This window comes from Dysgonomonas sp. GY617, from assembly GCF_015233815.1.
In the GTDB taxonomy this organism is placed as follows: Bacteria; Bacteroidota; Bacteroidia; order Bacteroidales; family Dysgonomonadaceae; genus Dysgonomonas_A.
The window spans coordinates 737,620-795,290 of the sequence record NZ_JADCLR010000001.1; the positions used below are offsets into that span (position 1 = coordinate 737,620).

The window sequence follows — 57,671 nt, forward strand, 5'->3', positions numbered from 1 at the left end:
TAACAGAATCAAATTCGTGAAACTCTTTAGTACCTCGCATTATATAAGTGTATTCATAATAAGGTATTGCTTTGTAAATAAGCTGACTGTGTATGACGGGTATTTTCTTTTGAAAAGCCCATGTACCCATGTTAAAGAAAAAAGGAGTAATAATATGGTATTTAAACTCTATAACGGAACCTTCTCTAACATCTGGGAGTGCTATCTTTTTTACTGAAAGATCGTTGTCGATCTTCTCTTCGAATATCTTCTTAGGGTCGAGGTTCGTTTTTGTAGGCTTGCCATTTTCCAGATTATATACTGTAGCCTCTATATCTATTACCGATTCGCCGTTTCTACTATCTGTGTAGAAAGGAATTTCTATTTTAGCATACTCTGTTCCGGCAGCTTTCAGTACTTTAATTTTGGTTCTTCTCTCTTTATGAAGAAGGAAGCCGCGATTATCGTCTCCTTGAAAATAATTAGTACCAATCTCGTATATAACTACGGCTTCGGCTTCGGGATCGGGCGCGTATTCAGTCATCGAGATTTCGTGCTGCGTAACTTTGCCATATTCTTCCGAGTATTTTTCCTGAGCATTGCTGATGAGTGGAACTATAACCACAAGAACACATAGGACTAGTGTTTTCATTGTACTTCGATATAATAATTTTTTATTTCAATATTTCTAAGTTGCTGGATAAATTCCTGGAATTTCCCGTATTCGGATAATGCATAATTACCGGCTTTTATAAGTATCGATTTTTGAACCAAAAGTTGATTGTCTTTTGCCTCGAACTGTAAACGATAATGTCCGTAGGGAGTTATTATCTGTATGTTTGATGGTATTTTATTTATAGTAGTATTCGGAATCTCATAAATCAAACTATCTTCATAGTATTCAGGGAGATCTATTTGTAAGTCTTGAGTCCTTTTGTCTGCATTCTCGTAATAGGGTATTTTTAGAGAATAGGGAGTTATGGATATATTATTTCCGAATTTTTTATAAATGTTGTGCATTTTAGATTCGATCTGCAATTGTATTTTAGCACTATCACGGGGGGCTTTTATGAAGTTGAAATTGATTAGATCGAACGATCCTTGAAGTATATTATTACGGATATATTTGTCAACCGTGTTTTTGTTGATGTTTGTAGATATGTAATTAGCAGCTTCGTATTCTTCCCCTTGTAGGGTTATTAGAATTTCAGTTCTAGCCGAATTATCATTGTTTAATCGGCTTATTATATTGCGGCTGCATAACACATCTTGCGGACTGTGGGCAGGAATTGTAATGAGTTGGCTATTGTTCTCAGATACATATAATGCTTTTCTGTTTTGAATAGATGCATGAACATATCCAAAAGGGAGGTTATTGGTCGTACATTCTAAAAACGTAGTGTCATTGCTAAATGGAATAGTAAGTATGGCGTGATTGAAGGTTTGAGAGGCAAAGTCAGGGTCGATGTCTTCCACTCGGTCATCCGAGTTGATGAGGGTATAATATGATTTTATTCCTGCGTATTTGAGTATTGCCTGCATGTAATTTGTCAGAGCTTTGCAGTCTCCGTATCGGTTGGTTGCAACGTATTCTGCCGAATGTGTTTGCAATCCACCTACATTTAATTTTACATTGATATAGCGATTGTAATCCTGTAAATAGCGGTATAGTATCTTTGCTTTTTCTTTGTCATCTTTTACATCCTTGAGAAGTTCATCTATTTTCTTTGTTTCGGATTCGGGTAAAATATCTTTACCTGCGTTTAATCGATATATCCAATTTCCGAAGGTTTGCCAATTTTCGCAATTTCCGCTTACTCCATATATAAAGTTGAGAGGTACAATTTCTAATAAAGGAGCCTTGCTGTTATTAATAGATGCGTTGACTTCTCTGGTTAAGGGTTCGTAGCTAAACTGCCAGATATAGCGTGTTGTTTTAGCCGCTGTTTCTATTTTAGGTGTATCAATATTTCTCTGCCTGTATTTTATAGGTTGGTTTTCGGGTGTTTCAACTATAACTATCGAATTATTTGTTTTCCGACTTCTGTTTCTGTAATCGTAAGATGCTATCTGGAAGAATTTGTTTAAAGTAATTTTATAGGAGTATACAATTTTGTATGGGTATTGATTATGTTTTAATTCAAATTCTTTTACAAAATCATCTTCATAGAGTGATATATGTGAAATAGAACTCCTATCTAATATTTCTTTACTTTTTAGTTTTCTAATGATATTGCCAGACATGTCCTCAATCCACGCATCTCCAATGGAGAGTTTATCTCCTTTCGAGTAAGGTATTCGTATTTCGGCATCACTGTCTCCGTCTCTATTGTTTATCTGGATGGTAGTGGTGTCACTAATTATTAATTTACCGTCTTTTACTTGTCGATGAGAAATGTAATTAATAATTTCACTTGAAAAAACGTCATCATCCGCATTTATATTGATAAATGGTAATAGAAGAAATAAGGCTAAAATAAACCGCATGTAAACAAAGATTAAGTAAGTAAGAATTTTTTCTGATTCTATCAATGTTATAGCAAATAGTTGTCGTAGTACTCAGCTAAACTGTAAATAGATTCTGAAATCTTAAAATTTGTTACAAATATACTCTTTATCGTAATATTATATCGATTGTAAAAAGAAAAAGTTTGCCCATCCAAAGGATAAGGGCAAACTTTTATGTCTAGTTGTCACTACTTAAATTAGAAATTCCATTTAAGTGGCTCGAAGTATGCTTGTGGGTGTAAACATGCAGGGCATTGTTTTGGTGCAGTTTTGCTTTTGATTACAAATCCGCAATTGATACATTGCCATTCGATAGGTTCTTCACGCATAAATACTTCTCCGCTTTCTACTCTAGCTAAAAGAGCTTTGTAACGGTCTTCGTGCATGTTTTCAACCTTAGCAATCATGCGGTACATAACAGCTATTTGTTTGAAACCTTCAGCTTCTGCAATATCAGCAAATTTAGGGTATTCTGATGCCCATTCGTCATGCTCTCCAGCAGCAGCTTCAATTAGATTCTCAGCGGTTGTACCGATTCTTCCTGCAGGATAAGAGGCAGTGATTTCTACCATTCCACCTTCAAGATATTTGAACATACGTTCAGCATGTTCTTTTTCTTGTTCGGCAGTTTCCATAAAAATGGCTGCTATTTGCTCAAATCCTTCGTTTTTAGCTGCTTTTGCAAACATAGTGTAACGCATTCTTGCTTGAGACTCACCTGCAAATGAGGTTAAAAGACATTTTTCGGTTTCTGTACCTTTGATACTTTTTTCCATGATTCTTGATAGTTTAATTTATTTAGTTGATCTGTTGTGTCTCTTATTTAAGGCGTACAGTTAGTATTATGATATTATCAATTATCATAAACATTCTTGGATCTTTCTAGTTGATACTTACAAATTTACCAATTTAGCATGGAACAAAAAAGTATGTTTTTTATATTGGAAAGTATGTTTTCTTGGAGAGAAAAATAAGTCCTACTCATTCAGGCGATTAGCAGGACTTAAGTGTTTCTATTTTAGAGCTAATTTATAATAGTTCTAAGTTAAGCCTTGAGAGCTTTATTTCTCAGAGATGTCTGTGAATGGTAGTCATATATGTCATCTTTTTATTGAATTTTTTTACTCTCTTTTAGTATTAATCTATATCCAAAAATGATGATATGAATTGTGCCTAATACTATTGCAAAGCCTGTCAATGTTTTGTCTTGGTCTAGCCCTATTGCGTATTGATGCCATACCGAAATAATAATCAATACAGCGGATAAGGCAATGCTGGATAGATTGAGGATGTTATTCTCTCTATCACTGAATATCTCTTTGTTTCTATTCGCATTCTTACGCCCATACCATGTGTATATGTCGAGTCCTATGATCATCCATACGATTAAACGAATCCATGTATCGAAAGGAGGGAATACCATCATGAAGAGGCAGGTGATAATACCTAAAATAGGAATTAGAGGAACTAAAGGTGTTCTGGATCCACGGGGTGCATCGGGCATCGTTTTACGCATAACAAGTATTCCTGTACATACAATAATGAAGGCTAAGAGAGTACCTATACTTGTCATTTCACCTGCAACACGAGCAGGTACAAACGCTGCAAATGCACTTACTAATACAAGAAACAGTAGATTGCTGTTTACGGGTGTGCGATATTTGGGATGAACTTTAGAAAATGCCGATGGTAACAGTTTATCCTTGCTCATACTGTAAAAGACACGGCTTTGTCCTAAGAGCATTACTAATATAACTGACGAGTATCCTGCTAATATGGCTATCGATATGGCTTTGTTTAGCCATGGATAGGCAGGTTGAAATACTCCGTTTGCATCTACACTACCCATATGATCTATGGCTACCGATACAGGAGCAATTCCATCTTGCCCTTTGAAGCTGAGGTAGGGTGCTACCCCTGTCATAACATGGGCAAACAAGATATATAGAATGGTACATATGAGTAGTGACCCTAGTATTCCTATTGGCATATTTTTCTTCGGGTTTTTGGTTTCCTGAGCAGCTGTGCTCACTGCGTCGAAACCGATGAAGGCAAAGAAAACAATGGCTGCAGCGCGGATAATACCGCTGAAACCGTATTCTCCGAAAGTCCCTGTATTTTCGGGGATGTAAGGAGTGTAGTTTTCGCTATTGATATATTTCCAGCCTACTATGATGAATACAAGTACAATAATTACTTTAAGAATTACTATGATCGTATTTATGGTTGAGCTTCTTCCCGTGCCTCTGATGAGTATAAAGCTCATTATGATAACTATAAAAGCAGCGGGTAAATTTACGATACCACCATCCCAAGGGCAGGAGGTGAGTTCGGGAGGTAAGAATGTACCTATGTCTTCGAGTAGTTTTACAAAGTAGCGGCTCCAACTTATACTAACGGTGGCTGATGCAACAGCATATTCAAGAACAAGATCCCAGCCTATGATCCATGCAATGAATTGTCCCATAGTAGCATATGAATAGGTATATGCGCTGCCGGCAACGGGTATCATGGATGCAAATTCAGCATAACACAACCCTGCAAAACAGCACCCTACGGCGGCTATAATAAATGATATGGTGATGGCTGATCCTGCATGGTCGGCTGCGGCATTACCTGTTACCGAAAAAAGCCCTGCTCCAATAATGGCTCCTATTCCCAATGCTATGAGTTTCCATGGGCCAAGTGTCTTTTTGAGCGTGTGTTGACCTCTGTCATCGGCTTCATTAACGAGTGTACTAATAGATTTCTTAATAAACAGGCTCATAATTAATATAATATAAGTAACAACAACTGTTTCTTTTTCTCTGTTTTATAATTCTGACGAATAGCTCGGTTATACCTCGTTATGGAATGAAAGGTTTGAAACCTTCATTCTTTACAGTTGTGGATGTAATGAGTCCTATTAACTCCTTTATTATCAAATAGCTCATAAGGAGAGGTGCATTCCTATTGAACTTTGCTCTCCGTTTTCTGTTATAATAGATAGATTGATACAAAGATGAAGATTGTAGGATAAAACACCAATACCATTAATGTGGTATATTATTAGGTTCCGAAAAGAGTATTAAATATAGGTTAAGTGGGTATCTAAATCTCAATTTTTGATCTGCGTAAAGCTAGTTTATTCATATTTATTTTTTACTTTTGTATTAAAGAATAAATATTCTATCAATAATTATTATAATAAAATTAAAACAATGGTAAGTTACAAAGAATTAGGTCTTGTTAACACAAGAGACATGTTCGCAAAAGCAGTAAAAGGCGGATATGCAATTCCTGCGTTCAATGTTAATAATATGGAGCAGTTGCAGGCTATCGTTCAAGCTGCAGCTGAAACAAAATCGCCAGTTATCGTTCAGGCGTCTAAAGGAGCACGTCAGTACGCTAACCCTATTTTATTGCGTTACATGCTTCAAGGAGCTGTTGAGTACGCTAAAAGTTTAGGTTGGGAAAATCCTCAAATCGTACTTCACCTTGACCATGGTGATACTTTCGAAACTTGTAAAGACTGTATCGATTCAGGTTTCTCTTCAGTAATGATCGATGGTTCACACCTTCCATATGACGAAAACGTTGCTCTTACTAAAAGAGTAGTAGAATACGCTCACCAATTTGACGTAACTGTTGAAGGCGAACTAGGTATTTTAGCAGGTGTTGAAGATGATGTTGTTGCAGAACACCATACATATACAAAACCAGAAGAAGTTGTTGACTTTGTTTCTAAAACAGGTTGTGACTCTTTAGCTATTTCAATTGGTACTTCTCACGGAGCTAACAAGTTTACTCCTGCACAATGTACTAAAGATGCTAATGGTGTATTAATTCCACCTCCCTTACGTTTTGATGTATTAGAAGCTTGTGAAAAAGAACTTCCAGGTTTCCCTATCGTATTACACGGTGCATCTTCAGTTCCACAAGATCAAGTTGCTCTTATCAACAAATACGGTGGTGCATTGAAAGATACTATCGGTATTCCAGAAGAACAATTGCGTAAAGCTGCTGCTTCTGCTGTATGTAAAATCAATATCGATTCAGATAGCCGTCTAGCTTTGACTGCTGCTGTTCGTGAAGTTTTTGCAACTAAACCAGAAGAATTCGATCCACGTAAATATCTTGGACCAGCTCGTGATAACATGAAGAAATTGTACAAACACAAAATCGAGGCTGTACTAGGTAGTGCAGGTAAAGCATAATTGTAGAAGTACATTTAAAATAGAGAAAGGGTTTCAAATTTATTTGAAACCCTTTCATTTTTTAGGTACGGTCTTAATTGGAGTGTTTGTTGTTCTTTATTTCTTTTGTCAAACTAGGCAGTTATAGCGTATGCAGACTTTTACCAACCCCATGCGATTTATATTGCTTTTTAATATATCCTGAGGCGGATATATAGGGTTATGACTACGAAGACTTATGTAATCGTCTCCTATATCTGATTTATGTATGTATTTTAAAGTAAGATAATTTTCGTCCTCTTGTCTCGATATGTCCATCACATACATTTCTCCCCAATATATATTACTTACATCTGTAACTCTTTTGTAGCATACAATATCACCTGTTCTTAATATAGGATACATAGTATCCGTGTGAATGTATAAGGCGGCATCACAATTGGGCATGTGGGGTATCAATAATGCCGACTCGGCATCTTTAGGTCCACTATAAACGGGATGGCTCGAATTTGTTATAGCATCCAAAGTATACACAGGAACAGGAGGGAATTCGTTGTAGCTTTGTGACTCGAAACTGTCAATGGTTCCTTTGCCGTGAACCAGTCCTTTCTTTAACATATTTCCTTTTCCGGTTATTAACCATACTAAGTCTATTTCGGGATATGTCTGGATTATTTTCTCGAGTAGTATATCTGAAACGCTGGCTTTTAACTTGTCTTTGTCGAGAAAACCCCGTTTGATATCGGTCTCGTTTAAGAATACGGTTTTGCTTATTCCTTTATAGTCAATAAATTGAAGTACTCTGTCTTTAGTTGTTAAATGCATACGGGAGTTCTCATTTTATTTAGTTGTGGTATTAACATCTCGACAAAATTAGTAAAAAATAATCAAACTATAAAATGAGGACTGTTTCATTTGTTAACGTCTATTATCGCTGTGGCTACTCTTTTTTTAGTTGTTTTTGCTTGTGTGTGGAGTTTATTTTATCTTTATTATCTATTTATTATTTTTTTTATTGATTTGTTTGCGAATAAATGAGTAGTTTTTTTTGTTGTTATGTGTCTTGTTTATAGTTGTTTATGTTGATTATTATTGTAGGTAGTATATTTAATACTGTGAGATTTACTAAAAATATTGTATTGTTATGCGAAAAAGTTTATATTTGTAACAGAAGGGGAGAAAATTATAGTAATAAAATATTTTTTTTGAGCTTTTATAGTCCTGGAATCTTTTAAAAGAGATGTTTTTTTGACTATGATTGGTGTATATCTTGTGTTTTAACTACTAAAAAAGTAGTTTTTAGGAGATGTAGATTATCTTAATATGAGTGTGTAAGAATAGCTCTAAAAAATATATATAGTATTTAGTAGTAAATAAAGGTGGTTGTGTGGTAAATGATTCTATCGTCGTTGTTTTAAAATATAATTTACCAAAGCATAACTATGTACGCAGCGGGGTGTAGTGATTACACTCTGCTGTTTCTTTCTTTAGAATAATCAAAAGTGTTCTTTTTTCATTAATAATCAAGTCCTATATTAATAGGGATGTTATCTACAAAAAAGAGGTAGCTATTTTAGAATAGCTACCTCTTTGATTTTTTTCAGGAATATAATAATTATATCTCCTCCTCTTCGTCGTACTTCTGAAATAGGAAGTCGTTGTAAGGATAACGTTCTATATGAATTTCTTTAATTCGGTCATATAACATTTGCTTCAACTCATCAACATTAGTTTTGTTGGTAGCCGATATAAATATGCAATTGTTGTTTAGCTTAGCCATCCATGTTTTGCGTAATTCTTCTAGCGAGATATTTTCTCGTGTTGCGGGCATTAAATCGTCTTCGTCCTTTTTTACGTAGGTAAATGCGTCTATTTTATTGAAAACAAGAATTGTATTTTTTTCCTCACCATCTATTTCCAGAAGAGTTTTTTCTACAATCTCTATTTGTTCCTCAAAATTAGGATGCGATATATCTACTACGTGTACAAGAAGATCGGCTTCGCGTACTTCATCGAGTGTCGATTTAAACGACTCTACCAAGTGAGTAGGCAGCTTGCGAATAAATCCAACTGTATCAGATAACAAGAAGGGAAGATTATCTATGATAACCTTACGTACCGTTGTATCTAGTGTGGCAAAGAGTTTGTTTTCTGCAAAAACTTCAGATTTACTAAGCATAGTCATCATAGTAGATTTGCCAACGTTGGTATATCCAACGAGCGCTACACGTACCATCTTGCCTCTGTTCTTACGCTGAACAATCATTTGCTTGTCTATGGATTTTAATTGCTCTTTCAAGTCGGCAATCTTATCCTGAACAATACGGCGGTCACTCTCCAACTGTGTTTCACCCACACCACGCATCATAGCACCACCACCTCGCTGTCTGTCTAAGTGAGACCACATACGAGTCAAACGAGGTAGGAGGTATTGATACTGCGCCAACTCTACCTGAGTTTTTGCATATGCGGTTTGGGCACGCATGGCAAAAATGTCTAGAATAAGACTGGTTCTGTCCAGAATCTTAACTTGTAGTTCCTGCTCAATGTTGCGAATTTGTTTTGCCGAAAGTTCGTCATCGAAAATTACCAATCCGATTTCGTTTTCTTCCATATATTGCTTTATCTCTTGTAGCTTTCCTGTTCCTACAAAAGTTACGGCATTTGCATGTTCTAGTTTTTGTGTAAATTTCTTCACTGGTTCGGCTCCTGCGGTCTCAGCCAAAAACGCCAATTCGTCCAAGTACTCGTTTACTTGTTCTTCGGTTTGTTGTTGTGTGATAAGACCTACCAGAATCGCCTTTTGATTCTTTACACTTAATATCATTGAATCGATCATCTATCTTACTTAATTTACGTGGTTAATTGACTGTTTTTATTGTGTGATATTTTCATATCTAAAGCTGTGTAGCGACAAGATTCGCATCTTATCCTTGTGTAATCGCTTGGGTGGATTACTTCTACTAAATTGGAAAATTAAACTTCATTGTCAATTATTATTAGTGAATACAGTTTGCAAAGGTAGTAAAAAGATAATATACCTTGAACTATTATTTGATAACTATGCTGTTAGTAGTTTTCATTTTTTTTTAGATTACATATAATAGTTGATCTTGATTGAAGGTTTATTATATTATCAATTATTTTTCTTGTGGCTTAAAAATAACAGGAATCAACCATGCTTGTTGATAGCGCTGGCCTCTTTTGTATATTACATCCCATTTGGGTATTGACTTTATTATACGAATAGCTTCTTCATCAAAAATATCATTCCTTTTTCGGGGGATATCTGCTTCGTTTATTTTGCCGTTATTATCAGAGCCTGTTATGTTGACAATTACACGAATCGGTTTTTCTATTTTTGGAAGTTTCGAGTAATCGATATTGTCTTCTATATACTTGGTTAGCAAGTTTGAATTTAGTATATATTTTGATCTTCGAGATTTAGAGTTGTCGTATATTATAGTACTTTTTAGGATACCTGCTTCGAGGTGAAATACTTTTTCGAATTCATAAATCGATTGATAAGCATCGTGTATGTAGTAAACTAAATTTCCATAGGGGTGAGGTATATCCTGATTAACCCAATCTGCAAAAACACCATTATTGGTATCTCTGTCTGTTATTACTTGTGTAATATCAAATTTAATCTCATCTCTATAAATATCCTTTAGGAATAAACTGTCGTTTCTCAATTCCCAGTAAGCGATATATCCTCGCCAGCATCCTGTGGATAAAAGAGGCAGTTCATAGAATGGATTCTTAATGTTTAAATGCTGTTGAAAATAGGTTTCAAGTGGATTCGAAAAAATAGCGAGAGTATCTCCATTGTATATTAAATAATCGGGAGCCTGTGCTGTGGAAAAAGTTTTTGTGGGATTCAATAGAAATATGACAATAGAGATTATTATTAGATAACTTTTCATGGCAGGATGTTTTTTCTATACTATTTTGATGTCCTGGATATTGTTCTTTAGAGGATAAGGTGACTTTATTTTCGTAAGTTTATGTTGATATTTTTACTCATATTTGTATTCTGTGTATATTAGGCTTTCTATTATATAGATGACAAATTAAATATAAATTCCATAAGAGATAAATATATATGACAACAGAAAATATACAATCAAAGGCAAATGCGAATGCCATATTGTTCGTTATTTGTCTTTCTTCCTCATTAGTACCCTTTATGGGGTCGGCACTAAATCTGGCATTGCCTTATATTAATGATGATTTCTCTGTAAATGCTACCTTGTCGGGTTGGATTCCTACCAGCTATATGCTTTCCACTGCTATTTTTCAGATTCCTTGTGCAAAATTGGCTGATATGATCGGACGGCGAACAGTATTCATTTGGGGGCTTATCCTCTTTATTTTATTTTCAGTCTTAAGTGGTTTGGCCTTTTCTGTTGAAAGTTTGATTGTTTATCGCTTCTTATCGGGTATTGGTAGTGCTATGATTTTTGGAACAAGTGCGGCAATTCTTATGTCGGCAATTCCTTTGCAGAAACGAGGACAAGCTTTAGGGATAAATGCAGCTACCGTTTATTTTGCTTTGGCTGCGGGACCTTTCCTTGGTGGAATACTTACTCAATATCTAGGTTGGCAGAGTATATTTTATGTCTCTGCATTCATTGCACTTCTGGTCTTGATCGGAACCTTCTTTGCTATTAAAGAGGATTGGAAAGAAGATGTAAAGCAGAAATTTGATATAACGGGTTCTATATTGTATGCTTTGGGGTTATCGGCTGTTATCTATGGTTTTGCGAGTCTACCAGATGTTTCTGGCTTTGTATTACTTGTTGTAGGAATATTGATTGTTCTGTTCTTTTCCGTTTATGAGAAAAAACAGGCTAATCCTGTGTTTAATATCAGAGTGTTTTTGGAAAATAAGGTGTTTAAGTATTCGTCCATATCGGCATTGATAAACTATTCGGCAACTTTTGCTATTTCCTTTATGCTGAGTTTATATCTACAATACGTAAGAGGGTTATCGCCTCGCGATGCTGGGCTTATTCTTATTGTGCAATCTCTTATGATGGCTGTCGTATCGTTTGCTTCGGGTAAATTGTCAGATAAAATGTCTTCCTCGTTTTTGGCGACATTGGGCATGTTTATTATCTTTGTGGGGCTGATAGGGTTGTGTTTCATAGGCGAGACTACGAATTTTTATTACATTATTGGGCTGCTTGTTTTAATTGGGTTTGGCTTCGGTGTGTTTTCTTCTCCCAATATGAATATTTTAATGAGTTCCGTAGATAAACAGTATTACGGATTTGCCTCTGCTACGGCTGGTACAATGCGATTGGTGGGGCAATCGTTGAGTATGGGTATTGCTATGATGGCTATCTCTGTGCAAATAGGAAATATTAAGTTTTCGGCTGATGTACATACCGAATTAATGTATAGTATGCGCATCACTTTTATAATTTGTTCGGTATTGTGTTTATTCGGTGTTTATGCATCTTCTGTAACCAAAAAGTAAATAAATGTGTTGTATTTTAAACGATTACTCCATCTTGCTGCTGTGTTACTACGATCAAATTCTTAATGATTAATCTCAATATGTATAATTTTTTAAGTGATTAAGTGTATATTTTTACACTTAAAATGTCGTGTGTGTAATTTTATAACTGTCAGATAAGAATACCAAATATGATGTAACCTGCAAAATAACCTAATATCTAATCATTTTGACCTAAACTTATCTAAAAATAGTAGTTGTAATTTCTCTTCAAGAGGTGAGCTACTTTATAATCATGCAATCATAATATCCTAATCTTTATTCTTGAAGGATATATTACTCTTTTCCAATAAATTCTTTTTTAAGAGACAACACTTACAATTAAGAATATTGGACTGGTAGTAGATTGCCGTTGCCTTTACCGGACCTATTAAATAGAGGTCTGATGTTTTAATCTGAAGCTATCATGTTTTTTATACTAGTTTTTAAATCTTAAAATCCGTAAGAATTATGAGAAACCCCTATGTTGATCTACTCATGTTTAGGAATAATCTGTCATCAAAGAGATTGTTCGCAAAACCTATTTGGGTGTTTATATTGTGTTGTCTGTTTTCGCTACATGCTTATTCTCAGCAGCAAGTTAGTGTAAGCGGAAGTGTTGTTGATAAATCGGGCGAAGCTATAATCGGAGCCAGTGTTATAGTAGAAGGTAAAACTACCGGAACTGTAACCGATTTGGATGGAAAGTTTGTGCTAAGTGCTCCTTCTAACGGGTCACTTCGAATTTCGTATATAGGTTATTTGCCACAAGTTGTTGGCATAAATAACCGCACTTCAATATCAGTAACATTGGCAGAAGATGCCGAGACTTTAGATGAAGTTGTGGTTATTGGTTACGGGACGGTAAAGAAAAGAGACCTTACAGGGTCAGTATCGTCTGTGAAAAATGAGGATATAACCATCTCGCCAACCAATAATGTGATGGAGGCATTGCAGGGACGGATTGCTGGTATGGATATTCTGAAAACAACGGGTCAGGTAGGAGGAAATGTTGAAGTCCTTTTACGTGGAAACCGCTCTATTTATGGTAATAACACGCCCTTGTTTATTATAGATGGTGTTATTGGTAGCTACGAGCAAGTGAATCCTATGGATATTGAAAGTTTTGACGTGTTGAAAGATGCTTCGTCAACAGCAATTTTTGGTTCAGCCGGAGCTAATGGGGTAGTAATGATTACAACCAAAAGAGGTAAGGAAGGAAAAGTAGGAGTAAACTTCGACGGATTTATTGGTTTTAGTGGTGATGCAAAATTCTATCATGGTATGAAAGGCGATGAGTGGACTAACTATCAACGCGAAGCTTATAAATATTTAAACGGACAGTATCCTACTGATATGTCTTCTATTTTGACTGATGCTACGAAATTGGCTGCTTATAACGATAATAAATGGATCGATTGGGTAGATGAAGCTTCGGGTAATTCGGTTGTAAATCAGAAATATAACGTTTCAGTGTCAGCAGGTAATGCTAAAACGAAAGTTTTCTCTTCTCTGTCTTATGACAGTCAGGAAGGTTTATTGAAAAATGAAAACCTAAACCGGTATGCTATGCGGTTAAATATCGACCAGGAAGTAGCCAAATGGGCAAAGGTAGGTTTCACATCTAATATGGTTTATACTAACCGAAACAATGGTGTTAGAAATACTTTTACCAAAGCTATTTCGGCTTTTCCATTGGGTGATGCTTATGACGAAAACGGTGATATCAATTACGAATTTGCTCAGGATGAATACTCTCCTTTGGGAGACTTTATCAAGAATCAGTTTGTGGATAATACGCGTAACACATACCTTAATGCCAATGTATATCTTGATATAACTCCTATAAAAGATTTTAATTTTAGAACGGTTCTCAATGGAACTTTAGATAATTCTCGCAGAGGTCAGTTTTGGGGTAGTGAAGCAACTGCCAACCGACCATCTTATGCGGGCTCTCCTCATGCTGAGATTACCAATAGCTATCGTTACAGATATATGTGGGATAACATACTTACCTACAATAAGACATTTAATACTGATCATAATATAACGGCAACTGTATTGTCTTCGTGGCTTAAAAATGAGGATGAAAGCAATAAGGCAGCAGCTAGCGGACAGTTTATCGATTCGTGGAGCTTTTACCGATTGTTGGCAGGAACTTCAGCTAGGGTTGAATCAGGTTTACTCAGAATATGAAGATGTCTTATGCGATGCGTCTAAACTATTCTTATAAAGGACGTTATTTAGTAACCTTCTCTAATCGTTGGGATGGTGTGTCTTGGTTTTCGCAAGAAAACAAATGGGATAGTTTTCCCGCAGGAGCTTTAGCATGGCGTATTTCGGATGAGGCTTTTATGAATGACTCGAAAGCTTGGTTAGACAATTTAAAATTGAGAGTAGGTTATGGTGTAACCGGAAACGATGGAGGTATTGGTGCATATAGTTCTTCTACCAATGCATCCGCGTATTCGTCGGCAGGTGTGAGTCTTGATGGCAAAATAGTACCTTTCACTCAATATGCAGGTATTTATGGTAACTCTAGCTTAGGATGGGAAAAATCTTATAACTGGAATATAGGGGTGGATTTTGCTATCTTGAAAAATAGAATTGACGGATCGGTAGATTGGTTTAGTACACGTACCAAAAATCTATTATTTAAACGTACAATGCCCGTTACAAGCGGAAGTACTGGATGGGGATCGCCTCTGCAAAGCTGGGAAAATATTGCCGAAACAAGTAACGAAGGGCTTGAAGTAACTATCAATACCCGAAATATTCAGACTCGTGATTTTGTGTGGAATTCAACTGTAACTTTCACTTGGAGCAAAGAGAAAATAGAATCTCTGCCAAGTGGCGATCTTATAAATGAGAATTTGTTTGTTGGGCAGCCTATAAAATCAGTTTACGGTTACAAATATGATGGTATCTGGGGAACAAATGCATCAGCCGAAGAATTGGCTAAATACGGTGTGAAACCGGGATGGGTGAAAATTGCAACTGTGCCAAATGTCACTACTGTGAATGGCGAAGAGGTTAACGACAATGGGGAACATAAATACAGCGAGAAAGACAGGCAAATATTAGGACACTCGAATCCCGATTTTATTGTAGGTTTAAATAATACCTTTAGATATAAGAGTTTCGATTTAAGTGTTTTTGCAACTGCAAGATACGGACAAACTATAACCAGCGATTTGTTGGGATGGTATTCTGCCAAAACAGGCAGTTCGAACAATCAAATTGCGGGGGCTGATTATTGGACAGAAAACAATCAGGGAGCTTATTATCCTATTGCGGGTAGTGGAAGCGAGCAAACAGTAATGCCTGCACTTAAATACAGAGATGGTTCATTTATCAAAGTCAAAAATATTACATTAGGATATACTTTACCTAAGCTATTTAATATTGAAAGGTGTCGTTTCTATGCAACTGCATATAATCCCTTTTTGTATGTAAAAGACAAACAATTGAGAGGTACAGATCCTGAAACTAACGGATCGGATTCATTTCCTCTTTACAAACAGCTTGTGTTTGGGGTAAATATATCGTTTTAAGGGTCTCAAACCTTTTATTACTAATAATATGACAATGAATATTTAATGTTACGGAAGTAACTTCTGAAAAAAGATAAATCATTATGAAAAAGATATTTAATATACGAACATTTCTATCTGTATTTCTGATATCCAATCTGTTTCTGTCGTCTTGTTCCTTAGATGAAGAAAATCCCGGAGGATTTACAATGGAAAAAGCTGCGGAATCTATCGAGGGATACGAATCGCTAATCAATCAATGTTATTTTTCGATGCAACGCTATTTTTATGGTACCGATAACTGGGTTACTTTAATGGAAGGTGGCACAGATTTGTGGACTTATCAAGCCAACAAATCGACCTCGTGGACTCAATGGTTCTGGTATTTTGCAGGAGCATCGCCCAATACAACCTATACCAATAATTGGTGGAATGGCACTTACGATGGAATAGGCTCATGCAATATTGCAATTGAGTATGCAAACAAACCTCCATACAAGACCGAAGAGTTGAGAAATGCAGTTGTTGCAGAAGCCTACTTTTTGCGTGCTGTATATTATTTTAATGCAGTAGAGCAATTTGGTGGTGTAACAGCAATTACCTCACCGGCTAAAGGGATAGACTTTCATCCGGAAAGAACCGACCCTCTGACAATATATAAGGATATAATTATCCCTGATCTCGAATTTGCATTTAAATGGTTGCCCGTTGGAGATCATTCAACCACTTCTCGTCCTACTAAAAAAGCTGCACTGGGTTTTCTGGCTAGGGCTTGTTTGCAAACGGTAGAATATGATGCTTCTAAAGCATATGCTGCTGATGCTCTTAAATATGCTCAAATGTTGATAGAGGATGCTGAAGGAGGAGGTGGTAAATATAATGCTTACCTCTATCCATCTTACGAAGATGTGTTTAAAGAGGCTAATAACTGGACAAACAAAGAGGCTTTGTGGAAACACCGTTGGTATGCAGGAGGCGACGGTCATGGATCGAGCAATGGTAATTATAGATTGAACCGTAACAATGAGTATTTCTACTGTAAGGTTCCTAATTTCGGAGCTATGGTAGACGATCAGGAAACCCGTTTGAAATGGGGTGGAAACCAACCGGGAATTTTTATGCCTACACAACATTTGTTGAGTTTGTATGTGCAAGAAGATGGAACACTTGATCCTCGATTCCATCATTCATTCCAAACAGAATGGAAAACCAATCAGAAGTATACTTGGGATAAGGGCTCAGTGAATAAATATGATAAAGAAGCTTCTGTGCTTGGCAATTCACTAGCTTTGGGTAGTTTGGCAATCAAGTTTGTAATGCCTCAGGATGCAGACTATAACGCGGAAGTTGCTCAAAAACATAAAGTACCTTACTTATTAGTTGATTATAAGGATATTTATAATGATGCGAATAAGAATATTAATATGACCTATTCGTATGTAAATCCGTCAGCAGGTTATGTTACTAACGGAAATTCGGAGAACTTATTTAATTATTTCTATCCATCTCTAACAAAGCATAACAGTAGCAATTACTTTGTAGCTAATGCTTCGCAAAAACGTAACGGTAATCTCAATGCTGTTTTGATAATGCGTATGGCTGATATATATCTTATTGCTGCCGAAGCCGATCTTTATGTATCGGGTGGAGCTAATGCTGCAAAATATATCAATAAGATTCGTTCTCGTGCCGGAGCAAAGTTATTAACCGAGATGCCTACTATCCGCACTATATTGGATGAGCGTGCTCGCGAACTTTGTGGAGAAGACAGCCGCTTTTACGACTTGAAACGTACAGGTATGCTCAAAGACGATAGTTATCTGAAAAGTACGCACCCTGATTTAGCGAAGTATTACCATGCAGAATATGCATTACGTCCTATTTCTACAACATTTACTTCTACACTCGAAGGTGGTGGAGGTTATTATCAGAATCCGGGATATTAAAACATACTTCTTCCAAAAACAAAGAGCCTTTAATTTAAAGGCTCTTTTTGTATGTGTATGTGTCTTGATATAAAGCAAAATAATAGTCTGGATAAATTGCGATATAAAAAGAAAGAATTGTATTTTTGTCAAATTGAATAAAAATTAGATGATAGAACAAATAATTGTACTCGATAATGCAGATGCTGCCGTTTTTTTCGGTACCAATAATGGTAATCTGCAATTACTAAAAACACTATTTCCTAAACTACGTATAATTGCCCGTGGTAATATTATAAAGGTGATTGGTAATGCTGATGAGATTCCTTTCTTTGAAGAGAAGATGAGAGATCTAGAGTTGTTCTGTGTAGACCACAATATGCTTACCGAAGATAATATAATAGATATTGTAAAAGGGAAATCTCCACAGGGGGTAAAGCAAGATAATCTGATTATTTTCGGGATGAATGGCAAACCTATCTCGGCACGTAATGAGAACCAACAAAAGCTGGTAAATGCCTTTCAGAAAAACGATTTGGTATTTGCCCTAGGACCGGCAGGATCGGGGAAGACCTATGTGGCTATTGCTCTTGCTGTAAAAGCCTTAAAGAATAAAGAAGTCAAACGCATTATATTGAGCCGTCCCGCAGTAGAAGCCGGCGAAAAGCTGGGCTTTCTTCCCGGAGATATGAAGGATAAGATTGATCCTTACTTACAGCCTCTTTACGATGCTTTGGAAGATATGATAACTCCCGCCAAGCTGAAAGAATATATTGAGAATAAAGTTATTCAGATAGCACCTCTTGCATTTATGCGTGGGCGTACTTTGAGCGATGCCGTTATTATTCTGGATGAGGCTCAGAATACAAGCATACATCAGATAAAGATGTTTCTTACCCGTTTGGGGATGAATGCGAAGATGATAATAACGGGCGATGTTACTCAGATTGATTTACCACCTTCTCAGATGTCAGGCTTAAAGCATACTTTGCGAGTATTGGATGGAGTGAAAGGTGTCGGAAAGATAGAATTTACGAAAGAAGATATTGTTCGTCACAAATTGGTTCAGCTGATAGTTGATGCCTACGAAAAAGAAGACGAGAGACGTCGAAAAGAGTTTTCAGAGTCTAAAGAGTAATATCTGATATTACTATCAGTTTTATTTTGGATTACGAAGCTCCTAAAATAAACGGATGGTAGGCTGAGTGGCAGAGTTCTTTAGACGGTAGAGTAACGTTAATTGACGGAAAATGTCTAATTATGTGAGAACAAAGGACGAATTTATTTGTTGATAGAAGTAGAAATTTTTCATATTCTCTTATCTGAGATTTCATACCTTTTTATTGCTTTCGAAGAAGCATAATTGCAATAATAAGTTGTTGTCCTGAAATATAGAAATAAAATGTTTTAGACTACTCAATAAGATGGAAAAGTAAGATTTTGTAGGTAAATTTGTCGAACCCAATTTATAAAAATAAAATATATCCAGATAATGAAAAATACTTTAGTTACTACCGATTATCATTTTTCAGATCAGACAAATGTATATCATGGTAAAGTGCGTGATGTCTATTCAATTGGTAAAGATACATTGGTAATGATTGCAACAGACCGTATTTCGGCATTTGATGTTGTGTTACCACAAGGTATCCCATACAAAGGACAGGTTTTGAATCAAATAGCAGCCAAATTTTTGGATGCAACAGCAGATATTGTTCCTAATTGGAAGCAAGCAACACCCGATCCTATGGTAACAGTAGGTTTGCGTTGCGAGCCTTACAAAGTAGAAATGGTGATTCGCGGATACCTTACAGGTAGTGCATGGCGTGAGTACAAAAATGGCGCTCGCACACTTTGCGGTTTGTCTTTACCTGATGGTTTGAAAGAAGATCAAAAGTTTCCAACACCTATTATTACACCGACAACTAAAGCGGATGAGGGGCATGACGAAAATATTTCGAGAGAAGAAATAATTGCTCAAGGTTTGGTTTGGAGAGAAGAATACGAGCAACTTGAGAAATATACTTTAGCTCTTTTCCAAAGAGGTACTGAAATGGCAGCTCAAAAAGGATTAATCCTTGTGGATACAAAATATGAATTTGGAAAGAAAGATGGTAAAATCTATCTGATTGACGAAATACATACACCCGATTCGTCTCGCTATTTTTATGCAGATACTTATCAGGATTTGTTTGCTAAAGGCCAAGAACAACGTCAACTCTCTAAAGAGTTTGTTCGTAAATGGTTAATGGAGAACGGATTTCAAGGAAAAGAGGGACAGCACATTCCCGAAATGACAGAGGCGTATTGTAATTCTGTTTCAGAAAGATATATCGAGCTATATGAAAAAATCGTTGGCGAGCCTTTTGTGAAAGCTGATATTGCTGATGTTGAAGGTCGTATTGAGAAAAATATAACTGCTTATTTGAAAAAATAAACACAGTAAATTTCAGATATAAAATCGTCTGTCGGATATAAGCCAATTGTTTTTGGAAATATTCTGACAGACGTTTTTTTATTAACGATCTGGTATGTTTTTTGCAGTATTCCTCAGTAGTGCCTATTGTTGGTGCCTATTTTATTAAAGTGTCAAAAAGGTTTTAGACCTTATTTGGTATTTGGCGGTAAATTGTTACCTTTATTTAAAAGCAATTGAATTCTGCTTAAGTACGGCTAAATATTTATTGCTATATTTTCAATTATGATTAATTTTGGTGGATAAACTGCTGAAGGAAAAAGAGGGTCTGTGACCTTAACAAGAAAACTTTAATTTATGCCAAATCTCTATATTATATCCGGTTGTAATGGTGCCGGAAAAACTACGGCGTCATATACAATGTTACCAGAGATGCTCGAGTGCAAAGAGTTTATCAATGCCGATGAGATTGCGAAGGGACTTTCTCCTTTTCAACCAGAGAAAGCTTCTATCGAAGCAGGGCGTATAATGATACGGAGAATGGAGGAGATGTTGAGGCTACAACAGGATTTCGCCATAGAAACGACTCTCGCAACCAAATCGTATGTATCATTTATTAAAAAAGCACAAAAAGTAGGTTATTTCGTAACATTGTTGTATTTTTGGCTCAGTTCTCCTGAATTAGCTATTAAAAGAGTCGAAGACCGAGTTAAAGCCGGCGGGCATCATGTGCCTCAGGATGTAATTCGTCGGAGATACAGAGCAGGAGCACAAAATCTGTTTACTTTATACACTCCGATAGCGGATTACTGGTTGGTTGTTAATAATTCGGAAAATCCGTTTCGTTTAGTAGCCGAAGGAAAAAGATCGGATATGATAGAGGAACATAATGAAGAGATTTTAAATCAAATTAAAAATATATGACTCGTAACGAATTGGCTTTGAGAAGCAAATTATTGGTTGGTCTTAGTCTTTCTTATACACGTTTAATTGAAAAAAAGCAAATAGAAGATGGTAATCTCATCTTTTCGAAAAACGGTAAAATCGTTAAAGTCAGAGCTCGCAAATTGAGCAACGACGTTGAAGCTGAAGCAGCAGACGTCATTTAAGTAATAGGGCAATTTATTGCTGAACTACTCAGTAATAAGTTAAGAGAGTCCTCTTACACTTATCAAAAGAAATAAAAAGGTCGGTGACCTTAAACTTACACATGACATATCAGGCAGAAAAAGTAGTTCCTTATGAGAGTTCCGAAAATAAAGGAGCTCAGGTCGAACGTATGTTCGATTCTATTGCAGAAAACTATGATACACTGAATCATACGCTATCTATGGGTATTGACCGTGGATGGCGCAAGAAAGGTCTTTTGACTCTAAAAGATCTCAAACCCCAATCTATTTTAGATATTGCTACAGGTACAGGCGATTTGGCGATAGAAGCATATAGGTTGCTTGGATCGGAAAAAATCACAGGTATAGACATCTCCGAAGGGATGATGGAAGTTGGTCGCCAAAAGGTGGCTAAATTGGGCTTGTCAGACAAAATTACTTTCGAGAAGCAAGACTGCATGGCGTTAGACATTGCAGACAATTCGTATGATGCAGCAATTGTTGCATTCGGAATACGTAATTTTGAAAATTTAGATAAGGGCTTAAAAGAAATACATCGGGTTTTAAAACCGGGAGGTAAATTGATGATACTCGAATTGTCAAGTCCCGAGAGTTTCCCTATGAAACAAGGCTACTGGCTTTATTCTCGTTTATTTATACCGACTGTTGGTCGGTTTATCTCTAAAGACAAAACTGCATACTCATATTTACCCAAATCTATTGAAGCCTTTGTACAAGGTAAAGAGATGGTTGGAGTGCTTGCTAAAAACGGTTTCCGTAATGCGAAGTGTAAAACTTATACATTGGGAGTGTGTTCCATGTATTTGGGTGAAAAATAAAAAATATCTATTATGAAACTTACATCACTATTGAAAGTTGGTACTGCATTGTCTCTTGTTGCATTGTCTTTCGTACAATGTACCTCGGGCAGCGATAAAATTCATCAACAATTAAAAACTGAAGTTGACGCTATAAATAAGCAGCTTCCTCAAATGATTAATACCACTATTCGTATAGATAGTACTGTGCTTCTTAAAAATAACGATTTACAGCATTATTATACTTATACTGATACAGCAGCTTTTGATACACTTCAATTTGAAGATGAAATTGTTGCTTCGGTAAAAGAGATGACTAAAAATGATCCAGGAATGGAAGATATTCGCGGATATGGAATTTCAACTGAATATATTTACAGAAACTTGGATGGTAAGACAATATATCGTTTTAAAATAACTCCAGAAGATTATAAGTAAATTCTGATTCTTCGGAATAAGATATAACAAAAAAAGAGAGACAATTAATTGTCTCTCTTTTTTATGCAGTATAGGAAAGAATTGGCGGCTTAGCCTTTTATCTTGCCGTATATTTCATCAAATTTCTCACGATCGAAGCGTTCGTAACGAGGTTTTGTTGGTGTATAATCATCATTATCCCAAAGGGTGCTGGTGATCATCAAATCGGCGCTGTAACGATTGCATGCAATCGGCACATTGTGTACACGGCACTGGCGCAATAACATCATAATATCTGCCTCGTGTGGTTGCGGATTCAAGTCATCGATAAGGAAAACAGCCATATTTATTTCTTGACGTACTACCATTGCTGCTATTTCGGCATCACCACCCAAAGGTCCCGAGTTCATACAGGTTATTTCAGCATCAATACCCTTTTCACTGAAAGCTTGTCGGATAAGGAGCCCTGTGGTTCCTGTGCATACCAGATGATGGCTTGATAGGAAATCTGAATTATAGTAACACCAGTCTACCATATCGGCTTTGCGATGGTCGTGTGCTACTAGAGCTATAGTCAATCGTTTTCTCATATTTTTTTGTTTTAAAGCAATAGAGCTTTGTATTTTTAATTTTGATAATTTATCAAAAAAGAATTATTCGTTGGTGCTAAAAAGGTATTAACCCTTAGCTACTAATTCGGCAATCTTTACGATTACTTGTACAGCTTTTTCTAAAGATGGGATAGGTACGTATTCGTAACGTCCGTGGAAATTTAATCCTCCCGCAAATATGTTAGGGCAGGGTAGTCCCATGAATGAAAGTCTAGCGCCATCTGTACCTCCTCTGATGGGTTTTACAAGAGGTGTTATACCTAGTTCCTGCATTGCGTTGAAAGCGTAGTCTACGATCTGTATAACAGGCTCTACTTTTTCGCGCATGTTGTAATACTGATCTTTTATCTCAAGCGAAATAGTACTGCTTGGATATAGTTTTTGCAGGTATTCAACACTATCTCTCATTATTTGTTTTCTGTTTTCAAATAATGCTTTGTCGTGATCGCGAATAATGAATGATACTGAGGCTGAATCAACCGAGCCAGACATTCCCATCAAGTGGAAGAATCCTTCGTAATGAGAAGTATGCTCGGGTCTTTCATTTGCCGGAATGAGTGATACTAGTTTATTGGCTACAATAAGTGCATTAATCATCTTGTCTTTAGCCGATCCCGGATGTACACTACGCCCTTGTATATTTATTTTTACGCCGGCTGCATTGAAGTTTTCGTATTCAAGTTCGCCTAACTCTCCACCATCCATAGTGTAAGCCCATTCGGCTCCGAATTTTTCTACATCAAACTCATCAGCTCCTGCTCCTATCTCTTCGTCAGGAGTAAAGCAAATGCGTATTTTACCATGTTTAATCTCTGGATGATCCTTCAGGTATTTCATAGCTGTTATAATTTCGGCTATACCTGCTTTATCGTCTGCACCTAATAGGGTAGTTCCATCGGTTACAATGATATCCTGATCGGTGAACTTCAATAGTTCGGGGAAATCATTTGGCGAAAGTACTATATTAAGATCTTTATTCAGTATAATATCTTTACCATCGTATGCTTTTACAATACGTGGGTTTACATTCTTTCCTGTTAAATCGGGACTTGTATCCATGTGCGCAACAAAACCGATTGTTGGTATCTTTTTATCCGAATTGGCAGGTAAAGTTGCCATCAAATATCCATTACCGTCTAATGATATATCTTCGAGTCCTATTTCTATCAGTTCTTTTTTTAGCTCTTCTGCTAATACTAATTGTCCCGGAGTACTGGGAGTAGTGTGAGTTTCTGTACTTGACTCGGTGTCAAATTTCACATATTTGATAAATCTGTCGACTACATTCATCGTTTTTGTTCAAGTTTTAAATTATTTTCAAAAAAAATATCAGCCTTTAAAAAGAACTTTTGAATTTATAACTAATTGCATTTAAAATAATTATTCCCCCGGCTGATTCTTATCAACAAAGATACTAAAATGAAATCAAAGGAAAAAGAGTACTTAGTATTTTGGAATGTGAAAAAAATATCTACCTTTGTGCCCGGGTAAGCCCTATACGGTCAGCTCCTGATTAATCCCCCAGGGTTTGATCGCAGCAAGGGTAGTCGGTTGAGCGGCGCGATATAGTAAGTTTACCCACCTGCCTCTTTAGCTCAGTTGGCCAGAGCACGTGATTTGTAATCTCGGGGTCGTTGGTTCGAATCCGACAAGAGGCTCAAAAGAAAAGGAATTAGTTATATAACTAGTTCCTTTTTCTTTTTATTATATGGTTATGTAAAATCCCTCCCAAAGTATCGTTGATCAGATCAATAAGATGTCTGTAAAAAGGTGTCTCGTCATTCTCTTCTTTGGTTTCTGGTATTTCTGTCAAATCATAGTCTTTACGCAATAGATTAAGATATCTCAGTGCAGTCTTTTTTAGATTGACTTCTGTAAGTAATCCCCATCGGTTTTGATCTATTAGATGCGTTATAGCTGCTATTTGAGCCGATACCTCATTGTTGGATGTTATCTCATCAATTGTAGGTAAGAAGGCTTCTAATGAAGAATTGAGGTTGCTTGAAAGCTTTTGATAATGCTGAAATATTTTATCATAGGTAATACCATAGCGTTTGTTTTGCCAGATAGCGGATGCTTGTCTCTTGGGATTCATCCCTGATTGCTTATTGAGGGCTTCTTGCACTGCTTTCTTTACTGTTGCTCCTATAAGTTCTCCTAATATGCAATGCTTGCCTGCATTATATAATTGAATTTTAGAATCTAGATTGCTTACTGCTATAATATTGTCGGTTCCCGATCCTGTTGCTAAGCCCTCCGAATACATGCTGTTTGCCATAAGCTCTTCCAAAGCGGCGCTTTTGGCTTCGGTAGCTGTGATGAGAGATCGGGTGAGTGTTCCTGCATCCAAATGGGCATCAATCAGTAGAAATATATTTATTGTTCCCTGTGTGCTGTCGAGAGGTTCGTTTGTAAATTCGTTAAACTGAGCAGGGTCTCCTGCGCGCCCTCCGTTTATATCTATTCCGGCGGTAACCATTGCTGTAACACTTATCGATTCCTTGGATTGGGTTACTGTTGCCATGTTTTCCATAAGGGCAGCAGTACACATGCCGGTAGTTTTATCAGCGGGGAGATTCAGTTCAAGAGTGAGGGCATGATAATGCTCCATCATATTATTACCTTTCATGGTAACAATATCTCCTGCTTCTATGCTTTTTCCGCAGCTATTGTTATAGATGTATTGAATGTCTTCTTTGTACCCACCGTTTAGATTGCAGGTGCTGACAACGTTTCGGTGTCCGTTTAGTTGAATTATAATGGTTTCTTGGTCGAAATATACACTATCGTTGCAAATAGTGTTGAATAGTTTCTGCATATATTTTAGCCTTGTGATCTTTAATATTTTAAGATAGGCAAATATACAAAGAGTTGTGTAGCTTTAAATGGTGTGTAGAGTGGATTTGTAAATTCCTTATTTTCTTCTTGATTTGTAGTATTTCATCAAATAGTATGACGATGCAGACAGTATAATAAATGTGCATGCTCTGGCATAATGGCTCGTATTCTGCATATCTCTAAATATGAGTATCATATTTACAAAAATACAAATTGTGGATATTATAAATAAGGCTACACATAGTTTATACATACGTCATTTCTTTAATTCTACAATAATGCAGTCGTTTTCTATTTCTATGCTACTATTAGGATATACACTTAATATGTATGCCGAAAGCCCATTGATAGTAGGGTAGTCTCTCTCTCCTATGAAGTAGCGTGCGTCGTCTATGAGTAATACATGCTCGATGTCTGAAGATAAAATGGCTTTCACCTCCTCTGTTATAGGGCAATCTTTGTCTCCCCGGGCAGTAGTACCTCCAGAGTAGTGTCCATCAAGCCAGAACAGAGTCTTCTCAGGGAGATCTTTTATTAATGTCGACATTAGTTTGCCACTGTCTCCATGGATAAATTCGATATGAGAACGATTGCGGAAACGTTGTTTAGCTGCTTCCTGCAAATACTTGCTTAATTCTATTGTGTATATTTTTTCGAAATTATCTTGTTGAGCCCATATCATGTCACCCAAATAGGTTCCCGATTCTACTAATGTAGATATATCATGCTTCTTTCGGTATCGTGTAACCAGCTCTTGTTTTATGGCATGAGGTACAGGCACAGGTTTCCCTTTTCTAACCCATTTCGAGATTTGAGATTTATTCTTGTTCGAATGATATATTCGTTGAAGAAATGCTGGTAATATATTGAATAATCGTTTAGAAGCTGGCATTTTTATATAAATAAAATTACACTCAAAAACTTTGATACAACAAACTACAACAAATATATATTAAGTGAATTAAAATCAATTAATTCTTTCCTAAATATATTTTGAAGAATATAGTTTTTTTATAAACAGGCTTATTAAATCCTAGGTAGTTGTTTAATAGGTCTGTGTCTTAGTATGTTTTTAGAGTTCTATTCTGCAAAGATAGATAATTTCTCTTTCTGATAAAAAGAAAAAGTCTTTAAAAACCGGGATTAGATTTTAAAGACTTTTATTATGTGATGAAATAGTTGCATTTAAGACTTTTATTTCAACTATTTTATTTTAGAATAACATCTTCCTTTTGAATCTTTATATCGCAATAATGACAATTCAGTACAACATTGTTGTTATCCAGAACCTCGAAGCGGGTTACCATAGGTTCGTTATTAGTGATGCATTTGGGATTGTTGCATTTTACGATACCCAGAATTGTTTGTGGGAGACTGATTCTCTTTTTTTCGACTACTCTATAATCTTTAATTATATTGAGTATTACGTTGGGAGCAATAAGGGCAATGCGATTGATTTCTTCTTCTTCAAAGAATTTGTCAGAAATCTTAATGATTCCTTTAGTTCCCATCTTCTTACTTTCGAGGTTATTACCTATCGTAACAGGGTTTTCAAGATCACCCAAGTTAAGAAGAGATAATACCTTGAATACTTGTTTGGATGGTATATGGTCGATAGCTGTACCATTGCAAAGTGCTGCTACCTGAAGTTCTTTTCTTTTTTCGCTCATGATTCTCAATTTTTTATTTTATTGAACATCTATTCCTAAACTATCGCAAATAACTGCCTGACGGGCAAATACTCCATTGCGAGCCTGCTCAAAATAATAGGCTTTCGGGCTATCGTCTACATCTTGTTGTATCTCGTTTACACGAGGCAGCGGATGTAGGATACGTAGATTTTCGCGTGTGTTTGTCAGCATATCTTTGCGAAGAATATATACGTTTTTCACTTTTTCGTATTCCATCAAATCGGTAAAGCGTTCGCGTTGTACGCGAGTCATATATAAGATGTCTGATTCGTTTAGGATATCCTCCGAGAAATCGGCAGACTCTTCGTATTTAATATGGTGTTCGTCACAAAAGCGTTTATAAGTATCAGGAAGTTTAAGCTCCTCGGGTGCTACAAATCTGAATGTAGGGTTGAAGTGAGACATTCCTATAATCAAAGAATGCACTGTGCGCCCATATTTAAGATCGCCTACTATGGTAATGGTTTGATTTTCGAGTGTGCCTTGCGTTTTGTAAATAGAGTACATATCGAGCATGGTCTGAGTCGGATGCTGATTGGCTCCGTCACCTGCATTGATTATAGGTACAGTCGATAGTTCCGAAGCATAGCGTGCAGCACCTTCAAGATGGTGTCGCATGACAATAAGATCGGCATAGTTGTTTACCATAGCTATGGTATCTTTTAGAGTTTCGCCTTTAGTCGAACTAGTCGTCGAAACGTCCGAGAAGCCGATAATGCGTCCACCTAGTCGATGAACAGCAGTCTCGAAACTTAGACGGGTACGTGTGGATGGTTCAAAGAAAAGTGTTGCACATACTTTTCCTTCCAGAAGGCGACGATTGGGGTTTTCGTCAAATTTCTCTGCTAATTGAAGTATCCTGATTATATCATCTTTCGTATAATCGGTAATCGAAACCAAACTCTTATTTTCCATATACAACCGAATTTATAAATTAAGGCATCAAACCTTTTTATTGCATTAAAGCACTAACTGTTACTTTGAGATCAAAAAAAACCTCGAAAAATAAATTTTCCGAGGGTATATTATATGAATGAAAAATGAAAACTCAATCTAAAGAATGATTTTTGTAAATGCATTACGTGTAGGTTTGGATGATCACTTCTCATTGCTACTTTTTTTCTGGAAACAAATATATCAATTTTTGGTCTATGATCTTTTGTTTTAGGAGAAATTTTTTCATTCAAATTAATATTGAGCGTATGTAAGTCTGTAATTAGCTATTTGAAGGTTGTTACGGATTATGGTTCTCATGATGTGGAAAATATTAAATAGGTTTCATCCTACTCTGTTTTTAATCTTATCATACTTTTATTATATAGGAAAATCTTAACTTTGTGTCTTCAAAAAACAGTAAATATATGTCATGTATCTTAAATATAGAAACTGCAACTCCTGTATGTTCGGTAGCAGTTTCAAGTAATGGTAAAATTGTATTCGAAAGAGAAAATACCGAAGGGCCTTCTCATGCAAGTCTATTAGGTGTATTTGTAGCCGATGCTATGGCAGAGGTAAGAGCTTTAGGTCTTACGTTGGATTCAGTATCGGTAAGTTGTGGTCCCGGATCTTATACCGGCCTAAGGATTGGAGTTTCGGAGGCAAAAGGTCTTTGTTATGGTTTGGGTATCCCGATGATAGCTATTAAAACACCTCTGGTTTTAACTCAAAAGGTTATTGAGACAGAAGAACTAGAAGCTAATACGCTTTTATGCCCTATGATAGATGCTCGCCGTATGGAGGTATACGCTGCTTTGTACGACAAGGAGTTGAAGGTAGTGAGAGATATTGCTGCTGATATTGTAGAAAGTGACTCTTATGCAGAGTATCTGTCTAACTCGAAAGTTTTATTCTTTGGTAATGGAGCAGATAAATGCGATGATTGTATTACAGATAGTAACGCTCGTTTCGTGAAGGGTATGTATCCTTCTGCCAGATATATGGTTCGGTTGTCGGAAGAAGCATATGCTGCTAAGCAATTTGTAGATTCTGCTTATTTTGAACCTTTTTACCTGAAAGATTTTGTAGCTACAACTCCTAAAAAGAATATTTTTTAGTCAATTTATCTATTGGTTGTTTAACTTTTTCCTCTTTGGTCTGTTATATAGGCAATCGAGAATAAAACACAATCATGAGATTTGAGAAATCATTATTTAAATTAGAAAGAATATTTTATATGCCTCTTTTAGTGGGGGAATTAATCGAAGGTAAGTTTCGAAAAAAAATAAATTGTAGGAGGAAGAATATTTCAAGATGGAATGTTCTTCCTTTTCGTTTTTAGAATAGGTTATTTGTTGAAAGATTTCTTTTGTTTTTATATTAAAAAGCATGTTTTTTTTATATTGTTATAATGATACTTTATTCTCTTTATTAGTATATTTGAAATAGAAAAATGACTTTAAAAAACTAGTCTTATATGGATATTAACAACATTTTGTCATCCTTGGAAGCTAAGCATCCCGGAGAAGTAGAATACATTCAAGCAGTAAGAGAAGTATTAATCTCAATAAAAGATGTTTATGAACAACATCCCCAATTTGAGAAAGCCCAGATCATAGAGAGGCTTGTAGAGCCCGACCGTGTTCTTATGTTTAAAGTGCCTTGGGTTGATGATAAAGGTGCTATCCATGTAAATATTGGTTATAGGGTTCAATTCAATAATGCAATAGGTCCATATAAAGGAGGTTTGAGATTTCACCCTTCTGTAAATCTATCGATTATGAAGTTTTTAGGTTTCGAGCAAACCTTTAAGAATGCTCTCACTACTTTACCAATGGGTGGAGCTAAAGGTGGTTCGGACTTCAACTGTAAAGGTAAATCTGATGGAGAGGTGATGCGTTTTTGCCAATCTTTTATGTTAGAGTTATGGCGTAACATAGGACCCGATACCGATGTGCCAGCCGGAGATATAGGTGTTGGTGCCCGCGAAATAGGATATTTATATGGTATGTATAAAAAACTGGCTCGTGAAAATACAGGTGCTTTCACAGGAAAAGGAATTGAGTACGGAGGTTCTCTTATTCGTCCCGAAGCTACAGGATTTGGAGGTCTTTATTTTGTAAAAGAGATGCTTGCAGGCAAAGGAATCAGCCTTGTCGGTAAAACTGTTGCTATATCCGGATTTGGTAATGTAGCTTGGGGGGCAGCTCTTAAAGCGACGGAATTAGGTGCTAAGGTAGTTACGATCTCGGGTCCCGATGGTTATATTCATGACCCCGAGGGTCTTTCTCCTAAAAAGATAGACTATATGCTTGAATTGCGGTATACAGGTGAGGATATTGTAGCACCTTATGCAAAGGCTTTTCCTGAAGCGAAGTTTTATGAAGGAAAACGCCCTTGGGAACAAAAAGTGGATATAGCTCTTACTTGTGCCATTCAGAATGAATTGGGTGAAGAGGATGCAAAACTGCTTTTAGCCAATGGAGTGCAGTGTGTAGCCGAAATTTCGAATATGGGTTGTACTGAAGAAGCAATAAAGTTGTTTATTGATAATAAAATTCTTTTTGCACCGGGTAAGGCAGTTAATGCGGGTGGAGTAGCAACATCAGGTTTGGAAATGACTCAGAACGCTATGCATTATCAATGGACTGCGGAGGAAGTAGATCAAAAACTGCATCAAATAATGTATAGCATCCACGAACAGTGTGTAAAACATGGAACCGAGAGCGATGGATATATTAATTATGTGAAAGGTGCAAATATTGCCGGATTTATGAAAGTTGCGAGAGCAACTATTAGTCAGGGAATAGTATAATGAAAAACGAGTAATTTATAGTAATTTATAATTAAAAGCCTTTGCTCATATATTTGAGCAAAGGCTTTTTTATTGAGCTTGAATTTTATATATAATTTGTTCCAATTTCTTAGGGGTAAGTATTTCTTGAGTATGGAATTTTCCATCTATAAATACGCTATATGTTGTTACAGGGCAAAAATGGGATTGCGCTTCCTCCCGTGACTTTATTTGGTGTGTGCGAACAGAAATATCAGATGATAATATTACAGGCTTTAGAAGCTCTATATAAGGAATTGTAAAAGGGCATTGTGCAGTGTAAAATATATCGATGCCTTTTATCTCCTCAGGAAAGCCTTTTTTCGCAGAATCAGTGAAGGTCGGTAATTCTGCATCATTCTCAAAGCGTTTAGCAACAAGTTCAAAATAGGGTGGGGCTGAGTCAACTACTTCATAACCAGATTTTAGATAGAATGATTTATCAGACAAAAACGGTTTCTTTTTATTTGCTGTTAAAACAACAATTCCTTTCATTCCGAGGCTTTTTGCTTCATCTTCGCATTCTTTCAATAATTCAGAGCCGTAACCATTACCTTTGAAGCTCCCCGATACCCAATGACAGTTTATAAGCATATATCCTTTTGCTTTGATTGGTAACCATCCCTTTTCAACGGGGATATATTCAATAAATACCTTACCTCGGGCATTCAATTTCTTAAATTTCAGTCCTTCGGGGATTCTGTCTTTGAGCCATTCTTTCTTGGCGGCTATTCCGATAGCACTTGTTTTACTGTCTATGGCACAGCAAATATGCTCTTTTATTAGATTATTGAGGTCAATCGTTATTATATCCATATTTAAATTCCGTTGATAATGAGGTAAATGTACTAATTATTCTACGAATTTTTGAATAATAATAAACTGTTTTCTGATAATAATGGCGATGCTTTTTGATTGTAATTTTCATCTCTATTTTTGCCATTTTACTGTAAATTTAATATTGCCCATTTCATCGATATTTAGATTGTAGATATAATATTCTATATGTCTATATTATTTCTAGTAATTAGATTGTTATCTGTTAAATTGTTTATTTCTTAAAAATGAATCATTATGAGACTTTTAGATTGTTAAATAATGCCGATGAAATCAACTGATTTGGATGAATATGGTTGCTTTGTATCCTTCTAATAATAGCTTTTTTCAGAAACAAAGATATTTCATATATTTAGAGACTTATTTGAGTCTTTAAAATGAAGAAAATTAATTTATATAGGTATTTTTTGCTTGTTTAAATTAGAAAATTGCTGTTTCGATGGAAAGGGACTATTTAGTTTTTGTGTTTTGTTTGTTTGTTGATAGTGAATAAGTGTTATATTGCTGTTTTGTAGTATGTTAAAATATATCTTGCTATTTGGATTATTTTTGATTGTTGGTATATAATAAGCCTTTTATATTCCTAACTATACGCTTTTAGCGGTATTTGGTGCATTTTTATTCAAGTTTTCCTGTTTTCGTTCCGTTTGACTAATTTATACTTAATATTTTATGTGTGTTATACTAATATATATAAATATGATATCATATAATATAGTGATATATTATACAGGTTCTAATGAGTTTCATCTTGTTTATTATGAGGTGATTATGTGTGTTGTTGTTCTGTGAATGTTATTGATGGAAGATATTTGTTGTATTCTAATCCATATAAGAAAGAGCTAGGGGATATAAGAATAGGGAAGCGGTTTTGTAAAACATAATATGAACTATAACTAGTCTGGGCTTGTTTATCATAAGTAAATAGGAAGTCGTTGTCGGCTCCACCTCTAAAAATATAACTTATGTCAGAGACTAGAGATGATTCTGTTGAACAACAAAGGTTGCAGGAATTGAAAAAATTAAAGAGAGAAAATAGACGTCGTAGAGGAATGCTGCTTATCGCTGCATTGCAAATCAGTTCATTAATAGCTTTCTATTATTTGGGACGCTCATCTCAAAGAAAGGATTGAATTTCGGCTACTATTAGTCTACTATTTTTCGAATATAAGAACTATCGTTTATTCAATCTAGAAGAAAGGAAATAAAAAACAGCACTTCTCTGGAAAACAGAGAAGTGCTGTTTGTAATATATATAGTTCTTTTAATTTCGGAACTCTAATTCACCATCTTTTATATCTACAGTGATAGGGTTTGACTTATCTACTGACTGAGCCAATAATCGCTTAGACAGAGTGTCAAGTACCTGACGTTGTATTACACGTTTCACAGGACGGGCTCCGAACTCAGGATCGTATCCTTTGTGAGCAATCCATGAGATGGCTTCGTCCGAAAATTCAAGTCTAACACCGTTTCCTTTAAGGAGTTTTACAAGACCTTCCAATTGAATCTTGACTACCTTTTCGATATCTTTTTCAGTTAAAGGCTCAAACATGATTATCTCATCAATACGATTCAAAAACTCTGGACGAATATTGGCTTTCAACATACTTAAGACTTCTTTCTTAGTAGTCTCTACAACTTCATCGTGATTTTCGGGAGTGATTGTTGCAAAATTTTCTCTGATTAATCCCGATCCCATATTTGAGGTCATGATGATAATTGTATTCTTGAAATTAACTACACGTCCTTTATTGTCAGTCAAACGTCCGTCATCCAATACTTGTAGTAAGATGTTAAATACATCTGGATGTGCTTTTTCGATCTCATCGAACAGTACTACCGAGTATGGTTTACGGCGAATAGCCTCAGTCAATTGTCCGCCTTCGTCATATCCGACATATCCGGGAGGCGCTCCAATCAGACGAGTTGCGCTGAATTTTTCTTGATACTCGCTCATGTCGATACGGGTCATCATATTTTCATCGTCGAATAGAAACTCAGCTAATGCTTTTGCTAACTCGGTTTTACCGACTCCAGTTGTGCCCAAAAAGATAAATGATCCTATGGGGCGTTTAGGGTCTTGTAAGCCTGCACGACTACGACGAATAGCATTCGAGATTCCTATAATAGCTTCATTTTGACCAACTACTCGTTCGTGAAGCTCGTCTTCCAAATGTAGCAATTTCTCGCGTTCGCTTTGTAGCATCTTGTTGACAGGTATGCCAGTCCAGCGAGATACTACATCGGCTATGTCAAAAGCATCTACTTCTTCTTTTACCATTGCAGTGCTTCCTTGCATACCGTGCAATTGAGACTGCAATTTGTCTATTTCGCTTTCGAGTTCTTTTATTTTACCATATCGCAATTCGGCTACCTTTCCGTAATCTCCTTCGCGTTCGGCTTTGTCTGCTTGAAACTTAGCGTCTTCAATCTCTATTTTATTGTGCTGAATTTTATTTATGACATCTTTTTCGGATTGCCATTTGGCTCTTAAATCTTTTTCCTCTTCTTTCAGAAGGCTGATTTCTTTACTAAGTTGAGCTTCTTTATCTTTGTCGTTTTCGCGTTTGATAGCTTCACGTTCAATTTCTAATTGTTTGATACGGCGGCTTTTTTCGTCTAATTCTTCAGGTACAGAGTCAACTTCCATACGTAGTTTAGCAGCAGCTTCGTCCATCAAGTCGATAGCTTTGTCTGGTAAAAAACGATCGGTTATATAACGGCTCGATAGCTGAACTGCCGAAATAATAGCCTCGTCTTTGATACGTACCTGATGATGGTTTTCGTACTTCTCTTTCAATCCCCTAAGGATAGAGATAGTATCTAATTCGCTTGGTTCGTCTACCATTACAATTTGGAAACGACGTTCGAGTGCTTTATCTTTTTCGAAATATTTTTGATATTCGTCTAAAGTTGTTGCACCGATAGAGCGTAATTCGCCACGAGCTAAAGCCGGTTTTAAAATATTGGCAGCATCCATTGCTCCTTCTCCTTTACCTGCTCCTACAAGAGTGTGTATTTCGTCGATGAAAAGGATGATTTCGCCTTCGGCTTTGGTTACTTCGTTTACAACAGATTTAAGACGTTCTTCAAATTCTCCTTTATATTTAGCGCCTGCTATTAAAGCACCCATATCTAGTGAATAGATTTGTTTGCTTTTTAAGTTTTCGGGCACATCGCCACGGATAATCCGATAGGCTAATCCTTCGGCTATGGCTGTTTTACCTGTACCAGGTTCGCCTATAAGAATAGGATTGTTTTTAGTACGACGGCTTAAAATCTGCAATACGCGACGGATTTCTTCGTCACGACCAATCACAGGATCGAGTTTGCCATCTCTGGCTCTTTGAGTTAAGTTGATTGCAAATTTCTCGAGTGACTGATAAGTGTCTTCTGCCGATTGGCTATCTACCTTGCTGCCTTTTCTTAATTCTATGATAGCTTGCTGTAATCCGTTTTCAGTAATGCCTGCATCTTTCATTATCTGAGAAGCAGTGCTCTTTTCAGCTAGTATTCCTAATAGAATATGCTCAATTGATACATACTGATCGTCCATTTTTTTTGCTAGATCAGACGCTTTTTGTAGTGCTGTGTTACTCTCTCTGCTCAAATAGGGTTCGCCTCCCATCACCTTTGGATAGGATTCTATTTGTCTTTCGAGAAGAATAGTTAGGTTCTGAGGATTTACTCCTTGTTTTTGAAAGAGAAAATTCACAATATTATCGCCTGTTAAAATAGCAGATAATAGTATGTGGCTAGTTTCTACTGCTTGTTGATTTCTCTCTCTAACGATCTCAATTGCTTTTTGTAAAGTTTCTTGAGATTTAATAGTAAAGTTATTGAAATTCATATATTATATCTCCTTTCTTTATTTCGTTTGTATTCTATTTTAGTAGCTATTCTGCAAATAATTTGCCATTGCTTGTTTTGTGTCAAAATGTCAGTAGTAGCGATTCTAAAATGAAAAAGCATAACCTTATAGGGCTATGCTTCAACTATATTTTGCATTGTTACTGTCTTATTGTTGTAATGCTTTGTCAATAGCTCCTTTAGCCAAAGGTTCCATAATGTGGTATCCTTTTATTTTAGGATGAACCCCATCGTCTCCGTATTTTACATCCAAACCATTGTTTTTGTCTTTAAGTGCCGAGTGATAATCGATATACGGAATGCTGTTTGCATCAGCATAATTTATTATTCTGGTATTGAGATCTATAACTTTATTAGCTACATCTGGAATATCAGGACTCCATCTGTATTGCTTAGTTGGTAAAAGTAATCCCAGAACAACTTTTATGTTATTAGCTTGTGCCAATTGAACCATCAAAATTATGTTCCCCAAAGTAATTTCAGGATTATATGTATCTGCACCTTCGGCAATATCATTTGTGCCTGCATTTATAACAACCAGACGGGGTTTTAGTTTAATAACATCTTCTCTCATTCTGAGCAGAATTTGTTAACTTGTTTGTCCGCTTATACCTCGCCCGATATAATTATTGTTGATGAAAAAATCGCGGTCTAAGCCCACCCAGTTTTCGGTAATAGAATTTCCTATAAAAACTGCGTCTATTTGCTTCGTAGATTCCATGAGTTCTTTGTTATTAGCTTGATAACGATTTGTATTTGCCCAATCTTTGTTTTGTGCGGTAGCTGTTATTGTTGTGAAAAATAAGGTAGAATAGAAAAGTGTCTTTTGTAGTATCGATCTCATCTTTAATTCATTTTTTTATCGCTGATAAAGGTAGAAAAATATGATTACAAGATTTCGACTTCTGAGAAGAAAAAAGTGGGATTCTCACCTTATTGATATTCTATTTACTCTTGAAGTTTTAAGATTAGTATAGATATTGTAAAATTGATCTTTAAAATATTAAAGTTTATCTGAAATCGGAGGGGTATCTCCAGATAATATCTATAATGTCATACCTTTGAGTCTAAATTGTATATTTATTTTGATATGATTCAGCCCCAACAACATATAAAGTATCTGATAGTAGAAGATGAACGATTGGCATACGAGGAGCTAAAGCGAATGGTAAGCAAATTGAGACCCGAATACATTTTTTCGGAACGAGCGGAGACTGTTGAGCAAACAATCTCTTTTCTTCGAAACCATAAGGTAGATCTTATTTTATTGGATATACGGTTGGCGGATGGAGACTGCTTCGAAATATTTAATCATGTTTCGGTTTCTACCCCTGTTATTTTTACTACTGCTTATGATGAGCATGCGGTGCAAGCTTTTAAATTGAATAGTATTGATTATTTATTGAAACCCATTGAAGAAAACGATTTGAGAGATGCTTTGATAAAATATGAGCAATTCTATCAGTCGAAACAAACTTCTTTTGATTATAAACAGTTGGGAGAAGTAATAACTCAAAAGGTAAAGAGCCGTTTTCTTATTCAAAGGGGAGATTCTTATTTTTATATTGAAGCAAAGGATATTGCGTTTTTTTATAGTGAAGATAAGGCTGTCTTTCTACATTCGTTTGATAACAAACGCTATATTATAGATTATACTTTGGATGAATTGGAGAAACTTCTCGAAAAATCGATTTTCTTTCGGGCTTCACGTAATTGCATCACCAATATAAAGGCAATACGCGATATATCTAAGTATTTTAATAGCCGTCTCAAACTTTCCTTTCAGCCCGAATGTCCTCATGAAGTTCTGGTTAGTAGAATACGGGTTGCTGACTTTTTGAAGTGGGTCGATGGAATTGTATAATAAAAAGAAATGGGTTATGGCAAACAGTAAAAAAGGCAATATTATAATTTTTATAATCATTATTGCTTCTTTTGAATTCTTGTTTGAGTGGATATATTATGTCATGACCGGACTGGATGACGAGAGTTTTTATAAGGGACTTATTTCTGACCTACCTTTTGTGTTAATTATGGCATTTGTAAGCCTATTGATTGTTCATACATCAAATAAGTATTTCAAATACAAAGACAATATATACATACGTGTTAGTTTTGAGTTATTTGTGTCTCTTATTTTTGCTTGTACATATTCTTTTCTGCTTAATTATGTGTTTGGAAATTTGTTTTTTGAAGAGGCAGTTTATCCCGAGCTTCCATCTCTTATTATATTGGTATTGGGCAATTCCTTTATAATTCTTGTGCTTGAGTTATTTTTTTATAATCAACGTCAATTAGAATCTCAAAGACACATTGCTGTCATAGAGAAGGAAAAAATAGAGTATTTGTACTCTACTTTAAAAACTCAGGTACATCCGCATTTTTTATTCAATAGTCTGAATGTTTTATCCTCGTTGATATTCGAAGATCCTCAAAGAGCAAATATATATACTAAGAAGTTATCGAACGTGTATAGATACTTTTTGTCGACCAATACTCAGAAAAGCGTATTGGTGAAGGATGAAATATCTTTTGTTGAATCTTATCTTTATTTGTTGTTGATAAGATTTGAAGATGCTTTGGAAATAAATATAACGGGAAACAGAGAGATACAAAAACAGGTAATACCTGTGAGTATTCAGTTATTGATTGAAAATGCAATAAAGCACAATGTTGTATCTGTCGATAGACCTCTTCTTGTAGAGGTAAACATAACTTCAGAATGTATAGAAGTAACAAATAACATGCAACCGCGTCTTAATGTAGAAGAGAGTGGGCATGGATTGAGCAATCTGCAAAAACAGTATACATTATATGGTAAAGAAATAGAGGTTTCGAAGACTACAAGCCAGTTTGTTGTGAGAATTCCATATCTATAAAATAACATAGAAATTTCGCAGCTTGTCCCGTAAATAATGTAGTTCGTCGATAATCTCTTTAAAGTTAGGTTTATTTGTTATTCTTTTGTAGAAGAAATAGAAAGGTAACTTCTTAATCTGGATTTTATTTAAAAGTAAAAGCATACCAATTTTTCAGAGGTATCCCTGTTGTTACGTTATGCTTATATATTATTTCTTGCGAGAGCAATAAGGTGACACATTGATTATATCAATTATATTTATAAACAAAATGAGAGAGTTTAACGTAATTTAGCTGTTAAAAGTTAGTCTTTTAATATCTTTGCGGCTCCGAAAGAATTTCTGACGATAGAATGACATCTAATTTTAATTACTATATGAGCAAGTTTTTTAGGCTAAGTTTTGGGTTTATCCTATTATTTTTATTGCCAATCTCGGCAATCGCACAAAACTATACTGTACAAGGCAAGATTGTAGACGAAAAGACAAAAGAGGCTCTTGCAGGAGTGCCTGTCGGAGTACTTGAAAAATCTGCAACGGGCGTTTTTACTAACAATAATGGTGAGTACAAGATCACTCTACCCAAGGGAAACTATTCTTTGATTGTTAGATACGTAGGTTATGAAGATAAAAAAGTGAAGATTTCTTTAACCAAAGATATTGTAGAGAATATATCTCTTGAATCGTCCTCTATCGATTTGAACGAAGTGGTAGTTTCATCGCGAAGAGTAGATGAGAATGTTGCAGGCGTACAAACTGGTGTTGAGAAAATGAGTATTCAGGAAATAAATCAATTACCTGTATTATTTGGTGAGCGTGATGTTGTAAAAGCTATACAATTGATGCCAGGTGTTAAATCGGCTGGAGAAGGCGGAACGGGTTTTTATGTTCGTGGAGGTAGTTCTGACCAGAATCTAGTGTTGCTTGACAACGTAGGTGTATATAATGCCTCTCACTTAATGGGTTTCTTCTCGGCGTTTAACTCAGATATGGTAAGAGATGTTACCTTATATAAGGGTGCTTTACCTGCACAATATGGAGAGCGTTTATCTTCGATTCTGGATGTTCAAATGCGTGATGGTGATAATCAAGACTATCATATGAGTGGAGGCTTAGGTCTTATTTCTTCTAAATTGAATGTGGAAGGTCCTATCAAAAAAGGAAAATCGAGCTTTGTAATAGGGGCTAGACGTACTTATGCTGATGTGATAGCTCGTGCATTGGGGTCGGAAGATATCAAGAATACAACCTTGTATTTTTATGACTTAAATATGAAGTTGAATTTTCAGCTTTCCGATAAAGACCGTTTGACATTTACAGGTTACTCGGGTAAAGATAAATTGGGAATATCTGATGTGGTTGATACAGACTGGGGTAATACGGTTGGAACTGTAAAGTGGACTCGTATAATGAACCACAAGTGGAATTCTTCGACTGCTTTAATTTACAACAGATATGCATACAATGTAGCTGTGGATATGAATCAGGATTTGCGTATATCGTCTCTAATAAATGATTATGCATTGAAACAAGAGTTTTCTTTTCAACAGAGTCAAAAATCTACTTGGAAATTCGGACTTCATACAACCTATCATGATATGGCTCCCGGAAAATTCGATGTGTCGGAAGATAAAGGTGTTTCTAAACATTTGAAAAATAGATATACATGGGAAAATGGTATTTATGCTTCAAACACACTTAAAGCTACTGATCGTCTCGAAATAATGTACGGACTTAGATTATCTGCATTTTCGGTTTTAGGTGCAGGCGATTTTTATAACTTAGATGATAATCATGAAGTTATTGATACTGTATCTTATAAAACGGGTGAGTTTGTGAAAACATACTTAAACTTAGAGCCTCGTGTATCTACTGCTTATAGGTTGAATGATGAGTCGTCGATAAAAGCAGCATATGCACGTACTACTCAAAGTATGCACTTGCTGTCTAATCCAACCTTTGCTTCACCTTTCGATCGTTGGGTATCAACATCTAACAATATAAAACCTCAGATTGCTGATCAGTTTACATTGGGATATTTCCGTAACTTTGCAAACAATCTTTTTGAATTTAGTGCAGAAGTGTACTATAAGGATATGAGAAATCAAATTGATTTTAAAGATAATGCAGATACATTTACGAATGATGATGTAGAGACAGAGCTTTTATTTGGAAAGGGTAGAGCTTATGGTATTGAACTTATGTTTAAGAAACGTGTTGGACGATTGAGCGGATGGATTGGTTATACTTTATCAAAATCTGAGAAACAAATAGATGGTATCAACAATAATAAATGGTACGATGCAGTTCAAGACAGAACTCACGATATTTCGTTGGTGGCAGTGTATAATCTGAATGAGAAATGGACACTTTCGGGTGCTTGGATTTATTATACAGGAAATGCGGTTACTTATCCAAGTGGAAAATATCAGGTAGATGGTAAAGAGGTTGTATATTATACTGAAAGAAATGGTTACAGAGCTCCCGATTATCACCGTTTAGATTTAGGTGCTACTTGTGTATTGAAAAAAACAAAGAAATTCTACTCAGAACTAGCATTTAGTCTATACAATGCATATGGTCGCGAAAATGCTTACATGATTGAGTTTAGAACCAATGATGACGATCCTTCGAAATCTACGGCATATCAGTACTCTCTGTTCCGTTTTGTACCATCTGTTTCATGGAATTTCAAATTCTAAATTTCATACCTTCTTATAAATTTGATAAGTATATAATCATACTATTTTATAAATAAAAGTTCAAATAAAATATGAATATCAATAAATATATAACAATAATTGCAGCAGCAGTATCACTTTTTATGTTCACTTCTTGTGAGAAAGAAATAGAGGTTGATCTTCATTCTGCTGAACCAAAGCTGGTAATAGAAGGTCTTATTACACCCAATACATTGCCTACTGTTAGACTTACTATGTCGAAAGAGTTTAACTCCGATAATACATTCGATCCAGTTTTAGGAGCTATTGTTTCTGTATCGGACGATAAGGGTAATTCTGAAATTTTAGAGATTGATACTGATGGCATTTATAGAGCATCGTATATGTTGGGCGTTCCCGGACGTACTTACAATCTGAAAGTGAATGTTGAAGGACAAGAATATACTGCATCATCTACAATGTCTCCACATACTGTGAAGATCGATTCCACTACGTTGTATTATATTCCGTTGTTTAAATATCCATTTCCGATGATTCACTTTCAAGATCCTAAAGGATCGAAGAATTATTACAGAGAGCTGTTGTATATAAACGGCAAACGTAAGAAGCTGGATGAGGATGCAACAGATACAGACGATCGTGAGGGTTTCTATATGAGCCGTATTGTTCCTGCTTACAAAGAAAATGGCAGCGATGAAGATCCTATAAAGAAAGGCGATACTATTACCATAGAACATCAGTTGTTAGATAAAGGTGCATTTACTTTTTTTGAAACTTTGGGTAGAATAAGCTCTTCTCAAACTAATCCTACAAGTAATATTAAAGGTGGTGCTTTAGGATATTTCAGTGCATATACTTACGATCGTCAAACAATAATTGCCGATTGGACTGAATAAGGTTAATATCTCATTTTATACAAACAACCCCTTCAATTTTTTATTGCAAGGGGTTGCTTTTTTGATCAAAGTGTTATAACTTTGCACCCCAGATAAGGTTTTTCGCGCTGTATCCCAACATTAGGGAAGAGAATCGGGGATATATGCAAACCTTTTGTAAATTTTTGTTTTTACATGCCCTAATAGTTTAATGTAAAATTTAAATTATTTGAGTAATGAAGAAAAGTAGAATTTACTTAGGTCTTTTAGTTCTAGGTACAGCTTTTTGGGGAATCTCGTTCCCACTTGTTAAGGAAGGCATCTCTATCGTCCATCCATTTTCATTTTTAATGTATCGTTTCCTGCTTGCAGCACTGGTGTTGTCAATCTTGTTTTTTAAGCAATTGAAACAGATAAATTGGCAAACAATCAAATATGGTGTATGGGTAGGCATACCTCTGCTTTTGGCTATTTTATTACAAACAATAGGTTTGCAATATACATCGTCGGCCAATGCTTCTTTTATTTCGGGTATGGACGTATTGTTGATACCTATTCTTAAGTTTTGTGTATTTCGCAAATCTATTAAGCCCAAAACATGGCTTGCCTGTACGATGGCTTTAGCCGGTTTGTATGTAATTGCGATGACTTCTGCCGGTAGTGGCTTCAATAGAGGCGATATGTATGCTGTAGGTGGTGCAATAGCCTTTGCGGCTTATGTGTTGATGGTTGGAAAATACAATAACAAGGTAGAAACTATATCGTTGGTTATTGTGCAATTATATACTTGTACAATAGTATATGCGGTGTTGGCTTTTGCTACTGTCGATTTTAGTCACATGGCTTTGCCTATGGATTGGAATGTATGGAAGGCAGTTCTGTTTACCGGAATTTTTGCAACAGCTTATATGTATGGGATACAAAATGTTTCTCAAAAATATATAGAAGAAGAAAAAGTAGCACTTACTTATCTATGCGAACCCGTTTTTGCAACATTAGCGGCTTATGTATTGATTAGCGAACCTATTACAATACGTACCATTATAGGAGGAGGTCTTATATTGCTATCAATGTTTATTTCAGAATATAGATTTAAATATATTCCGTTTTTAAGGACTGCCGATAAGGTACATTAATGACAAAAGGAGATGAGGCTAAGGTTATTTTCATTACAGAAATCAATGTTTTCTTTGAATCCCTTGATGCTGTTATAGATAAAGGCTTTAGTTTCATCTTTTTCTGTCTGAGCACGCCACAGCATATCTATTTGTGTATTGGTTAATATTACTTTTTGCAATTCGTTAGATAGTAAAAGTATTTCGTTCGGAGAGATTGCTCCGGCTAAAGGAAAGGTCGCAACATCGGGTAATCCTAAATCTGGAAAATTGTTAAGCAAAACTTCAGCAACAGTTGTTTCGATACCAAAATCGGACTTGAGATAACTATCTATCATTTCAGTCTCATTATCTAGCTCTATATCTTGGTTGTATGGTAATTGTGGTCCCAAAAAAGCGAAAATAGAAATGAGAGCATACCAGTAGGCATGTGCAGAATGTTTCTTATAAGGTTCCCCATGTATTATCTGTCTAAGAGCTTCTTTGGTTGATACCTGATTCTCTAGATCTTGACTTGCATAATTTTTAAACACTTCATTATCTTGAATCTTATCGAATAATAATGAATCGTGTGAATCAAAAACTTTTCTAACCTGTTCAATATCGGCGGCGAACGAAAATATACAGTATCCCATAATATAATTAAAGTTTGGCGTTAAAAAAGTATTCGATTTTTTGCTAAGGGATGCAATATATGAAATATATTATTGACAATGATTTAAAAAAATGCTATTTTTGAACATATTTATAAAGCATGTTTTATTGTTTTTTTCTCATTTTCGGCTATTCTAAATGTCATAATGAAAGTTTGTTTTACCTTTGTAATGCGACAATAAATATATTTGAAATTAAATGAAAGTACTTAATGGATTACTTTAGAATTATCAAGAGTTTCTGGTTTTATACTTTCTTATAAATCAAAGAGTCTAGTACCTTAATTAATTAACGAAACGATGAAGCAATATATAGATTTAGTACAGCGTGTTTTGACCGAAGGGGTTCGAAAAGAAGATAGAACCGGTACAGGTACTATCAGCGTATTTGGGCATCAAAGCCGTTATAATATGGCAGATGGTTTTCCGATGCTTACTACTAAAAAATTACATTTAAAATCTATCGTTTACGAACTACTGTGGTTTTTAGCGGGTGATACTAATGCCAAATATTTGCAGGATAATGGTGTACGTATCTGGAACGAATGGGCTGATGAGAATGGCGATCTTGGACATATCTATGGATTTCAATGGCGTTCGTGGCCAGATTATAGCGGAGGACATATCGATCAGATTACCGAGGTTGTAAACACAATCAAGAATAATCCCGATTCGCGTCGTATAATAGTAAGTGCTTGGAATGTAGCTGATATTCCTAACATGAATTTACCGCCTTGTCATGCATTCTTTCAGTTCTATGTAGCAGATGGTAAACTAAGTTTGCAATTGTATCAGCGTAGTGCTGATATTTTCTTGGGAGTACCTTTCAATATTGCTTCTTATGCCTTGTTGCTCAAGATGATGGCTCAGGTTACTGGACTTGAAGCGGGAGATTTTGTGCATACTTTAGGAGATGCTCATATCTATACAAATCACATCGATCAGTTGAAAATGCAAATGGAACGCGAATTGCGTACTTTACCTCAAATGATTATCAACCCCGATGTAAAAAGTATATTCGATTTTAAATTCGAAGACTTCAAATTAGAAGGATACGATCCGCATCCACATATTAAAGGTGAGGTTGCTATATAATAGTATTAAGAGACAAATTTGAGGTGATCGGATTTGTCTCTTAATAAATTTGTAGTATATTTGCCATTGTGTAATAACTATTTACGTTCGGAATGACTAATTATTTAACAAACATATCGGTGATTAATAATCTAAAATTTAACTATTTAGGTTTGCCTATGTGCGTCGAAATATTAGAGAGAGAGAGAGAGAGAGAGAGAGAGAGAGAGAGAGAGAGAGAGAGAGACTAGTAGGTAACACCCATCCCCATTCACAAAACATTTGTTTTCTTATTTTAGGCAGATTTTTCTGTCTTTCGCTGTTTTTGGCTCCCAATACGAGCAAATTTCCTAAAATACAATATTTCCCCAATAAATACAACAATCATAGATTAGCCGGTCTGGGTTGTAGTGCAAGCATTTTGTTTTTTTTGTTGTCGTTCAAAAGCTTCACTGCAAAACATCTTTACCTATGGCATAGCTATGTACAGCAGTGGTGTGTAGTGATTACATGCTACTGCTTTTCTTATTCTTATACTGAAAATTTACTAACTAATTTATCACATACAACAATGAAAAGAATAATTCTATTACTTATTGTAATCGGTTTTTTCAGCCCCATCTATTCGCAAGTAGGTATTAATACCAAAGCGCCACATGCAAGTGCAGCTCTTGATATCGTGAGTCCTGCCAACAATCAAGGAGTATTATTGCCTCGTATGGGTACTACAGCTAAAGAAGCCATCCCCAATCCGGCAGCGGGATTGATGGTTTATGATACTGACAAGCAATGTCTGTCGCAAAATGTAGGAACAGAAGTCAGTCCTATCTGGATTTGCTTGGCTCAAAATCAGACAAGGTTCTTTTATATGCCTTCGGTAGCCATCAGTGCAAAAACTTTAGGGGTTGTGGCTACTCCATTGGATTTATACAATGAATATAAAAAGCAATTTGCCACGCCTATGGTAAAGAATACCAGTGCACCTGCCAATATACCTTATTTCCCTGTGGCTACCGATTTACACTATTATATCACTTATTACGATGCGAATGTTCTTAAAATAAATAATATAAGTAATGACGGGAAGGTTACTTACGAAATTATTAAAGTGGCCGACTATAACTCGTTTCTCAATGTTGTATTCGTCGTAAAATAAGTGCATTAAATATACTACAATGAAAAAGATAATATTCATACTATTACTAGTGTTTACTCAGCAAGCTTACTGCCAAAAAGAGGCTTACCATTGGTATTTTGGAACTAACACAGGGCTTGATTTTTCGAATACTCATACAGAATCAACCTCATTAGGAAATGTTTTAGGAGTACCAAGTACTGTGCAGGGTCCAGTAAGTACTTTCGAAGGTTGTTTTTCGATATCGGACAAGGATGGTAATTTTTTGTTTGCGTCTGATGGTATTACGGTATATAATAAAAACTTGGTTACTATGCAGAATGGTACAGGGCTTTTGGGGCATCCATCCTCTACCAATTCGGGTATTGTAATTCCTGTGCCCGATAACCCTGCTTTATACTATATTATTACGGCTCCTGACCGAAATAATACAGCTCCGGGTCTTTGTTATTCAACAGTAAATATGTCTGCAGATGGAGGGTTGGGAGCAGTAGTATTAAAAAACGTATCTCTTACCTTCGGAAGTTCGGGGTACCCAATCACTCATGCTTACGAAAACCTAACGGCAATAGGACATGCCAATGGAAAAGATTATTGGGTAGTAAGTCGTGTGAGAAGTAAAATATTTGCGTGGCTGATAACTTCTGCCGGAATTAATGTTACTCCCGTGATTTCAGAAATTGGTATGGATTTGGGGATTCCAACAATTGCTCCTAGCAGTATTGGTGTAGGTACTACAAAGATATCACCTGATGGAAAACGTATTATTCATGCGGATTACAGATTTGATTCAAATCATTATCTGACAATAGGGAACTTTGACACTTCTACAGGTAAGGCTTCCAGTTTTCAGTTTGTTTCTACTTATCTTGAGAACCTATACAGTCTCGAATTTTCGCCTACAGGAAACTATCTTTATTTCACTGCAATCGAGAGAGGAAATAGAGGGCTTTATATCAAACCTATTAATAATATATCAGCTCCATTTACAAGAATTTTGCCGAATGCAAATATAGATAATGTGCAGCTTGGCCCAGATAATAGGATATATGCTATTGGAAATCAACAGTCTTCTTTATGGATTATTTTGGACCCAGATAATGGAGGTACTCAAATAGCCGAAGTTCCGAATAAATTTATCTCTCCTCGTTTGCCTCGCTTAGGATTGCCTCCGTTTATTACTTCTTTCTTTAATATCAAACCGATAAAAGGAAAAGAAATAGTCTGTGTTGGCAACAGTGCGGAATATTCGGTCGAGATTCCTTCTATTGGTAGTGGTACTCAGCAAATAGCGTATTTGGAATGGAACTTTGGCGATGGTACTCCCGTCGTAAAAGATTACAATATTAGTAGTTCCATCACGACTTATAAACAAAGTCATACTTATGATACTCAAGGAGTGTACACAATCAGAGTAACTCCTTATTTGGTTAATGGACTAGCCGAAAGCAGTAAAATAAATACTATCACAAATACTGTAGCCGAATGTAAAGTGGTTACCAATAGAATGATCCGATCCGATCTTCTTCCAAACTAAAATAGAATAATGATGAATAAAATAATATTACTTACACTAACTCTTTTGATTTCTAATCTCGCGTATTGCCAGATAGGGGTTGATACTGAAAATCCTCATAATAGTGCTATTTTAGAAGTTAGTAGTACCAATAGAGGAGTACTTTTGCCACGACTAACAACTCTAGATAAGGAAGCCATACCAGCACCTTCAAATGGGCTTTTAGTGTATGATACCGATAAACAATGTATATCTCAAAACATAGGAACGGAAACCGATCCTCAATGGATGTGTTTGACCCAGAATGCAACACGTTTTTTTTATATGCCATCCATTAATATTCCAACTCCCAATTTGGGTGTAGTTGCAACGCCTTTAGATTTGTATGCTGAATATAAAAAACAGTTTGATACTCCTCTGGGTAAGAACCCTACTGCCCCAAGTGTGATTCCACACTATGCGAATGCCAATCAGTTGCATTACTATATAACTTACTATGATACCAGTGTCTTGAAAATAAACAATATTACAGATGATGGAAAGATGACTTATTCGATCGTAAAAAAAGCAGATTATGATACGTATATGAATGTGGTTTTTGTAGTGAAATAACAGAAAATATTTTATTATTCAGCTAGATTTATTTTCTGAAAAAGGGACAGCTTATTTGTAAATACACTACCTTTGATTATCGAAATCATATAGAGTATTGTTATTATGGAATTAGAAGATTGTCAAAGCGAGAAATTTGCTACTCGTATTATAGGTGCTAAGTTTAAAAAGGAAGACGCACATGGAGCTATAAGTATGCCTATCTATCGGAATGCCGCATTTGAATATCCTTCGTCGGAAGCTATTGCTAATGCTTTTCAGAATAAAACTGATAGCCACACTTATTCTCGAATATCTAACCCTACAGTCGAAAATCTGGAGTTGAGAATGAAAATTGCTTCGGGAGCCGAAAGTGTAATGGCTGTAAGTTCGGGCATGGCTTCAATATCCAATACATTTATGGCGCTGGCTTATGCAGGTAGTAATATTGTAACCTCGCCTCACTTATTTGGCAATACCTTTTCTTTATTTCAATTTACTCTAGCTGAATTTGGTGTAGAAGTTCGCTTCGTAAATACTGATAATCTGTCAGAAATAGAAGCAGCTATTGACGAAAACACATGTGCTTTCTTTTGCGAATTGATTACTAATCCTCACATGGAAATAGCTGATCTGCCTAAAATAGCGGCTGTAACTAAAGCCAAAGGTGTTCCTTTGATTGTAGATACTACTATTGTACCTTGGTGTGGATTTTCGGCAAAGAAACAAGGTGTAGATATAGAAGTTGTTTCTACTACCAAATATGTATCAGGAGGTGCAACCAGTGTGGGAGGTGCTATTCTTGATTATGGAACATTCGATTGGTCGAAAAATAAGAAGTTGGCAAAAGTAGTATCTAACAATACCTCTATGTCGGCTTTTATGTATAAAATAAAGCGTGAGATTGCCCGTAATATAGGAGCTTGTATGGACTCTGAAACAGCTTCTTTGCAGGCTTTAGGAATGGAGTCTCTCGAACTTCGTTTCGAGCGTATGTCTCAATCGGCTTATAATTTAGCGTTGTATCTTTCTGAAAACAGTAAAGTGAAAAGGGTAGGATATACCAAATTGGAAAGCTCTCCATATAAGAAAATTTCGGATCGATTATTTCCCTCTAATCCCGGAGCAATGTTGACGTTTAACTTGGCAACGAAAGAGGATTGTTATCGCTTTATGGACAGATTAAAAGTAATCCGCAGAGCTACCAATTTATTTGATAATAAAACATTGATAATACATCCAGAATCAACAATTTATGGAACATTCACTCCTGAAATGAAGCAAGTGATGGGCATTGAAGATAATCTGTTGCGTTTGTCTGTTGGTATTGAAGATGTAGAAGATTTGAAAAAAGATATTCTACAAGCATTAGCTTTTTGAAGTGTATTAATTTGCACTTTTAATTATAAAATAAAAGCCCGATCATATTTAAATATGATCGGGCTTTTGTATAAGTATTATTTATTTTTCCTTATATACGAAATATGCTAGAGCGATAATAGGTAGTGACATTAAGGCTATAAAATAACCGTGAAATAGAAGTAACTGTGGTACGAATAATATAGCCAACAGTAATCCAACAACTGCGCCACCCAAGTGTGCTGCGTGCCCGATGTTACCTATTGATTTTTTCATCCCATACACCGAATATCCCAAATACAATATCCCGAATACCCACCCTGGCATAGGAATAAAGAAGAATCCTATCATACGTTGAGGGTCCATAGCAATAGAAGCAAATAATACACCACAAACTCCACCCGATGCTCCTATGGCTGTGTATATAGAGTCTCTTCTATACATCCATAGTGATATTGTATTTCCTCCTATTATGGCAGCCAAATACAAGATCAGAAATTTTACGGGTCCTACATAAGCTACTAATACTGGTGCGAAAAAATACAGAGTTACCATGTTGAATAGTAAGTGCATAAGATCAGCATGTAGAAAAGCAGCAGTCAGCATTCTGTCATATTGCTTCATTTCGAGAATTGCATAAGTGCTGAACTTATAGCGATCGAAAAATTGTCTGTTATTAAAACCTATATAGCTTGTTATTGCTGTAATAATTATAATCGCAAAAATTACAAGAGTACCTAAATCCATTTGAATCTTTTTTAGTTCGATGCAAAAATAGTATATTATTTGTATTGATAATGCATACTTCGTATAATGACCGTTTTTTATACTATAAATTATTTAGGCATTTTTTCATAAGATTTACTTACTTATGTTGTAAAAGGAGAAGACTTACTTTTTCGAAAGTTGAAGCTCAAATGTTATATTAACAATTGGGTTGTATTTGTTATCGAAAATAATTGAAGTAATAAGGATATAATTTTTATATTTGATAATTGAAAAACACAATTTAGGCTGGAAGAATCATCTGAGACTTCTGGTCTAATTTGATAAGTACGATAATCCTTAAATATAGTATTATGAAAAAACGATGCATAACACTGCTGATTGTTTCATTTATCGTAGGGCTGATACATGCTCAGGAACCATTTATTCATAAATCATTTGATAGTAACTCGGTAGATTTCTCTAAAGTTAGAGAGAATCTGAGCGAAGCCGAAGATTCTCGCCTAGCATTTGTACCCACATATAGCAAGGGTCTTAAAGGGTTGTGTTTAGACCTTACGAGTGATGTAGCCATACGTTTACCTATTGCACTGGATGCTAGTGAAACCTTACCATATGATAAGAGTTTCGCCATTGAGTTATGGGTAAAAACGAAGAAGAATGCCCGACAAGGGACACCTATAATGAGTAATAAGAAAGTAGAGGATAAAAACAAAGCAGGATGGATGCTGGGAACAAACGACAGTGGTGCTTGGTTTTTCAATATAAGTGATGGTAAATCTACTTATAATTATGCTCCAACGCCTGACCGTCAATCTCTAAATGATGGTGAGTGGCATCAGATTGCAGTAAGTGTCGATCTGGATAAGAAAGAAATATGGTTTTACTATGATGGTGAAAATGTTGGAATTTACAATGTTGATGGGCTTGCGACCGCAAGTAGCGAATTGGCAACTATAATTGGAGGATCGGATGAATATAATGATTGGTCGTCTCGTCGGGAATGGACAGCTTTCAATGGTATGATAGATGAGGTGAAAATATATAATAATACTCTTACATCGTCTGCTGTTAAATCTTTATATAGTGAATTTGTACCCAATAGAAGTGAGAACCCAAAGGTTATTTCTCCCAATGAATTAAAAGTGCAAGTATGGAATATATGGCATGGAGGGCATCGTTTTGGTGAACATGTGGGATTGGAGCGTGTGATTAATGTACTGAAAAAAGAGAATGCAGATGTAATAGGTCTTATCGAAACATACGGTTCGGGAGAAGTTATAGCCGATTCTCTAGAATATTATTTCTACTTAATCAGTTCTAACCTTAGTATCATGAGTAGATATCCGATAGACGAAACAATAAAAGTTTACAAGAGTTTCAATTCGGGAGGTGCTGTTCTTAATTTAGGAAATGGTAATAAAATGGCATTCTTTGATATTTGGCTGGACTACTTACCTAATATGTGCGATTTGGTTAGTGATAAAGTGAATCTTACAGATTTTATGAAGGAAGAGAATAATAGAAGAGGCAAAGAGATAAAAGCCATATTAAAAGAGATAGAACCCTATACTCAAAATGCAGATAATGTGCCTGTATTTATGGTAGGCGATTTCAATAGTGGTTCGCACCTCGATTGGAATGATGCTACCAAAGATATTCACAATGGCAGAATTATAAAGTGGCCTGCTTCTATAGAAATGGAGAGCGCAAAGTATAAGGATAGTTATAGGGAAATCAATCTAAATCCATTAACCGATCCTGGCTTTACGTGGTCTCCACTTATTAGTAATTCGTCAGTAAAACCTACTTGTATCCGCGATCGAATAGATTATATTTACTATAAGGGCCAAAATGTGCAACCTTATTGGAGTAAAAGCTTAGATCACCATCCGCCTTTCTGGCCTTCGGATCATGGTAGCGTTATTACCTATTTTTACTTAAATCAGAATAAATAAAGGCTTAGTTCTTTCCTTGATAATCAGAATAGGTTATGGACTGAAAAATATACTCAAATACATTACTTTTAATCAGAGAAATATACACTTAAATGAAAAAACTAATTTTAATCTTAATCTCTACAATTCTCCCATTAGCAAGCATCTTTGCCATTCATATGGGAAGAGTTTATGTTGATGCCAATAAAAATGGTGTTTATGACAAAGGCGAAAAACTGCTCAAAAATGTAATGGTTTCGGATGGCTTAAATGTAGTTTTAACAGCTGCAGATGGTACATTCGAATTACCGGGGCATGCAAAGGAACGATTCATTTTTATAACTACACCCTCGGGTTATAAAACTGATAATGCTCATTATAGAGCTATCTCAGATAAAAATAAAAGCTACGATTTCGGATTAGATGTATTGAATGGAAAAATCAATGCAGATGGTAGCCATAATTTTGTTCACATAGCAGATACCGAAATACATAATTCGGTAGATATGGAACGTTGGGCAAACAATGTTCGTGATTATGTGGCAGACGAAAAAACTGCATTTATAATGCACACCGGCGATATTTGTTACGAAAATGGTCTGAAAGCACATATTGGTTTGATGAATACCAGTAATATGAATTGTCCTATATTTTATAGTATTGGCAATCACGATCTGGTAAAAGGAAAGTATGGTGAGGAGTTATTCGAAAGTATTTACGGACCGGTTTACTTCTCTTTTAATGTTGGTAATGTACACTATGTAGTAACGCCTATGGCAGGAGGAGATTATAAACCGGGATATACCAAAGAGGATGTATATCGGTGGTTGAAAAACGATTTGGCGCATGTTGATAAGAATACTCCCGTAATTGTGTTTAATCACGATTTGTTATCGTATGCTGATAAATTCATTTTTGGAATAAATGATGCTGAGTTTGTTGATCTGAATGCACATAATCTTAAAGCTTGGTTATATGGTCACTGGCATATCAATTTTGTCCGTAAACAAGGCGATGTATTGGCTATCTCTACCGCTAATCTGGATAAAGGAGGTATAGATCATTCTACATCGGCTTATCGTGTAGTATCAGTCGATAAAAAGGGTGATGTCAAAACTCAGTTACGTTATACTTATATAAATAATTCTATTCAGATAGCGTCGATCGGAAATGAAAGAGCTTCTATTAATGCAAATGGTAAAATCCCTATTTCGGTTAATGCATATAGTGCCGTATCGCCTGCTCGAAGTGTATCTTATACTTGTACAATTGATGATAAGAAAGTGGTGAGCGATGTAGCTCTTACCCAGAATACCGATTGGAATTGGTCGGGCGAATTACAATTGCCGTTATCGGCTCAAAATAGACGAATATTTGTTGAAGCAAAAGTTGTTTTTAATAACGGAGAAGTTGCTAAAACTAAAGAATCGTTTATCTATCAGCCGAATGAGAAGTTGTCTGTTAAAACAAATCAAGATTGGTTGACACTATTGAATAATTCGGCACATATTGGTATTTCAAAAGATACGTTGAGTTTGCCTCTTAATTTGAGTTGGATAACTAATATTAAAGCTAACTTATTTTTCTCGTCTCCTATAATCTATAATAACACAGTATATGTAGGTGCAGTAGATGAGGATTTGAGAGGCGAGGGCGGGGTATATGCTCTTGAAGCTACAACAGGGAAATTGTTGTGGAAATACAATACACGTAACTCAGTGAAAAATTCAATTGCTTGTGATAATGGAAATATTTTCGCCCAAGATGCAGAAGGCTACTTATATGCAATTGACGCTAACAGTGGAAAATTAAGTTGGGAGAAAAAACTCGGAATAAATGGATTGCCCGCGCTCGTTGATGGTCTTACTGCCGACAATGGTACAGTATATGCAGGTACGGGTAAAGGTTTTGCTGCGTATAATGCCAAGACCGGGAATGAAGTTTGGAGAAACGAGGGATGGGGGCAAGGAGAAGGCACTACATCAACCCCAACTGTAGGAAGTGATGTTGTGGTATCGGGTTCACAGTGGAGAGGTTTGTATGGTAATGATGCTAAGACTGGAAAACTGCTTTGGCAGCATGCAAACTACGGTTTGTCGAGTAGGGGAGCTTCACCGGCAATTCATGGTAGTCTATTGTATATCATATCTGGTGAATCTTTGTTTATTCTCGATGTGAAAACGGGCACTGTTGTGAGTCGCAAAGAATTGAAAGTAAGTGTAGACGTAACATCTACACCTTTAGTAACTGATAAGCTAATTGTATTTGGCTCTGTTGATAATGGTCTGATTGCTTTAGATAGGGAAACGTTGGAGCAGAAATGGAATGTACCTACACTTCCTGCACTTATCTATACTGCTCCTTATACACGGTTTCCGGTAACCACTATAGAGACTAGTCCTGTGTTGGCAGGCAGTACTATTTTCTTCGGAGCTTCGGATGGTGTTCTGTATGGAGTAAATGCAAATAGCGGAAAAGTAGAATGGAAACAGGCTACGGGAGCTCCTATATTTAGCACTGTAGCTATATCAGGAAACTCTTTGTTTGTAACCGATTTTGGTGGTAATGTATATGGGTTTTCGTCTTTAGTAAAGTAATAGAATAGTAATAATAAATAGGAGAGAGGTTATTCTTAAAAGAATAGCCTCTTTGTTTTGTATTAATATTTAATCCAATATTTCAGATTTCAATTGTATCTTTACTTCATACATTATCAAAAGGAGGTGATCTTACTTAATCGTTTAGTGCTAGCTAAGCAGGCACTTCTTTTTATTTCTAAGTGAAAATAAAAATGACTTCTCTATTATGAAAGCAATCTTCGAAACTATAGATCTTGAGAAATGGGAAAGAAAGTCCTATTTTGATTATTACAACGATATCATAAAATGTAAGTACACACTTAATGCTAATATTGATATTACAGATTTACTAAAGATGTCAAAAGAAAGACATCTTAAATTTTTTCCGACTTTCCTATATTCTATTATGCGTGCTATTAATCAAAATAAAGAATTTAGGATGAGCTATAACCAACAAAAACAATTGGGTTATTGGAACTTTCTTTATCCTTCATACACGATTTTTCATGACGATGATAAAACCTTTTCGGATGTGTGGAGTGAATATCATGAAGATTTCCCTAGTTTCTATACAACGATAGTTGATGACATGACGAAATATAAAGATGTGAAAGGTATTAAAGCACGATCGAATTGTCCTCCTAACTTTTGTTCTATTTCTGCATTGCCTTGGCTAAGCTTTAGCAGTTTTGCACAAGATACTTATGAGGCTTCAAATTTTCTTTTTCCGCTTATTCGTTTCGGTAAATATTATAAAGAGCAGGACAAGATATTGATTCCTCTAGCTGTTTTTGTAAATCATGCGATTGCGGATGGATATCATACCAGTAAATTAATAAATGATATACAAGGTTTTGTGACTGGTGTAAAAGATTGGATAGAGTAATAGAATATCTACTTGTATTTAGACTTTTGTCTAAGAACCCTAATACTTTTATGATACTCTAAATAAAGTTCATCTAAATTTCATAGATATGGCGTTTTGTTGTTTGAATAGTTCTTATGTTTTATTCAATAAGATGGCTTGTAATATAACGTAGAGGCGATTTAATTATTTATTACGTGAAATCAGTATTTTTTTTATTTAATATTTTCTTTTTTAATAAAAATGGCTATCTTTGCACTCGCTAAACCGAAAAGGTGAGGTCCGGTAGCTCAGCTGGATAGAGCATCAGCCTTCTAAGCTGAGGGTCCCAGGTTCGAATCCTGGTCGGATCACTTAAGAAAAGCAATAAAAGCGTATAACTTAACAAGTTATACGCTTTTTCTATTTATGCTTGCACAAGATGGAAGGTTAAGTGAATTCGTATATTGCCAATTTAAAAGCTGGATGATGTTTTTTGGACAACATTAAACAACTTATACACCCTATTTAGGGTTACATTAAAATCAGTATGTTAAGGGGAAGTATTCAAAGAATGACATATAATCTTATCCATTTCTAGATTGTGATTGATTATTTGCTTACATAGTATTGTATACAGACTGTCATCCACACCTTTATTCAATATTGCTTCTTTCTGTTAAAATAATTGGCTTGTCGGAGGTAACAATAATAGTATGCTCGTGTTGCACACAAAATCCACCTTTGTTACCAATCAATGTCCATCCATCAGGTTCGGTATTAACTAAAGTAGAGTTGGTTGCTAAAAATGTTTCGATAGCAACAACCATATTTTTTTTAAACCGCCTTTGCTCGTATTTGTCGTAATAGTTAAGAATGCAGTCAGGTTCTTCATGTAATTTTCGACCAATACCATGACCTCCGAGATTCTCGATTACTTTATATCCACTGCTCTTGGCTATTTTCTCGATAATTCGTCCGACTTCCGAAATTTTTACTCCTTCTTTTATGTGAGAGATTGCTTCGTGTAATGCATAGATAGAAGTGTCCACTAATTTTTGTTGATTGTTTATATCCCGACCTAAAACAAAAGAAGCTCCATTGTCAGAATAGAATCCATTTAGACTAGCCGAAACATCAATATTGATCAAATCTCCTTCTTTGAGAACTTTGTTGTGTGATGGTATTCCATGTGCCATTTCGTGATTGATACTGATACAAGTCCAGCCAGGAAACTCATACGTCGAAAAAGGTGCGGATTGTGCCCCGTAACTTTCAAGGATCAATTTTCCATAATCATCCAATTCTTTGGTTGTCATTCCTATTTTTGCAAACTCTATCATCTTCTTCAGGGTTACGGCTACAATTTGGCTTGCTTTATATAATCCCTCTCGCTCTATATCGTCATTTATAATCATATCTACATATTCTATAATATTAATAGCACAAAACTATGTCTTTAAATACTTTATCTATAGTATAAATTAGACATAAAGAAATAATCCAGAATATATAAGTTTACGTACTTTTGTACTATTATGCCTATTGATCATCTGAGACAAATAATTAAATCTATCAACGGGAATCCTAATTGTGAAAGGATAGCTCCGTCTGAAAGTGTAAAAAACTACATTGAAGGTTTTTATATTTTCTCGTGTGATGATATGGCACAAAACCAGTTAGTGTTTAATGATGGATTACCAACTATTATCTTCTTTCCTTCCAT

44 protein-coding genes, 2 tRNA genes and 2 pseudogenes (2 of these 48 only partly in view) are annotated in these 57,671 nt (G+C 35.7%); 29 read left to right on the forward strand and 19 right to left on the reverse strand.

Features of this window, described 5'->3' with window-relative positions; genetic code table 11:
- The 4 genes from IR022_RS03160 to IR022_RS03175 all read right to left on the reverse strand — a co-directional run.
- A protein-coding gene (locus IR022_RS03160; RefSeq protein WP_194202559.1) for a DUF3857 domain-containing protein crosses the window boundary here: on the reverse strand, window positions 1-631 show its start. The gene continues 1,331 nt to the left of window position 1, outside the view; the window shows 631 of its 1,962 coding nt (coding positions 1-631); its start codon is at window positions 629-631; the stop codon falls past the left edge of the window.
- Complete coding sequence (locus IR022_RS03165; protein ID WP_050710036.1) at window positions 628-2,466, reverse strand: DUF3857 domain-containing protein; 1,839 nt, start codon at window positions 2,464-2,466, stop codon at window positions 628-630. Before IR022_RS03165 ends, IR022_RS03160 begins: the two co-directional genes overlap by 4 nt.
- A 218-nt stretch (window positions 2,467-2,684) precedes the next feature.
- Window positions 2,685-3,263 (reverse strand): rubrerythrin, encoded by a 579-nt coding sequence (gene rbr / locus IR022_RS03170; RefSeq protein ID WP_050710037.1) that lies wholly within the window; start codon window positions 3,261-3,263, stop codon window positions 2,685-2,687.
- A 332-nt stretch (window positions 3,264-3,595) separates the two neighbouring features.
- Entirely contained in the window at window positions 3,596-5,254 is a 1,659-nt protein-coding gene (locus tag IR022_RS03175; protein ID WP_194202560.1) for an amino acid permease, read from the reverse strand.
- A 433-nt stretch (window positions 5,255-5,687) separates the two neighbouring features.
- On the opposite strand from IR022_RS03175, the gene IR022_RS03180 reads away from it, so the two are divergent.
- Window positions 5,688-6,683 carry a class II fructose-bisphosphate aldolase gene (locus IR022_RS03180; RefSeq protein ID WP_050710039.1) on the forward strand — a complete coding sequence of 332 codons (996 nt, stop codon included), beginning with the start codon at window positions 5,688-5,690 and terminating at the stop codon, window positions 6,681-6,683.
- Between the two features lie 108 nt (window positions 6,684-6,791).
- Here the strand turns inward: IR022_RS03180 and IR022_RS03185 are convergent, their stop codons facing one another.
- The 3 genes from IR022_RS03185 to IR022_RS03195 form a co-directional block, all read right to left on the reverse strand.
- On the reverse strand, window positions 6,792-7,487 hold the full coding sequence (locus IR022_RS03185; RefSeq protein WP_194202561.1) for a helix-turn-helix transcriptional regulator: 696 nt from the start codon (window positions 7,485-7,487) through the stop codon (window positions 6,792-6,794).
- Between the two features lie 790 nt (window positions 7,488-8,277).
- Window positions 8,278-9,501 (reverse strand): GTPase HflX, encoded by a 1,224-nt coding sequence (gene hflX / locus IR022_RS03190; protein WP_194202562.1) that lies wholly within the window; start codon window positions 9,499-9,501, stop codon window positions 8,278-8,280.
- A gap of 301 nt (window positions 9,502-9,802) precedes the next feature.
- Window positions 9,803-10,588, reverse strand: coding sequence for a hypothetical protein (locus tag IR022_RS03195; protein WP_194202563.1), 786 nt, complete (start codon window positions 10,586-10,588; stop codon window positions 9,803-9,805).
- Window positions 10,589-10,767: 179 nt separating this feature from the next.
- Between IR022_RS03195 and IR022_RS03200 the strand changes: the two genes are divergently transcribed.
- The 9 genes and pseudogenes from IR022_RS03200 to IR022_RS03240 all read left to right on the forward strand — a co-directional run bounded on the left by IR022_RS03200 (window position 10,768) and on the right by IR022_RS03240 (window position 22,404).
- Window positions 10,768-12,147: an MFS transporter gene (locus IR022_RS03200; RefSeq protein ID WP_194202564.1), complete on the forward strand. Its 1,380-nt coding sequence runs from the start codon at window positions 10,768-10,770 to the stop codon at window positions 12,145-12,147.
- A 516-nt stretch (window positions 12,148-12,663) separates the two neighbouring features.
- Window positions 12,664-15,719, forward strand: a pseudogene (locus IR022_RS03205) (SusC/RagA family TonB-linked outer membrane protein).
- 83 nt (window positions 15,720-15,802) lie between these two features.
- The gene (locus IR022_RS03210; protein WP_050710044.1) at window positions 15,803-17,644 is read left to right on the forward strand and encodes a RagB/SusD family nutrient uptake outer membrane protein; all 1,842 of its coding nucleotides are present in this window, start codon (window positions 15,803-15,805) and stop codon (window positions 17,642-17,644) included.
- Window positions 17,645-17,792: 148 nt separating this feature from the next.
- Window positions 17,793-18,761: a PhoH family protein gene (locus IR022_RS03215; RefSeq protein ID WP_194202565.1), complete on the forward strand. Its 969-nt coding sequence runs from the start codon at window positions 17,793-17,795 to the stop codon at window positions 18,759-18,761.
- Window positions 18,762-19,115: 354 nt separating this feature from the next.
- Window positions 19,116-20,060 carry a phosphoribosylaminoimidazolesuccinocarboxamide synthase gene (locus IR022_RS03220; protein WP_194202566.1) on the forward strand — a complete coding sequence of 315 codons (945 nt, stop codon included), beginning with the start codon at window positions 19,116-19,118 and terminating at the stop codon, window positions 20,058-20,060.
- Between the two features lie 336 nt (window positions 20,061-20,396).
- On the forward strand, window positions 20,397-20,963 hold the full coding sequence (locus IR022_RS03225) for a zeta toxin family protein (RefSeq protein WP_050710047.1): 567 nt from the start codon (window positions 20,397-20,399) through the stop codon (window positions 20,961-20,963).
- A complete protein-coding gene (locus IR022_RS03230) occupies window positions 20,960-21,148 on the forward strand; it encodes a hypothetical protein (protein WP_050710048.1) in 189 nt (62 codons plus the stop codon). Before IR022_RS03225 ends, IR022_RS03230 begins: the two co-directional genes overlap by 4 nt.
- A 101-nt stretch (window positions 21,149-21,249) precedes the next feature.
- Window positions 21,250-21,987, forward strand: a complete 738-nt coding sequence (gene ubiE / locus IR022_RS03235) for a bifunctional demethylmenaquinone methyltransferase/2-methoxy-6-polyprenyl-1,4-benzoquinol methylase UbiE (RefSeq protein ID WP_194202567.1) — start codon at window positions 21,250-21,252, stop codon at window positions 21,985-21,987.
- 12 nt (window positions 21,988-21,999) lie between these two features.
- Complete coding sequence (locus IR022_RS03240; RefSeq protein WP_050710050.1) at window positions 22,000-22,404, forward strand: hypothetical protein; 405 nt, start codon at window positions 22,000-22,002, stop codon at window positions 22,402-22,404.
- An 89-nt stretch (window positions 22,405-22,493) separates the two neighbouring features.
- Here IR022_RS03240 and IR022_RS03245 read toward each other — a convergent pair whose 3' ends face one another.
- Window positions 22,494-22,973 (reverse strand): methylglyoxal synthase, encoded by a 480-nt coding sequence (locus IR022_RS03245; protein ID WP_050710051.1) that lies wholly within the window; start codon window positions 22,971-22,973, stop codon window positions 22,494-22,496.
- A gap of 87 nt (window positions 22,974-23,060) precedes the next feature.
- Window positions 23,061-24,284: a peptidase T gene (pepT, locus tag IR022_RS03250; protein ID WP_194202568.1), complete on the reverse strand. Its 1,224-nt coding sequence runs from the start codon at window positions 24,282-24,284 to the stop codon at window positions 23,061-23,063.
- Window positions 24,285-24,578: 294 nt separating this feature from the next.
- On the opposite strand from pepT, the gene IR022_RS03255 reads away from it, so the two are divergent.
- A tRNA-Thr gene (locus IR022_RS03255) sits at window positions 24,579-24,652 on the forward strand.
- Window positions 24,653-24,678: 26 nt separating this feature from the next.
- Here IR022_RS03255 and IR022_RS03260 read toward each other — a convergent pair.
- The 4 genes from IR022_RS03260 to pyrB all read right to left on the reverse strand — a co-directional run bounded on the left by IR022_RS03260 (window position 24,679) and on the right by pyrB (window position 28,438).
- Window positions 24,679-25,812: an adenosylcobinamide amidohydrolase gene (locus IR022_RS03260; RefSeq protein ID WP_194202569.1), complete on the reverse strand. Its 1,134-nt coding sequence runs from the start codon at window positions 25,810-25,812 to the stop codon at window positions 24,679-24,681.
- Between the two features lie 276 nt (window positions 25,813-26,088).
- A complete protein-coding gene (locus IR022_RS03265; RefSeq protein ID WP_194202570.1) occupies window positions 26,089-26,724 on the reverse strand; it encodes a hypothetical protein in 636 nt (211 codons plus the stop codon).
- A gap of 316 nt (window positions 26,725-27,040) precedes the next feature.
- A complete protein-coding gene (pyrI, locus tag IR022_RS03270; RefSeq protein WP_185099967.1) occupies window positions 27,041-27,505 on the reverse strand; it encodes an aspartate carbamoyltransferase regulatory subunit in 465 nt (154 codons plus the stop codon).
- A 15-nt stretch (window positions 27,506-27,520) separates the two neighbouring features.
- Window positions 27,521-28,438: an aspartate carbamoyltransferase gene (gene pyrB, locus IR022_RS03275; protein ID WP_194202571.1), complete on the reverse strand. Its 918-nt coding sequence runs from the start codon at window positions 28,436-28,438 to the stop codon at window positions 27,521-27,523.
- A gap of 446 nt (window positions 28,439-28,884) precedes the next feature.
- Between pyrB and tsaB the strand changes: the two genes are divergently transcribed.
- Window positions 28,885-29,577, forward strand: a complete 693-nt coding sequence (gene tsaB, locus IR022_RS03280) for a tRNA (adenosine(37)-N6)-threonylcarbamoyltransferase complex dimerization subunit type 1 TsaB (protein ID WP_194202572.1) — start codon at window positions 28,885-28,887, stop codon at window positions 29,575-29,577.
- Window positions 29,578-29,936: 359 nt separating this feature from the next.
- Complete coding sequence (gene gdhA, locus IR022_RS03285; RefSeq protein ID WP_194202573.1) at window positions 29,937-31,274, forward strand: NADP-specific glutamate dehydrogenase; 1,338 nt, start codon at window positions 29,937-29,939, stop codon at window positions 31,272-31,274.
- A gap of 69 nt (window positions 31,275-31,343) precedes the next feature.
- Here gdhA and IR022_RS03290 read toward each other — a convergent pair whose 3' ends face one another.
- Window positions 31,344-32,108: a GNAT family N-acetyltransferase gene (locus IR022_RS03290; RefSeq protein WP_194202574.1), complete on the reverse strand. Its 765-nt coding sequence runs from the start codon at window positions 32,106-32,108 to the stop codon at window positions 31,344-31,346.
- A gap of 986 nt (window positions 32,109-33,094) precedes the next feature.
- Between IR022_RS03290 and IR022_RS03295 the strand changes: the two genes are divergently transcribed.
- Window positions 33,095-33,262: a hypothetical protein gene (locus IR022_RS03295; protein WP_185099966.1), complete on the forward strand. Its 168-nt coding sequence runs from the start codon at window positions 33,095-33,097 to the stop codon at window positions 33,260-33,262.
- Between the two features lie 131 nt (window positions 33,263-33,393).
- On the opposite strand, the gene clpB is transcribed toward IR022_RS03295, so the two are convergent.
- On the reverse strand, window positions 33,394-35,982 hold the full coding sequence (gene clpB / locus IR022_RS03300; protein ID WP_194202575.1) for an ATP-dependent chaperone ClpB: 2,589 nt from the start codon (window positions 35,980-35,982) through the stop codon (window positions 33,394-33,396).
- Window positions 35,983-36,150: 168 nt separating this feature from the next.
- A pseudogene (locus IR022_RS20305) lies at window positions 36,151-36,846 on the reverse strand (GDSL-type esterase/lipase family protein).
- Between the two features lie 246 nt (window positions 36,847-37,092).
- Between IR022_RS20305 and IR022_RS03310 the strand changes: the two are divergent.
- From IR022_RS03310 to IR022_RS03330, 5 genes are all read left to right on the forward strand, one after another.
- Entirely contained in the window at window positions 37,093-37,866 is a 774-nt protein-coding gene (locus IR022_RS03310; RefSeq protein WP_194202576.1) for a LytR/AlgR family response regulator transcription factor, read from the forward strand.
- Between the two features lie 16 nt (window positions 37,867-37,882).
- Window positions 37,883-38,881: a sensor histidine kinase gene (locus IR022_RS03315; RefSeq protein WP_194202577.1), complete on the forward strand. Its 999-nt coding sequence runs from the start codon at window positions 37,883-37,885 to the stop codon at window positions 38,879-38,881.
- 356 nt (window positions 38,882-39,237) lie between these two features.
- Window positions 39,238-41,562: a TonB-dependent receptor gene (locus IR022_RS03320; protein WP_050710075.1), complete on the forward strand. Its 2,325-nt coding sequence runs from the start codon at window positions 39,238-39,240 to the stop codon at window positions 41,560-41,562.
- 71 nt (window positions 41,563-41,633) lie between these two features.
- Entirely contained in the window at window positions 41,634-42,437 is an 804-nt protein-coding gene (locus IR022_RS03325) for a DUF4249 domain-containing protein (protein ID WP_194202578.1), read from the forward strand.
- A 215-nt stretch (window positions 42,438-42,652) separates the two neighbouring features.
- A complete protein-coding gene (locus IR022_RS03330; RefSeq protein WP_194202579.1) occupies window positions 42,653-43,552 on the forward strand; it encodes a DMT family transporter in 900 nt (299 codons plus the stop codon).
- On the opposite strand, the gene IR022_RS03335 is transcribed toward IR022_RS03330, so the two are convergent.
- On the reverse strand, window positions 43,549-44,166 hold the full coding sequence (locus IR022_RS03335; RefSeq protein ID WP_050710066.1) for a hypothetical protein: 618 nt from the start codon (window positions 44,164-44,166) through the stop codon (window positions 43,549-43,551). The genes IR022_RS03330 and IR022_RS03335 overlap by 4 nt on opposite strands.
- Before the next feature lie 318 nt (window positions 44,167-44,484).
- Here IR022_RS03335 and IR022_RS03340 point away from each other — a divergent pair, with 318 nt between their 5' ends.
- The 5 genes from IR022_RS03340 to IR022_RS03360 all read left to right on the forward strand — a co-directional run bounded on the left by IR022_RS03340 (window position 44,485) and on the right by IR022_RS03360 (window position 49,880).
- Window positions 44,485-45,279, forward strand: a complete 795-nt coding sequence (locus tag IR022_RS03340; protein ID WP_050710067.1) for a thymidylate synthase — start codon at window positions 44,485-44,487, stop codon at window positions 45,277-45,279.
- A 550-nt stretch (window positions 45,280-45,829) separates the two neighbouring features.
- Window positions 45,830-46,414 carry a hypothetical protein gene (locus tag IR022_RS03345; protein ID WP_194202580.1) on the forward strand — a complete coding sequence of 195 codons (585 nt, stop codon included), beginning with the start codon at window positions 45,830-45,832 and terminating at the stop codon, window positions 46,412-46,414.
- 19 nt (window positions 46,415-46,433) lie between these two features.
- Entirely contained in the window at window positions 46,434-47,930 is a 1,497-nt protein-coding gene (locus IR022_RS03350; protein ID WP_194202581.1) for a PKD domain-containing protein, read from the forward strand.
- A 12-nt stretch (window positions 47,931-47,942) separates the two neighbouring features.
- Window positions 47,943-48,521: a hypothetical protein gene (locus IR022_RS03355; RefSeq protein WP_194202582.1), complete on the forward strand. Its 579-nt coding sequence runs from the start codon at window positions 47,943-47,945 to the stop codon at window positions 48,519-48,521.
- Between the two features lie 105 nt (window positions 48,522-48,626).
- Entirely contained in the window at window positions 48,627-49,880 is a 1,254-nt protein-coding gene (locus tag IR022_RS03360) for a PLP-dependent transferase (RefSeq protein WP_050710071.1), read from the forward strand.
- An 81-nt stretch (window positions 49,881-49,961) separates the two neighbouring features.
- Here the strand turns inward: IR022_RS03360 and IR022_RS03365 are convergent, their stop codons facing one another.
- The gene (locus IR022_RS03365; RefSeq protein ID WP_050711567.1) at window positions 49,962-50,606 is read right to left on the reverse strand and encodes a rhomboid family intramembrane serine protease; all 645 of its coding nucleotides are present in this window, start codon (window positions 50,604-50,606) and stop codon (window positions 49,962-49,964) included.
- 332 nt (window positions 50,607-50,938) lie between these two features.
- Here IR022_RS03365 and IR022_RS03370 point away from each other — a divergent pair, with 332 nt between their 5' ends.
- The 4 genes from IR022_RS03370 (at window position 50,939) to IR022_RS03385 (ending at window position 56,319) form a co-directional block, all read left to right on the forward strand.
- Window positions 50,939-52,543 (forward strand): LamG-like jellyroll fold domain-containing protein, encoded by a 1,605-nt coding sequence (locus IR022_RS03370; RefSeq protein WP_194202583.1) that lies wholly within the window; start codon window positions 50,939-50,941, stop codon window positions 52,541-52,543.
- Between the two features lie 92 nt (window positions 52,544-52,635).
- Window positions 52,636-55,119 (forward strand): PQQ-binding-like beta-propeller repeat protein, encoded by a 2,484-nt coding sequence (locus IR022_RS03375; protein WP_194202584.1) that lies wholly within the window; start codon window positions 52,636-52,638, stop codon window positions 55,117-55,119.
- A 208-nt stretch (window positions 55,120-55,327) separates the two neighbouring features.
- On the forward strand, window positions 55,328-55,987 hold the full coding sequence (locus tag IR022_RS03380) for a CatA-like O-acetyltransferase (protein WP_194202585.1): 660 nt from the start codon (window positions 55,328-55,330) through the stop codon (window positions 55,985-55,987).
- Between the two features lie 258 nt (window positions 55,988-56,245).
- Window positions 56,246-56,319, forward strand: a tRNA-Arg gene (locus tag IR022_RS03385).
- Between the two features lie 282 nt (window positions 56,320-56,601).
- Here the strand turns inward: IR022_RS03385 and map are convergent.
- Window positions 56,602-57,363 (reverse strand): type I methionyl aminopeptidase, encoded by a 762-nt coding sequence (map, locus tag IR022_RS03390; protein ID WP_194202586.1) that lies wholly within the window; start codon window positions 57,361-57,363, stop codon window positions 56,602-56,604.
- 120 nt (window positions 57,364-57,483) lie between these two features.
- Here map and IR022_RS03395 point away from each other — a divergent pair, with 120 nt between their 5' ends.
- Window positions 57,484-57,671 carry the 5' portion of a helix-turn-helix domain-containing protein gene (locus tag IR022_RS03395; RefSeq protein ID WP_194202587.1) on the forward strand. 637 nt of this gene lie beyond the right edge of the window, so only the first 188 of its 825 coding nucleotides appear in the window; the start codon lies at window positions 57,484-57,486; the stop codon falls past the right edge of the window.

Bases quoted from the DNA above. Each gene is read 5' to 3' on its own strand.
- IR022_RS03165 (WP_050710036.1), bottom strand. From the start codon at position 2,466: ATGCGGTTTATTTTAGCCTTATTTCTTCTATTACCATTTATCAATATA.
- rbr (WP_050710037.1), bottom strand. From the start codon at position 3,263: ATGGAAAAAAGTATCAAAGGTACAGAAACCGAAAAATGTCTTTTAACC.
- IR022_RS03175 (WP_194202560.1), bottom strand. From the start codon at position 5,254: ATGAGCCTGTTTATTAAGAAATCTATTAGTACACTCGTTAATGAAGCC.
- IR022_RS03180 (WP_050710039.1), top strand. From the start codon at position 5,688: ATGGTAAGTTACAAAGAATTAGGTCTTGTTAACACAAGAGACATGTTC.
- IR022_RS03185 (WP_194202561.1), bottom strand. From the start codon at position 7,487: ATGCATTTAACAACTAAAGACAGAGTACTTCAATTTATTGACTATAAA.
- hflX (WP_194202562.1), bottom strand. From the start codon at position 9,501: ATGATCGATTCAATGATATTAAGTGTAAAGAATCAAAAGGCGATTCTG.
- IR022_RS03195 (WP_194202563.1), bottom strand. From the start codon at position 10,588: ATGAAAAGTTATCTAATAATAATCTCTATTGTCATATTTCTATTGAAT.
- IR022_RS03200 (WP_194202564.1), top strand. From the start codon at position 10,768: ATGACAACAGAAAATATACAATCAAAGGCAAATGCGAATGCCATATTG.
- IR022_RS03210 (WP_050710044.1), top strand. From the start codon at position 15,803: ATGAAAAAGATATTTAATATACGAACATTTCTATCTGTATTTCTGATA.
- IR022_RS03215 (WP_194202565.1), top strand. From the start codon at position 17,793: ATGATAGAACAAATAATTGTACTCGATAATGCAGATGCTGCCGTTTTT.
- IR022_RS03220 (WP_194202566.1), top strand. From the start codon at position 19,116: ATGAAAAATACTTTAGTTACTACCGATTATCATTTTTCAGATCAGACA.
- IR022_RS03225 (WP_050710047.1), top strand. From the start codon at position 20,397: ATGCCAAATCTCTATATTATATCCGGTTGTAATGGTGCCGGAAAAACT.
- IR022_RS03230 (WP_050710048.1), top strand. From the start codon at position 20,960: ATGACTCGTAACGAATTGGCTTTGAGAAGCAAATTATTGGTTGGTCTT.
- ubiE (WP_194202567.1), top strand. From the start codon at position 21,250: ATGACATATCAGGCAGAAAAAGTAGTTCCTTATGAGAGTTCCGAAAAT.
- IR022_RS03240 (WP_050710050.1), top strand. From the start codon at position 22,000: ATGAAACTTACATCACTATTGAAAGTTGGTACTGCATTGTCTCTTGTT.
- IR022_RS03245 (WP_050710051.1), bottom strand. From the start codon at position 22,973: ATGAGAAAACGATTGACTATAGCTCTAGTAGCACACGACCATCGCAAA.
- pepT (WP_194202568.1), bottom strand. From the start codon at position 24,284: ATGAATGTAGTCGACAGATTTATCAAATATGTGAAATTTGACACCGAG.
- IR022_RS03260 (WP_194202569.1), bottom strand. From the start codon at position 25,812: ATGCAGAAACTATTCAACACTATTTGCAACGATAGTGTATATTTCGAC.
- IR022_RS03265 (WP_194202570.1), bottom strand. From the start codon at position 26,724: ATGCCAGCTTCTAAACGATTATTCAATATATTACCAGCATTTCTTCAA.
- pyrB (WP_194202571.1), bottom strand. From the start codon at position 28,438: ATGGAAAATAAGAGTTTGGTTTCGATTACCGATTATACGAAAGATGAT.
- tsaB (WP_194202572.1), top strand. From the start codon at position 28,885: ATGTCATGTATCTTAAATATAGAAACTGCAACTCCTGTATGTTCGGTA.
- gdhA (WP_194202573.1), top strand. From the start codon at position 29,937: ATGGATATTAACAACATTTTGTCATCCTTGGAAGCTAAGCATCCCGGA.
- IR022_RS03290 (WP_194202574.1), bottom strand. From the start codon at position 32,108: ATGGATATAATAACGATTGACCTCAATAATCTAATAAAAGAGCATATT.
- IR022_RS03295 (WP_185099966.1), top strand. From the start codon at position 33,095: ATGTCAGAGACTAGAGATGATTCTGTTGAACAACAAAGGTTGCAGGAA.
- clpB (WP_194202575.1), bottom strand. From the start codon at position 35,982: ATGAATTTCAATAACTTTACTATTAAATCTCAAGAAACTTTACAAAAA.
- IR022_RS03310 (WP_194202576.1), top strand. From the start codon at position 37,093: ATGATTCAGCCCCAACAACATATAAAGTATCTGATAGTAGAAGATGAA.
- IR022_RS03315 (WP_194202577.1), top strand. From the start codon at position 37,883: ATGGCAAACAGTAAAAAAGGCAATATTATAATTTTTATAATCATTATT.
- IR022_RS03320 (WP_050710075.1), top strand. From the start codon at position 39,238: ATGAGCAAGTTTTTTAGGCTAAGTTTTGGGTTTATCCTATTATTTTTA.
- IR022_RS03325 (WP_194202578.1), top strand. From the start codon at position 41,634: ATGAATATCAATAAATATATAACAATAATTGCAGCAGCAGTATCACTT.
- IR022_RS03330 (WP_194202579.1), top strand. From the start codon at position 42,653: ATGAAGAAAAGTAGAATTTACTTAGGTCTTTTAGTTCTAGGTACAGCT.
- IR022_RS03335 (WP_050710066.1), bottom strand. From the start codon at position 44,166: ATGGGATACTGTATATTTTCGTTCGCCGCCGATATTGAACAGGTTAGA.
- IR022_RS03340 (WP_050710067.1), top strand. From the start codon at position 44,485: ATGAAGCAATATATAGATTTAGTACAGCGTGTTTTGACCGAAGGGGTT.
- IR022_RS03345 (WP_194202580.1), top strand. From the start codon at position 45,830: ATGAAAAGAATAATTCTATTACTTATTGTAATCGGTTTTTTCAGCCCC.
- IR022_RS03350 (WP_194202581.1), top strand. From the start codon at position 46,434: ATGAAAAAGATAATATTCATACTATTACTAGTGTTTACTCAGCAAGCT.
- IR022_RS03355 (WP_194202582.1), top strand. From the start codon at position 47,943: ATGAATAAAATAATATTACTTACACTAACTCTTTTGATTTCTAATCTC.
- IR022_RS03360 (WP_050710071.1), top strand. From the start codon at position 48,627: ATGGAATTAGAAGATTGTCAAAGCGAGAAATTTGCTACTCGTATTATA.
- IR022_RS03365 (WP_050711567.1), bottom strand. From the start codon at position 50,606: ATGGATTTAGGTACTCTTGTAATTTTTGCGATTATAATTATTACAGCA.
- IR022_RS03370 (WP_194202583.1), top strand. From the start codon at position 50,939: ATGAAAAAACGATGCATAACACTGCTGATTGTTTCATTTATCGTAGGG.
- IR022_RS03375 (WP_194202584.1), top strand. From the start codon at position 52,636: ATGAAAAAACTAATTTTAATCTTAATCTCTACAATTCTCCCATTAGCA.
- IR022_RS03380 (WP_194202585.1), top strand. From the start codon at position 55,328: ATGAAAGCAATCTTCGAAACTATAGATCTTGAGAAATGGGAAAGAAAG.
- map (WP_194202586.1), bottom strand. From the start codon at position 57,363: ATGATTATAAATGACGATATAGAGCGAGAGGGATTATATAAAGCAAGC.